Here is a 57,671-nt window from a genome sequence, read left to right as displayed (position 1 = left end):
ATAGGCGGTATAGCCTTCCCAATTGGCGGTAGTAATGCAATGGTTGTCCGGCAAAAATTCCATCAACCGATGAAACAGAACAGAATCCCTATTGATGGGCTTGGCCAACAATTCCCATTCTTCTCCCTGCAGATAGATGAAATCACCAGACAGTCCGGTAGCCTTTCCTTCCCAAGGAATAAGAAGGAAAATGATAGCTGTCATCAGACTTTTGAAAAATGTAGGTATCTTCATGTCACGTTCTAATGTTGAGGATTATACAATACGGATGCTATAGATAAGCTTTCTGCTTGCTAAAGTTATTTTTTCTCCCTTGCAATGCTCAGTATTTCAGATTACAGAATATCCATCATCTTTCCCATAAACAAAATTAAACCTGTTTTATTTTCATGGATAACTAATAAGAATGGACGATTGACATGGAATGGATAAGGTGTAATCTCTGGCACTATTGATGATTCAAAAACAACATTTGCAATAGTCGCTGCTGCTGCAACTGTGCCTGTTTCCGTTACTTCCAATCGGGTAAATTGTTCGATTTCAGAAATGTGGGCAGGTATATCTGTCATACGTGAAAAATCTGCACAATTTTCATTAAAAGCATCATGGATGCCCATTTTCTGGAAGGTAGGAATGATGTCGGATTTGTAATCCAACTTGATAGAAGGTAATTTGAGGTCCAGCATACAACTTATACTATCCGATGCAGACAGCCATGCTTTCCAATTGGCTTCACTAAATGTGTCTATACAGGAGTCAATGGATACACCTTTCTTGGGAAGAATTACTGTCATGGCATACGAATCGTTTCCGTAAGGGAGAGTAGCCATTTCAAACAATTCCGCTTTATGAAAAGCAAACCATTGATCAGACAGGTGCATCATGCTGACCGGATGCTTCTTTCCACCCACAGGATAAAAGTATTCCTGCCGGGTTTCAGCCGGATCAAAAGGGAAAATCCATCCACCTTTGAAGAACAACGTATTGATGAGAATACAGTTACCTTGTGCTTGATCCAAGATGTGAGGAATACGCCCTTGCGTTTGTTCCTTTGCCCATCGGTTGATAATGCCTGTTGATTTCGGTTCAGAAAAATCCAGATTCTGTATTTCTGCAAGAAAATACTGCTGGTTTATTTGTTGAAAGGAATCCTTCACAGGTGATTTGTCATGAATCCAGATGGAATTGGCTGACTGAAAGACAGTCGTAGAATCCAATCGAGGCAGATTGCTTATCAGTTTTAAAAAGTAGTTATTGGCCAATGAAGGCTTACTCTTAGAAACGGAAAGTACCGAAGCTATTTCTTCTAATGTTTTTCCTGCAGCACCATTGGCAAGCATCCCTAAATTGAATTGGGCACTCAGAGGAGAAATGAAAAAACTTTGTCCTTTCTCCTGTTCATTCATCTTCTGAAAAAAACTGCAAGCAAAGTCATTACTGATGGATACCATAGGCATCTCTTCCTCCGAAAGCTCCAAGGAAGATAACTCTACAAAAGGTTTGTGGGATAAAGTCTGTTGGCAGCTGATAAGGATGCACAAACTAATTCCGGTAGCAAATAGTAAGAAGCTTTTCATATCACGTTCTAATTTTAATGGTTGCACAATACTGTATTTATCCTGAAGATAATCTTTCAGCCTGTCAAAGCTATTCTTTCTTCCTTACAATGCTCAATGTTTCAGATTCGGGATGCATGACATACTTGCCATTGTAGCAAATCACTTCCCATGGATAGATGGATTTCAGGGTTTCTTTTAGGGCAAGTATGAGAGAGCGCTGTTTGTTCTCTGCCAATAAGGTGTCCGGCTTCGTGTAGATGTTATAGACAGATACATCCAACAGCTTCCCATCAGATGTCAGTTTGAAATCTCTTACACTGAACACGATATGTTTATCCTTGTAGTTGGGAAATTGGCTCCACGGAAACAGGCGGCTAAGTTCTTCATGTGCCTCTATCAGTCGCATGCCTTCCCGCTTATCGTTGTGATAGACTTGAGTGCAGAACACTTTCCCTTCCTGAATGGTCAGGATACATTCTGTTTCAAACATACGAAGGTATCCGTCGTGAATGTATTCGATTACTTTCCCTTTGGCCATCCTGAGTGTACCATTGAACCACCGGGCATGGATTTTGCCTTTCCGGTAATAGGAACGGAACACTTGTTTCAGCTGCTTGGCTTCGAGTCTGACATCGGCTTTTGTATCGGTCTCAAAATCGATGCAGTACAATAGCAGTTCACCTTTCTCAATGGCCCACGTAGCTGTATAGCCGCTGCTGTTGGCCATAGAACAGCAGATGTCATCTGGCAAAGACCAGTTTAGTGTCTGGGCTAAAACAACATCCTTTTCAATGGGTTTGTCCAGCAGTATCCATTTCTCCCCTTGGAAGAAAATCCATTCTCCCAGCTGTGCACTGCTCCAAGCCGATAAGGGTGTCAGTAGCAGGGTCGTAAAGAATACAAATCGTCGAAATGCAGATAGCGTTTTCATCAATGGATATCTTTTAGGGTTATTGACCGGACGTTTCTTCATCAGCTGAGGTTTCAAAGGTTGCTGAATTGTCCGAGTTTTGTGTGATGGTAAGATGGATGGGTATTTTTAATTTCTTGGTCTGTTTCCACTCTTTCTCATCATTACTCAGGCGGAATTCGGTCATCATTTGTATTCTTGTGTGGGTGTCCAATATGGTAAGGTGATAAAGGAGACGATAGCGTCCCGGCTTGTTCGGATGCACCTCTGGATAAAGGGAAGCTGTACGGATACGATATTCGCCTAGTTGAACAAGGTAACCCACACTAAAGAAAAAATTGTCGGTAGGCAATTCTCGCCATATGCCTTGTTCGTCCTCGTAAGTAATGCAATATTCTTCTCCACACATGATATTTCGATTGCTCTGGTTGATAAGCACAAAGGATGCTTTTGAGGTTTGTGTGGAATAAACCGGGTATTCCGGCCTTAGTGAAATGCCTAAAGTGTCAGAAACACCCGTTTCAGAATGAGGCATTGGTGATTCAGGTCCTTCAAAAGATACTGCCGGTGAATCGATGATGTGCTTTCTGAAAGCTTGTCTGGCAGCAGGAGTATTCAATTTGAAAGACACTAAAGCGGTATGATTGCCCATTCCCCAAAAGTCCATGTTGGATTTCAGAGGTCCATCGGGTAGCCTATGAAACCGGTTGCTGATAGTGTCCAGGATGCTCCTTAGTTCTTTTTGGGTAAAGGTATGCTCTGTGTCGGCTTCCAGCCGGAAGGCACCGCTCCCAGCGGACGCTTCTAGAATGCGTCTGGCTTTGGCAGTGTCTCCTCGTATCTGAAAGACGGGAAGAGAATCTTCGTAAAACATTCCTTCTACGAAGTCAGGGCATCGGGGACTATCCAAGAAAAGCCCTATGGTATCCACACCGTAGGCTCTGTTTAATGCTTCAATCACTTGCTCACCTGCCTCTTTTTGAGTGATAGCCGGTTGTTCTGCTTTATCAGATAGAACGGTTGAAGTCGATTGGCATCCCGTAAACAGGGCGCATAACAAAAACAGACACACGGAAAATCCATTGCTGTTAGGGTGTGATTGAAACGGAATATGTCGAAATGCTTTCATAACTTGTATGTTTTGAGATTCAACTTATGCCATAGGGCTACCTTCGGAATGCTTGTCAGCAAGGATAACTGACTCGCTGAAAGATGAATGTCGGATAGACCATTTTTCCATACGTCATTTTTCGCCTGCTATTCGATTCTGAATTCAGCCGCCATATACCACTTTTGCCGAGATCCGGAAAATCCGATATCCTTGATGACTCTGTAAGTTCCGGGACGGTTGTCATTGACCAATGGACGGAGCCTTGCGGTAAAGGTACGGGTATGCCCTTTCTCCAAGCTATATCCTATATCAGTCCACGCCCCACCATTGTGCAAATAAATCCATTGTTGCCCTTCTTTGCGGACAATCCAATAATCCTCTCCAAAGAACAGACCTTTGGGATTTTCGTTTGTAAGTTGAACCGTAATAGTTTCTGTTCCTACGGGATAGACCGCTTTTTCGGTCTGCATGGTTACTTGCAGGGTGTCAGAAAAAGAAGGCTTGTCAAATACTACGTTCTCTACAACCTTTCCATGACTGACCGCTGAATAGCTGACCACTTTTCGTCGAAACATTTCCTGATAACGAGGGGTGTTGTTCATCAAGCCCACAAATATGGTATCCCCGTCATCATGTACTATCCAAGTAGTACTGATATTATGGGCAACCGTGTCGCACGGATTAACAGAGTTCTTGTCCCAATAATCATCAATCAGTTTCCTCAATCTTTTCACTCCTTTTCGGTCCACCAGTTCAAATTCGGCATACGCTACTTCGCCGCCATTAAAGGTCTTATAAATCCGATAGTTACCGGGACGGTTGGGTATTTCAGAAGTGTACAGTTCAATAGTTTGCAAACGAGATGGGTGGTAATCGGGATGCAGCATCCAAAGCATATCCTCGATAATAGGATTGGTGGGTAAAGGTTCCCATTTCTGCAGGCCTTCATTATAGAAAGCGAGACTGTATTCATCTCCGCACGTATACATTCTATGGGAATGGTTATGGATAAAAACGTTCACCTGGGTAGCAGACAGCGGATAATAGGCAAATTCCGTAGTCATGGTCAGTGAATCCGGATTCATACGTTTTCCGGATGGAATATCCTTCGGTATCGGCTGCAAGCCCAAAATGGTTGGTTCAGATACTGTGCTGTCTTCCTTTTTCTTCGGCTCCGTCTCTTCAAGTTTAAAAAGAACCGGCACTATATATTTCACCTTTACGGGCTTTCCCTTCCATGTTCCCGGTTTCCATTGCGGCAACAAGCGGATAATACGTAAAGCCTCTTTATCCAAAGAAGGCTCCACGCTCTTCAACACATGTGGCTGCGTCACATTCCCCTTTTCATCTACGATAAACTGAACGATGACTCTTCCCTCAACTCCTTTCTTTCGTGCTTCTTCCGGATATTGAATGCTGTTTTCTATCTGCTTCATTAAATTCCCTATGCCTCCAGGATACTCTGAATACTGGTCTGGTAGGTGATAAATAGAATCCTTTGCGGAAATCGGAGCATTCCCCGCTGTCTGTTGTCTGGATTTGTTGGCGCATCCCACCAGCAAAACACAGAGCATAGTTATGAATAGTATTCTCATGACATTCATTTTAGTTCAAATTTGATTGGAAATGCATATCTCACTTTGAGGTTCACTCCATGCTGATTCCCCGGCTTCCACTTTGGCATAATCGAAACAATGCGAAGTGCTTCTTCACATAATGCAGCATCCGCACTTAAAACAGGGTTGACACTGCGAAGAATTCGAGGCTGGGTCACCGTTCCATCTTTATCAATCACCACCTGCATGACAATTGTGCCTTCCAGTTTGCTTCGCTTGGCAGTCTCAGGATATTGTATATTCTGTCTGATAAATTCCATCAATTTGGGCATACCACCCGGAAACTCAGGCATATGCTGCACAACATCAAACACATCTTCTTCGTTTGGGAGAAACTCATTACCGGAATCATTGGCAGGTCCTATAGGAATAGGTCTTTCTCTGGTTGAAACCTGCTGTAAAGTGTAAGCTTCAAACCATTGATATATGTTGTAAAAGCAAGTCTCATCTTCATCATAAACTCTAATTTTCAAGAGGTAATCACCCGGCTGAGCATTCTTCGGTAAATCAATCCCAATCTCGGCTTCCTTCCCTCTTTCCACCTGAAGGGCCACAGACTCTTTGTCTATGTTTTTACCGTATATCTCATGTAATTTTCCTTGCTTATCCTCGCGATAAAAAATGTATTCACCTTTATACGTAAGACAATGGCTTGTACTGAAAATGGTTACATAAACCTTATCGTTTGATAAGGAGTTTAAAATAACTTTAACGTCTTCACTTTTGCTCTTGATTTCCTGATGCGTCCGATTGTCCAAATGAACCTGGACCACTCCTTCTGTATCATCCACTAAGAAACCCCATTTTACTGAGGGTGATTTCTTGATAACTGAATCGAAATTTACGGGAGGAATATACTCAATTTCTACAGCTCCCGTATCATTCGGATTACGCTTGGGACCATCATCAACAAGCACAATGGAATCCTCAATACGGAAGGTTACAGGAAAAACGTATTTTACTTTCACAGTCTCTCCATTCAGTTTCCCCGGCCTCCAGTCTGGCATCATTTTTATAATGCGGAGGGCTTCTTGGTCTAACAGGGGATGGACGCTGTATGCTACTTTAGGCTGTACAACTTTTCCGTCGCGATCAATTACACTCTCTACCCAAACTTTTCCTTCTATTTTTTTGTATACGGCAGTTGGAGGATATTGAATGTGAGTCTGTATGTATTTTACAACTTCATCCATACCGCCCGGATATTTAGGCCGTTCTTCCAATATAGCATGGATTTCTTTATTGGAAGTCTTCAAATTGGAATATAACAATATAGTTGAATCCACCACTACAAGGGAAGTATCTATTGGGATGGCAGAACATTTTTTCGTCTCTGTTTTCTGTCGTTGCTGGACGCAACCGATTGAAAGAAGGCAAAAGACAATCAAAAATACAATACAGCTTCTCATAGGCAAAACAATTTATGAAAACAAAGATATTTCGAAAACATACAATATTCGTAAGATGTTTTACATCAACGTTTATCGGGGGTAATTTACATATTCCACGCTGATTACATCGGAAGAATCACGGACAGCTTCTTTGATATCTGCCAGCCGGAATTCAGTCATAAGCATGATTTTCTGTTTTTTATCGCTTAGTTCTACCTCATAGAAAAAACGGTATCTGCCCGGTGGGTTGGGCAGGACATTCGGGTTGAGGTCAGCTTTAAACAGAAACTGTTCGCCAGACTGAATAACATAGGCAATACAGTTGAATATCGTATGTATAGGAAGAGTCCGCCAGACTCCACGCTGGTCTTCATAGGTAATATGGTATGAATCTCCACACTCTATCTCGTGCTCGCTCTGATTGAATAGTACAAAAGTGGCGGTACGAGCCGTGTATGGGTATGCAGAGAATTCAGGATATAAATGGATGCCCAAAGTATCGGAAGTGTATCGTTGATTGTTGGGTGTCGGTTCTGTGCCCCCTTCAAAACGGATAGCAGGTGAATCCATAATCTTCTCACGAAAAACGGCTCTAGCTTCCGGCGAGTTTAAGCATAATTGCACGACAAGATGATTCCCTATTACGCTCCATGCCTGTATATTGCCGTCTAAACGAGTGCCCTTTATTTCTGAACGCGCATATCGTTCTCGCAGTTCATTCTGTATCTTTTGCAGTTCTTGCTCTGTAAACACAGAATCCTTTACACTCTGAGTGGCTACTGGAAGATGGCAGATTGTGTCTTGGGTATGAACGGAAACTGTTTGAACGCCTTGAGTAATCGAAGTTGAATCACCCCTTACCGCAGACTGATTGTTTCCGGACGGTTTACTGCTACATCCTACAAGTAACCATATCAAGAGAAAAATCAATGCCATTCCCAAGGCTAAATAAAGCATCGCCTTAAAATGGGCAGCCTTATCCAGCTCTTCTTTTTCCAAAGTTTTCCGGCGGATATCTTCCATTTTTTCCATCGTCATCAAAGAGAGGTCAGTCTCTTTTCCTGTATCTAATAACCGGTGGTAGGTGTCTGTTAACCTCTCCCGATTCCGTTTGCGCAGCTCCCGATTTTCTTTATCGCGTTGCAACATGTCATTGATGCATCCCAAGGTTCCCATAAGCCATATTTTACAATGATTCTCAAAGGTAACAAATAGAATTAGAAATCAGCTATCCGTTCTTATAAAAAAGCACTGCTTGGCTAATTTTACCCATCATTCCTGTCAAAAATCTGCTTTGAAACATCTTTTTGACGAAAAAATCAACAAATGATTGTATTTTTTCAAATGCAATGCATTATCTAATGATTTTATAGTACCTTTGTCCACAATTTTACCAATCATTTGTTTTATGAGGAAATTTTATACTTTACTATTGCTCATGGCTGTTTCTTGTTCCATCTTTGCACAAGACAGGCTATCCTTGTTCATCAGCAGAGCTAATAAATATGCCTCTGTGGAACTGTCCGACTACCGGAAGCGATTGTGCGTAGAATATAACACGCGCGGCAGTCTTCTGGATGACTATTACAGACAGTGTGGACGCGACTGGGGTAATGTTGGTTTAGCCCTTGAAATAGCAAGGACTTCCGGCAAACACATGCGTGACATCTGCCATTATTATAAACGCTATCGGAAATGGAATCGTGTCTTGATTGAAATTGGTATCAGACCGGGAAGCCATTACTACAATCCTTTTTATGACAGGATTGATTTCCATAGCAGATATTGGCACAAACATTATTGTTCCTATTGTGACCATCACGACAGATATCATCACAAAAAATACAAGAAATACAGGCGTCATAAATGGGACGACGATGATGATGATGATGACGACTGGGATGATGACGATGACTAATTTTACACAAAATACATACCAAAATGAAAAAGATTTTATTTTTAGCAGTTTGTTTTTTGATGCTTGTTGGCAACACTTATGCACAAAAGGGAAAACAAGCAATCGGGTTCGGTTTAAGTTATGGAACAGAAATTGAGAGTGTTGGTTTGGGACTGAAATATCAGTACAATATCACCAACCCTATACGTTTGGAACCTTCATTGAACTACTTCTTTGAAAATGACAACGTCAGCATGTTGGATGTAAACTTGAATTTCCACTATTTGTTTCCTGTAGCAAGCAAAGTGAAACTTTACCCGTTGCTTGGTCTGACATTTTCCAATTGGATGTTTGACTGGGATAATGATTTAGATGTGGATATAGACGGAAATCACGTCCATATAGATGGCGATGACGACAGCGACAATGAATGCCGGTTTGGCATGAATATTGGTGGTGGAGTTGATTTCGCAATAGCTAGAAACTGGATGATGAACTTTGAGTTCCGCTATCAATTAGTCAGTGATTTTGATCAGGCTGTATTCAATCTTGGATTTGCTTATCGTTTTTAAATTAGCCGTACTTGTATAATCAAGAAAGAGCCTTTTACTGGAATGCAGCAAAAGGCTCTCTTCTTTTATTGGAATTGAGTATAACATGAATCTTATTGTTTTAGTGTACCGTCTTCTTTAAATTCAACTTGAATGTCAGGTTTTCCATCCATTTCCAATTCCACAATATAATAGGTACCTGTAGGAGTCACCACCTTTTCTGCTTCCTCATCATCCAGTTCATAGCCAGCATGTTCTTTTACGGCATTTTGTGCGGCAGTCTTTACGACATCAGGTAAAGATACATACTGCACATCCTGTGAAGTGGAAACCCACGCATAGGATGCTGTAACGTCAAAGCAAACCTCCAACTTGGCAGACTGCAAAAGGACATCTACTTCCAGTAGTTTGGAAACAGGATCCACTTCAACCTCCAATAATTTATAACCGGCATACTTCTCATTCAGTAACTGAGCTACAGTAGCAGGAAGTTCAGAAGGTAAATAGTTGAACGAATCATCGTCTTTATCAGCTACTTCCTTCAACAGATTTCCATTGACATCAAAAAAGAGATTCAATTCCTCCTTGCCTTTTTCGATTTCAATCACATATACTTTCTCCATGCCCTTACGCTCAAGCATATCCACATCGTCACGCTTCCAACCCTCATATTGAGTAAGTGCTTCAAATGCTTGTTTAACCGGTGCAGGAAGAGCATCGTAAGCAATGTCCGTTTCTGTCATCAGCCAAACTCCATTTGCATCAAACCAGGCTTCTTTTTCTGTATTGTCTTGATTGAAAGATGCAACATGATTAGTACCTCGCGTAGACCAGTTATGGGCTACGTTGCCAAATTCATTGGTAAAAGCTTTCTCCAGTTGTTCTGAAACAGGAGCATCCTCATCGTCATCATCACAACTTTGTATTGCGAAGCTGAACAGGCCCAAGGCCAACATTATAAAATACATTTTCAATTTCATAATCGTTCAATTTTAAATGTGACTAATCGGTTCGTTCATTCTATTTTTAAATACCCAATCCTATCTACATTATCAATTTTGTTTGTCGGCAAACACTTTCCACACTCCGGCACTCAATGCAGCACCGATGAAAGGTCCGACGATGAATATCCACAACTGACTTAACGCTTCCCCACCTTGGAAAATGGCAGGAGCTATACTACGGGCCGGATTAACCGAAGTTCCCGTATAGCGAATGCAGGCGAGATGAACCAGCACCAAAGAAAGACCGATAGCAAGTCCTGCAAAGTTGCCTGCTCCTTTCTTTGCATCTGTTGTACCCAACACTACCAATACAAAAACAAAGGTAAAAACTATTTCCGCCAGCAAAGCTCCGGTTACGGAAACACCTTCCTGACAAGCATTGGCTCCCGTGCCGACTAGTCCGGAATTGGAAGTCAGCACCCACAAAATAGTTGAACCGATAAAGGCGCCGATTACTTGAAACAGCATATACATACCGGCATCCTTTCCACTGATACGTCCCGACAACAGACAACCCAGTGTAATAGCCGGATTGATATGACAGCCGGAAATACCGCCAATAGCGTAAGCCATAGCCACGACAGCCAGTCCGAAGGCAAGAGCCGTACCAACAACAGTAGAAGCTAAATCAGGGTTAGCTGACGTACACGACAAACTGACCGCCGTACCACATCCCATAAGAACGAGAACCATCGTTCCCAACATTTCAGCAATGTACTTTTTCATGTTTCTTAATCTTTAATTAAACTATACTATAAGGTTTGTTAGAAATAGGTCATTTTACCTATGTAGCTTGCAAATGTATAAATAAAAGCAAAGACACAAATCTTTTTCTTGGGAAATATGACCATAGCTTGTGAAAAAGTAAGCAGATGTTTTGAATTCCATCCGATTCCATGTTCTACAGCACATTCTTTGGGAATTAAGGATACGTGATAATCCGTCACAGCCATACCATGAAGAACTTCACTCCGATTATCTGAAGATGAATACCAACGACCTCCGTATGTCCAGCAATATCTTCATCGGATTTTCCCAGTGCCCCTATGAATAGATCCCATAGAGAGCCAAAAGATTGGTTTCGTATTGATTTATGTTTAATATTTGTTAATTAAAAAGCCTTTCAATAACAACGGATTGTAAATGCTGCTAATATTGCAGCCCTAAACTTTTAACAACTCATTCTTATGAAGAAATTTATTGCAGTAATTGTAGCTTGTCTTACTTGTAGTGGCATCTATGCTCAAAGAGCTTACGAAGGAGCCAACTTGGGAGATAACTGGTCTATTGGCATCCATGCCGGTGTTACCACTCCATTGACCCACAGTGCATTTTTCCCGAACATGCGAGCCACATGGGGACTGGGAATAGGTAAACAGCTCACACCCTTTTTCGGTATGGGTGTGGAAGCCATGACCAGCATCAATACGACTGCCAGCAAAACGGCATTTGACAACACCAATGTAAGTTTATTGACCTCCGTCAATCTGAGCAACCTATTTGCAGGATATTGGGGAACACCCCGATTATTCGAAATAGAAACCGTAGCCGGCCTCGGTTGGCTGCATTATGCCCAAAACGGTAACGGAGACCGTAACAGCATCTCCAGCAAACTGGGACTCAACTTCAATTTCAATTTAGGTGAAGCCAAAGCCTGGACCATTGGCATCAAACCTGCCTTGGTATATGATCTGAACGCATGTGGTGAACGAAACGTAGGATTTAACGCCAACCGGGCAGCCTGGGAAATTACAGCCGGTCTGAAATACCACTTCCGTTGCAGCAATGGCAAACACCATATCTCTTTTGCCAAACTGTATGACCAGGCAGAAGTGGATGCGCTGAACGAGCAGGTAAATAACCTGAGACAAACCAACGTAGATCAAGAAGCCGAACTGACTGCTGCCAACCAACGAAATGCTGAATTGGAACAACAGTTAGCCGACTGCAAGAATCAGGGTCCGGTTATCGTAACAGATACCATCACCAGCCACAAGAAAACATTGGAATCTGTGGTAACCTTCCGCCAAGGAGGTGTCAGTGTAGTAGCTTCTCAGACCCCTAATGTGGAACGTATTGCGACTTACTTGAAAAATCATGAAAAGGCTACTGTATCCATCAAAGGATATGCTTCTCCGGAAGGAAAGGCCGAAGTAAATGCCCGTATCGCTCAACAACGTGCGGATGCCGTCAAGAGTTTGTTAGTGAAACGGTATAAAATAGCCGAGAACCGGATTACAGCCGAAGGACAAGGTGTAGGAAACATGTTTGAAGAACCAGATTGGAATCGGGTAAGCATCTGCACCATCCATGAAAACTAATCCGCTTGGAAGCTACATTGTGTGTGAAAGTTCGGACATGCCAAGTGTCCGACTTCTTTTGATTGAAACTTAAAATGAACATAATCATGAAAAAAAGTATTTTAACTGTCTTGTTTGCGTTATGCTGCACTATCGGATTCGCCCAAGTCTCCTTTCAAGTAAAAGCCGGTCTGAACCTGAGCAGCTATATTGGTGAAAATTCCGACCATTCCAAATTCAAGCCCGGAGCACGCATCGGAGTAGGTATGGAATACCAGTTTACAGACCTTATTTCTCTGCAACCTTCTCTCTTCTTCTCACAAAAAGGGGCCAAATACTCCAGCGGCTATGAAGGAACCGTCGTTGATGCCGATGCAGACGTAAAGATCAACCAACTCTATCTGGAACTTCCTATCAATGTACAGTTCCGCTTTAACCTTGCAGACAACACCAATCTGGTCATCGCGACCGGTCCTTACCTTGCTTGCGGTGTAGGTGGTAAGACTAAATTTGACGGAGGAGCTTCTATTGGCGGCATTGCAGTCAATGGAGGAGACAAAGTCGACACTTTTGGCAGCGACGGCCTTGACTACAATCGTTTTGATGCCGGATGGAATATCGGATTAGGGGTAGAATTCGGCAAGATTCTGGTCGGTCTCGATACCCAGCTCGGTTTCTGCAAAGTGAAGGACGGAAATGCTCCACATAATGCCAATATCGGTATTACTTTGGGATACAAATTCTAAGCTACTTTTAAATAACTCTGTCCGTGAGAGTCTGCCGCTGAAAAACGGCAGGCTCTCTTTTTCGTTATATCCTTATACAAAAGGCTGTATGCTTTATTTCTTCCGATAACAATTTACTGGATTCAACACCCAGTCAAAACAATCCGGCAACCATACAAAATATAGCCAAAATCATAAAATTCAATCATAAACATTCGTGTTACAGAATATTTTTGTACTTTCGAATTTATCATGTGTAACCCTTTTCTACGAATGATGATGACCATGGAAATTTTCAACTGTTTTTTAATCGCTATGAGCTTTCTGGCCTTATTGGTTTTTGTAGCACTCTATTTTGTCAAAGCAGGCTACGGCGTTTTCCGTACGAAATCATGGGGTATATCCATTCCCAATAAAACAGCCTGGGTTCTCATGGAAGCCCCTGTTTTTTTCGTTCTGTTTTACTTGTGGATTACAAGTGAAAATCCATTTTCCATTCCTGTTCTCATTTTTTTCCTACTCTTTGAACTACATTATTTCCAACGTTCCTTCATCTTTCCGTTTCTAATGAAAGGCAAGAGTCGGATGCCATTGACCATTGTAGGAATGGGAGTTGTATTTAATGTACTGAACGGCATTATGCAAGCCTTAGGCCTGTTCTATTTACCCGTTACAGATACGGTTTATTCAGGTGGGTGGCATTATTTTGTCTCACCACATGCCATTCTTGGAATGCTACTCTTTTTCTTAGGAATGGGCATCAATCTTCATTCAGATTATGTGATACGACATTTACGGCAACCGGGGGACACTCGTCATTATTTGCCTACCAGAGGAATGTTCAAATATGTCACTTCAGCCAATTATTTGGGAGAACTCATAGAATGGATTGGTTTCGCGTTGCTGACAATTTCTCCAGCAGCAGGTGTATTTGTATGGTGGACTTTTGCCAATCTGGTACCCAGAGCTCATGCCATCCATCAACACTACCGCAAGGAATTTGGCACGGTAGCTGTAGGAAAGCGAAAGCGAATCATTCCGTTTATCTACTGAATATCCATCTGATAAAATTCTTCAAAACACATAAAAACTTGCCATCATGACTACATCCAAATTGTTTACACCAATCACTATCGGGCCGCTGACGCTGCGCAACCGCACCATTCGCTCCGCTGCGTATGAAAGCATGTGTCCGGGACATCGACCTTCAGAAATGTTGCTTCAATACCATCGTTCGGTAGCGGCGGGAGGAGTCGGTATGACTACCGTGGCCTATGCAGCAGTAACCCAAAGCGGCTTGTCGTTCGACCGCCAGCTTTGGATGCGTCCTGAAATCATTCCCGACTTGCGCCGGCTGACTGATGCCATTCATGCCGAAGGAGCAGCTGCCGGCATACAACTGGGACACTGCGGCAACATGTCGCACAAAAATATCTGTGGCTGCCTGCCCGTAGGAGCTTCCGGTGGTTTCAACCTATATTCCCCCACGTTTGTCCGCGCCCTGCGAACCTCAGAACTGCCCCAACTGGCACAAGCCTACGGACGTGCCGTAAATCTAGCCCGGGAAGCCGGCTTCGACTCAGTGGAAATTCATGCCGGACACGGCTACTTGATTAGCCAATTCCTGTCACCGGCTACCAATCATCGCAAAGACGAGTTCGGAGATTCCTTGGAAAACCGGATGCGCTTCATGGACATGGTAATGAATGAAGTCATGAAAGCCGCAGGAAACGATTTAGCCGTATTCGTAAAAATGAATATGCGTGATGGTTTCAAAGGGGGAATGGAACTGGAAGAAAGTCTGCAAGTAGCCAAACGTCTGGAAGGATCTGGAGTCCATGCCTTGGTCTTGAGCGGAGGATTTGTCAGTCGGGCACCCATGTATGTAATGCGTGGTGAAATGCCCATCCGAAGCATGAGTCATTACATGAAATGCTGGTGGCTCAAATATGGCGTTCGACTGGTTGGCAAATGGATGATTCCAGCTGTGCCTTTCCAAGAAGCCTACTTTCTGGAAGATGCACTGAAATTCCGGAAAGCCCTCCATATGCCTTTGGTTTACGTCGGCGGTTTAGTGTCGCGGCAAAAAATCGATGAAGTACTGAATGATGGCTTCGAGGCAGTGCAGATGGCTCGTGCTCTCTTGAACGAACCCGATTTTGTAAACCGTATGCGAAAAGAGGAAGATGCTCGCTCAGCATGCAAGCACAGCAACTACTGCATTGCCCGGATGTACTCCATTGATATGGCCTGTCACCAACACCTGTCTGAAAAACTTCCTCCTTGCCTGCAGAGGGAAATTGAAAGAATCGAAGCCCAATCAGAAAAAAGACAAATCGAATAACACAAGGAATAAAAGATGAAGAATTGTATTCAGCCGAAATGTCATCAGAAAGGCCACGGAAAATTGGCAGTGATTACGGGAGCTGACGGAGGAATGGGCATGGAAATCACTCGGTATGTAGCTCTGGCCGGTTTTCGGGTGATAATGATATGTCACCACCGGAACGAAGCGGAAAAAGCACGCCAAATCTTAATAGAAGAGACAGGTAACACTGCCATTGAAGTATTGGAAGCCGATTTTTCCTCGCTTAAATCGGTGGCTCAAGCTGCCGAACAACTGTTAACACGACAGGAATGTATCACTCTGCTGATGAACAATGCAGGTACACTGGAAACAGGACGTCATCTGACTGAAGACGGACTGGAACGAACTGTTAGTGTAAACTATGTCGCTCCTTATCTACTAACGCGGAAATTGCTTCCCTGCATGGAGAAAGGAAGCCGCATTGTCAACATGGTATCGTGTACCTACGCCATCGGACACCTGGACTTTCCCGATTTCTTCACCCAAGGGAAGAAAGGCCGATTTTGGCGCATTCCCGTATATAGCAACACAAAGTTAGCACTCACCTTGTTTACCTTCGATTTGGCTCACCGCTTACAAGAACGAGGAATCCGAGTAAATGCTGCAGATCCCGGTATCGTATCTACTAATATGATTACCATGCATCAATGGTTTGATCCGTTGACCGATATTTTCTTCCGTCCTTTTATCCGTTCTCCCCGCCAGGGAGCAGCTACTGCCATCCACTTGCTGCTGGATGTTGAAGCTGATTCTTGTACAGGTACCCTTCAAGCCAGTTGTCATCCTTGTACGCTATCTAATCGGTATGCGCAGCATAGCAAAACAAAGGAACTTTGGGATTATACAGAAGCAATCGTAAAAAAATGGTTATAAATCATCAGACGATATTAAAATTATTTTACAACAAATGAGAGAGTTGAAATACTTACTACAATAGTCATTACAGAGTATACAGGTTCAAAAATAGCATAGAAGAAAATATTATGGCAAAGAAAAAACATCATAATAATAATCAAGGGGTTGCCTATGTGGAAGTGGAAAAGGATTTTGGTATGTGGAAGAATTATATGCAATATGGCCTCCAATACGATACAGTTAACGACTGTCCTCTCATCCCTGGTGAGACCAGGATAGTGGAACAACTATCTTTTAAGAAACTGTCCGCAGACACTAAAGAACTACTTCGCACAGCGATGGTCGATTTGGTACTTAACTATTGGCAGAAAGAAAGACTGATTCCAGAAGGAAGCACTGTTAAGGAGTTTAGAAATGTAGCCATTAAAGAAGTTTACTACATTTCCGGGCAATATGCCAAGGACAGTGATGAGTTGAAACATATGCTGAACGAGTGCATTATTCCTACCATCAATAAGGAACTAAGGAAAGAGAAATCAACAGTACAAATAGAGAAATAGCGACTTTAGCAGTTGTATCAAGAGTAAATGCACCGGATAGAAAGCATAAAACCCATACTTCACCACTTGACCATGGATAAAGCCTCTTGTCCCATTATAACAGGCAATCACGAGGCAAGCCAGTAAAGCGCCGACTATCCCATAGTGCATCATCAGCGGAAAGGAACAGATTATCTGCGCCTTTCTACCCGAGGGAAAAGAAGGATTGCTGACGTTCCCGAACAGGTAGAACACTACCATCATCAGAATCCCTCGCCACTCGTAGTCCACTCCGGACCAAGTGGCGAAACAAGCAATAGAAAGGATGACAGCCCCACAAAGGATGTCATCCTTTTTCATTGCCTCGAAAGCTGCCAGTGCCATTACACCCAGTGCCAGGGTGAAGAGTACATTGTGCGTCCCATCCGCTCCATTCAGCAGGTACCAGGGCAATTCACTGATTACGGCAAATCCCAGCAGTTGCAGAAAGTACTTCATCCGGTTTCGGGTATGCTGGAAGCCCTCTGCTATGAGGAAGGCGAACACCGGAAAGGCAATGCGACCGAAGCAGCGCATGACCTCGTAAAAGAGTGTTCCGTGCTCCATCAAGTAGTAGGCACAGTGGTCTGCTACCATCGAAAGAACGGCAATGACCTTCAGTGCGCTACCACTTAATGGAGGCAAAAGGCTTGAATGTTTATATGCTGATTGTAAGGATGCCATTATACTAATCATTTATGCCATACCCAGCAGTTCCTTGACCATTTTCTCCACTTCATCGTTCACCCGTTTGAAATTTCGGTTCAGCATGATTTCCTTCTCGCGGTCGTTCTTGAACTCATAGATTTTCGGCAGCGGTACATAGTGGTCCTCTTCGTCCTTAATCTTCTTCATGTCGAAGTGCGTCTTGCAGAAGTACTTCGTGGTCTTGAACTCCTCCGATTGCTCGATATCGAAGTGGTTCAGCATGCTGTCGTCCGTAGCCGTGAAGTCACGGGCAGCCTGACCCGCCAGCCAACCGGTCGCCATGTCCGCAATCTTGGCAGCAGGCACCAGGTAGTCCATCTTCTCGGAGATGGTGGTCGATACCTTGTTGTCATTGATGGAAATGGACCGGGAAGTCTGCTTCGCCTTGCCGAACACATCATTCTGCGCCCATTCCAGGGTTTCCTTGTTACGGGCAGCACCCATGAAGATGTTACCGCAGGTCGTAATAATCTTCTGCATGCCCACTTTGCCGTAGTCCGCTTCCAGCTGCGGCAATTCCTGAAAGCCCAAGGTCACCGCCACCTTGTTGGAGCGAGCCGTACCAATCAAGCGGTCTATCTTATGGAAGTAGAGCGTAGGCAACTCATCCACAATGATGCTCACCGGGATATTTCCCTTGGAGTTTACACGGGTAATGAGTCGGTTCAACACCAGTGCATTCAATGAACCGATGACCTGTTCCTTCTCCGGGTCGTTGGCAATCACCAGATAGCTCGGATTTGCTTTATCAGAAATCTTCAAATCGAAGTCATCCCCCGTAAACACCCAGTAGGCCTCGGGAGATACCAATCGGGCGGCATTGACACGAAGGGTACCCACCATACCTTCCAACTGGTCGTTTGCCTTGTTCTCGTAGGCACTCTTGAAGGGAGCCATGAGGGAAGCTATCTTGTCATCCTGCATCAGAATATTGAATACTTGGTCGTAGGGTCTTCCCAAAAAAGAAAGTACATGCGGCATGTCCGAATACTCCCCAGTGATGGTGTCCGGTTCTACCTCCTTGCCGTCTTCATCCTCGTACCAGCAGCGTTCTATGTGAACTTGTTTACCCGTCCGGTCTAAATACGAGAAGCCGTTTAAATCCACAAACATCCGGTCTTCATCTGTTGACACGTCGTTTCCGTCTTTGTCCACAAAGTCCAGGATGATGTTTCCCTTTGCATCGAGGGCATGGTAATCGTCCCAGTTCCGTATCACCAGTTCCAGTTTATTTCCCTCGGGTATGACTACTTCGGAGTCTGGTGCCAGGGAAACGTAGCGTTTCAGCTTCTTGCCATTCTTGAAGCCCACCGGATGGAAGTTCACAAAGAAATAGATGATGGCTGCCAGAAAGTTCTCTGCCGAGTTGGTAAAGAACGCTTCCGAACCGCCTTTCTTTTCACCGCCTCCCTTGTTCAGGGAAGCCAGCAAAGTAGCTGCCGTTTCCGAAGCTGCCGACAGGTCAGGAATGTATTTGCGCTGAATCGGATTGATACGATTGGAGTATTCCACATCGGTGAAGTTCACGATTCTAAATCCGCAGTTTTCAGGCAGTTTCTTCAGTTTCATATTCTTGCAATACTGATAGAATAGCGTCTTGGCCAATGTCGGAAACTTGAAGTCATATACCATCATAGAGAACCCTTTGGCAGCGTGTTGACGAATGAAGGGATCGATAATGCCGAAGGACTTACCCGAACCCGGCGTACCCAGTACAATCGTCCCACGGAAGGGATTGATGATGTTGATCCAGCCCTTGTGCATCTTCTGCTTCCAGTAGTAAATCATCGGGATGTTTACCGAATAGTCATTGGCTACCAGAGCCTCCGACTGCTGGAACGATTCGTTCTCGAAGTTGAAGCGGTCTTCACCCACCTTGTAGTTGTAGTACTTGGCGATGCCGTCCAGTCCCTGATGCACCAGCATGGTACCTACGACCGAGCAGAGCGCGTAAAGAATGCGGTTGGCCGGGAAACCGAACCAGCTCATGCCGATATTCATGCCGTGAAAGATAAAGCACATGCCGACTAACGTCAGACCTGCCAATACCGGATAGATGACCATCGTCTTCACATTGAACTTCAGCGCCTTCTTTGCCTTGGTTCCGATACAGACTACACAGATGCAGATCAGTTCTGCCACCTTGCAGCCCGACACGGAGTTGAACACCTTGAATCGGGCCAGAAGGTCCAGAATAAACTGCGTGACACGGTTATCCGCCGTGATGGGAAGATTCATCACAATCTCGATGATGAGAAAGATGTAGATGCAACTGCGGAAGTAGTTGTACATCTGTTGCTGTTCCCGGGTTTCTTCGAATGCCATAACACCTATCTATTAGAAGTACACGTTAAATGATGATTAGATGGGTACCTTGATACCAATGAGCAAACCGTTGCGGAAGGTATCTCCATGTAGGAAGTTGACGTTGTTCTTCTGGATCAGCGAAAACTCCCAGCCGTTCTGAAAGACATAGCTGTATTCAAAGCCGGCTTCCACACCGAGGAAGAACTTCTTCTGGGTGGCACCGAACTGAGGACCCAATCGGAAGCGGAGCATGCCGTTCTTGTAACGAACCAGTCGCTGCTTATAGACCAATCCGCCATCCCAATAGTAGCCCTTCCAAAATCGGCAACAGGTGGGTTTCTGCCAATGATTCCCCACTTCACCATAGATTTCTACGGCATTGCCATAGCTCAACGGATACTCGTAACCAATCATCGCATTCAAGGTATTCGGAAACAGGAAACCGACATTCAACGTGAGTTTCTTGTCCTGTGCGGATGCCGAAAGCACCGCAAACGCACATACTAAAACAAATAAGATTTTCTTCATAACTTAGCGGTAAATATAGTAATACGGATAACAAGAGGAATTATTCAGAATGTCCGAATCAAAGCCATCGGCATTGAGGATGTCTTCGTATTCAATGGTGAGCGCAATGACACGGCCACTGATTTGGTTCTCTGAGATTTCCAGACGGAGCACCTTTTCATCCGGGAAGGTCAGCTTCTCAATCACCAGCACATTGCGGTAATTCTTCTTGAACTTCTTGACCGGATTCAACGAATAAACCGGTGTCAGTTCTATGGTCTGCGAGTTGGTAGCTTTGGTTTCTTTCTTGTCCGTCAGCTTCACGCGAAGTTCCTCAATGTCGTAGGCAATCTTCGTCTTGTTTTGTAACGAATAATCAATAAAGAAGTAGTCGCCGATGGTATAGATGTTATTGACTATGGCCTTCATGCCATGGGCGTTAGATACCACCTGGTTGTACTTGCGTTTGCTGCCATACACCGCCCACGCATAGCGTACCATTTCGGCCTTGGGCATCGACACCTCGGGGTTGATATAGGACTGGGTATCGCTGTAGGCCACTTCAAAGATGGAGGCTGCCATGCTGGGATAATGGGTATAAACCACATCATACTGAGCGATATGGCGCTCTCCAATCAGGGTGATGGTGCCCAGCAACTCATTCTCGTCAAAGGAAGTTTTGATGGAGTCTGGCTCCAGATAGGGCTTGATGCGCACCATATTGTCGGCGCACTGGTTGCCCATAATCTTGGTGGTAGAGATGTCCACCAACTTGATGTTTTCGGGCATGACGATGTGGGTAGTTACCTCACTGTTCACGTAGATCTTTTCCTTGGCTGCAGCCTGTACGACAATACCGAGAAGACCGAAGAAGAGTAAAAATAATTTCGCTTTCATATTAGGTAATTTTTATGATTTACTGATTTGATTATTTGCTGATTGCGTTACTTGTAAACTTGCTTACTCTATTACTTGTAACCTTACTTACTCTGTGATTAGTAAGATAGTTTACCTATTTTCATTCTAGACCTTTTACCTTGCTTCCTCCGAGTTAATCAGATACACAATCGTGTTGTACTTGATTTTTGCCTTGTTCTTGCGGATGTTGGACGAAATGGCCGAAGAAGCTGAGTTATAGACGTTTTGCAAGGCTTGCAGTGCCAGAGCTTCACCTGAGATGCCGGAACCGTAGCCATCTTCCGATTGGAAGTTTATGTTTTGCTGCACGGCACTGGAGCTGGCATCCTTCACGAACTCACGGAAAGAACTTTCCGGTACATAGAACCCTTCCATGCCGTCATTATCGAACACCGAAAGCTTCACGTTGATGAACTTGTCACCGACCAGAATGCTGGTAATGGTGGCCTTCACACGCTGCTGTCCAAAGCCAGTCACTGTTCCATAGAGGTAGGTGCCTTTCTTCAACTTGGTGTTGCTGACGGTAATGTCATCCAGCAATTTGAAACGAAGTCTGGTCCCTTCCTTGGCTTTAGTGGTCTGGTCAATCATCGCCCGAATGAGTTTGGCTTCAGCTACATCATCGGGGGAAGTTACCGTATGAAACTTCTCCGCATTGGTATCACCGGACTTAATGACAAGTTTGGGGCGGTTGCGTTCTTTTTCAGCCTGACGGACCTTGGCAATGGAGTCTGCTCTTTGTTTCTGAGCCAGTTCATCCCGGTCAAAGCGCCCGATACCCAATCCGCTTTCAATGGCCTTCTGCCGTTCGTAACTTCTGCGTTGGATTTCCTCCAGGTCACGAGCGAAGTCATCTTGTGAAGTATAGCCATCGGTAGGTGCTGATGAAGCGGTTCTGCTTCCATTGTTTGACCTATTTCCTGAAGGAGCATTATCCCCGTAGGCAAAGGAGTTGATGTGTCTTCTGGATTCGGCCAACGACCTTTCCAGTTCCTCCATTTCCCGTTGTTGACGAAGCCGTTCCGCTTCCGCTGCATCCAGCTTGTTGAGTTCGTCTTCGCTGTAGCCGTGCTCCAGTTCTTCGGCTTTCTTCTGTTCTTCACCGATGGCACCGATAGCGGTGAAGGCATCTTCGTCCCCAAATCGGCGCGACATCTCATACATTTTATCTCCGGCTTCCTCCGCATTGGCTTGCGGCAGTTCCGTATTGATGCGGTCGGTGGCAATCGTCTGCTGGGCATCTTCGCCGCCCCCGAACGTCTGCATCACAAAGTACACCAGGGCACACAGGGGAATGAACACCACCAACGGGAAGATGTACTTGGGCTGTTTGAAATTGATTTTTCTGATCATGGATGGTCATTGTTTTGAAGTGATTTGACAATGGATTCCAGCCGGTTGTAACTTTGTACGATATCGATGGAATCCTGATGGCTTTTACGCGGTATCGCAATGAGCGAGTCCAGTTCCTCCCGCAGCTGTTGTCCCTCTTGGGTCAACTCCGTCAGCGTGGAACGATGTATGCTCTTGTTTGCCTGAATGGTACGGAATCCGGCAAACACGGGTTCCAACTGGGCAATGCTGCTGACATCCGGCTCACGCTTGTCTGACAAGGTCATGCTGTCGATTGCCACAGTACTTGCCAGCAAGAAAAACAGCGAACCGGTGACATAGGCAAAGGTGCGTCTGGGATGTTTCCTTGCCCAGATGTTGGCCAGACGGATGCGTCCTGCCAGGCGGTATCTGGTGCCGACGGCTCCCAGCTTGGGTTGCAGCCAGGAGCGTATCAAGTGATGCGTCTTGAGCCTGCTTTCCTGAAGTGTCTTTCTGAATGATTTCATGTATGCAATGATTTTGAATTTATTATCCGGTTATTTTTCAGTAATCGAGGTCCTTGTTCTCCAGTGTCCTCCAGTTCGTAATCATCAATCCGTGCGGATTGTTCCGGGTACGGGGGACTGATTCGATGTAGCCTGTAGTGACCATGGAGCGTTTCAGGTCCCGAGTACGGCGCTTGATGAGCTGCGTTCCGTAGTAGGTGAATTTCCGTTCATGTTCGTCGAACTGAATGGAGTCACACATGATGGTACACACCGCTGAAGAGGAGATGATGTCGGAGTAGAATCCGTTCTCATCCAATGCCTGCTTCTGTTTGAGGGCCGTACCGTCTGCCATGTACATTGCCTTGCCGACCGTCCACTTGATGTAGTCGTTATCGGGAGGCAGGTTGAAGAAATACTGATGGAAGAGCTGGATATGTGCCTTGGCTTCCATCGTGAAGTTCGCTTCCAGCTGGGCACGCTGTGCCAGGAAGGGAATGTCACCGTCCAGTATGTAAATCTGCTCCCGTTCTTTCGTCACGAGCGAGATGCAGCACCAGACGGTGAACCCGCAGATGAGGGTGCAGCCACCTATCGTGGCCAGCACCGTCATCAGGGCGAGTTTCGTTTTCTGTGCTAAGGATTCTATAAGCATAGGGAATGGTTTGAGTGATTACTTCTTGTTGTTGCTGTTCTTGGATTTGCCCGGTCTGACCAGAGAAGCGGCACCGCTGGCTGCAGAGCCGACCACACTTCCTGCCATACCTCCTGCCATCGCTGTCATGCCCATCACGGTACTGCCGGCTGCTGAACCTGCACCGGAGCTGACACCGCCCGGAATCAGCCAGGAAGCCACTTCGGGCACAAAGCGGATGATATAGGCACCCACCAGCATCCCCATGGCATACATACAGTTGGAACCGATACCCTGCAGTCCCAGTGCACCAATCTGTTCCCAGGAGTTTACCGAACCGTGAAGCAGGTGGTTGTAAGCTATGAGGTCCTGCTGCAGGTTATAGAGCAGAATGAAGTCGATGTAGTAGATGCACATATAGGTGACGAAGCCCCACAACGAGAGGGAAAGGAACTTCGACATCCACTGGCTCCAGGCCGAATTCCAGGGCGGTGCCAGGGACAGGGCGAACATGATGGGACAGAAAATCATCAGGATGGCCATAAAGATGCGCTGCGCCACCAGAATGCCGTAGTAGGACATCTGGAATATCAGTTCCCCCACAAAACGGATGACATCGTTGATCCATTCGCTCATCTTGGTTTCAGCCGCCACCGCTGCCCGCTGCGCATAGTTGTTGATGGTGTTGCCCAGATTCTCCACGTTGTAGATGAGCTTGTCCCACCAGGCAGCATCCTGTCCGATGGCGGCTACCTGCTGGGCGGTGGAAATGGAGTCCTGTACCTCCCGCAAGTGGTCGAGGTATTCACTCTGTTTCTGTGCCACCTTCAGTTCGAAAGCGGCCACCTCCTTGTTCTTGGCTTTTGCCATGGCCTTGGTAGCGGTTTCCAGTCCTTTGCCGGGGAACCTGCAGGGCCTGACAGATCCACGAGGAAGAAGAGATACAGATGGAAATGCCGATGATGCGCAGGAGTTTCATCACGTCCATACCGCGCCGTCCGAGCATCATCATCCAGCATTCGTAGGAGCCTACACAGAGCGCCAGCAACAGGCCGAGGATGCGTGCCAGTCCGATGGCATCACCCAGCACCGCCACATTGGGAAAGGTTTCCATGGCGACCAGCAGCTTGTCCAGACTCTCGTCAATGGCAGGCAATCCGATGGTTAATGGTACTAACAGTAGATTCATAATCTGTTACATTTATCTTTGTTATTACTTCTTTAATACTATTCATTATGTAATCATTTATCAATAATGTGTGGAAGCCACCGCACAGAGGTTGGCGGTCCGTTTGACCAGTTCCTCCATCTTCTGCCGGGCTTCCTCGTAAGCCTTCTGCCGTTTGGCATTCTCCAGTCCGTAACCGACTCCCATCTTGTGGATGTAGGCGATGTCGGCACAGAGGATTTCATTCTGACGGCTCAATTCGTCCACCTGGTACTGGAGCTTGCCCTTGCTTTGCTGCATGCAGTAGAGCAGTCCGTCGGTGATACAGTCCTGCATCCGGTTGAACTCGTCCTTGTAGGAAGGAAACATCAGATCCACGTTGCGGTCTGCCTCGCGGAGCAGTTCCTCCTGATAGAGTTCCTCCATCTTCTTGCGCTCTTCCTCCACCTTCTTGATTTTCTGCCGCTGGGTCTCTTCCGCCGTTACCCGGGTGGGCATGATGCGTTTCACGTTGGACTTATGCTCCTTGAAGCGCACCCGGAATCCGGATTGGAATCCTGCCCACTTCCAGTACATTTCTGCACCCGAGTATTTCTTGTGCAGCAGGAAGTAGTACCAGTCCGGTGCGAAGTCCCAGGGACCGTTCTCCATGGACTGCCACTGCCGGGCCTTTTCCTTGTCCTTGGTCGGACGCTGGGCATGCAGACCGGAAGCCACCGTCATGCCCAGCAAGCAGAGTAATAAAATTCTATACCGCATATCCTTTGTTCCATTGATTGATGACACGATTTGCTATCTCGTCCTTCACGTTGGAGTTGAGTATTTCCCAGATGTAGTCGGGCTTCCAGCCGCAGTCGGTGATGAGAAAGCAGTAGAGGTTCGCATTGTCCACGATGTAGCGGGCCTTGTCGATGGTGGCTTTGAGCGTCATCACCAGGTTCAGCTTCTCGTCCATGGAAGCCTTCATCAGGTTGATGCCCGAAGCGGCCACGGAAGCGTAGAGCTTGTAGCAGTGCTTCACTTCCCGGGCTATCGCCACGTTGGCATCGGCATAATACCATCCCACAAAGGGCTTCTTCTTGACATGCTTGAAGGTGTTGGAGGTAAAGTCCTTGTACTCCTTGACCAGCATGTAGAGCGAATTGGCGGTGGAGGAAATGGCTCCGGCCAGCACCAGGTAGGAATGGGCATTGCTCATCTTGGTGTTCAGCGTGGTCCGCACCTCGTTGAACTTGTTGGCGCCTTTCGTCACCAGCGACTGTTCCCCGAAACTGGTGGCCACTCTGCCCAGTGCCTGGTCCTCGTCCTTCTTGATGCACTTGTGCAGGGCTATCAGCGCTTCAATGGTCGGCAGGTCCTTGGGTATGACCACAGCGGTGGCCGTACCCGGCACCAGAAGAAATAGCATCAAACAGACTGCGCCCAATTTCTTTTTCCAGTGTTCCATAGCTTTTTCATCTTTTAGTTAGCAGCCACCAGTCCGTTCCAGTCCGATACCAGTCCGTCCACATGGTTTTTCATGGTGACAATGTTGGCCCATCCCTCGGGGTCGATGGCAAAGCAGAGGTCATTCAGCGTGGCATACTGTGCCATGAGCATCATGCCGTCCACCTTGTAGCGGATCTCATTCAGGTGGGTGTAGATGGAGTTGGCCAGCGACATCCGTTCGTAGCGGTCGAGCATGTTGTAGCCGTCGCTCTTCTTCTCGGCAGTGCCTTCTCCCTTGAGCGGATTGGGAATCCTCGCATTGTTCACGATGTTTACGAAGTTGCCCACCAGCTGCTGTGTTTCCATCACCAGCCCTCCCAATTCCGTCAGACAGTAGAGCTGGTTGGTGAACTTCGCCTTGCTGACCGTCTTTATCAGTTCCGGTACATTCCGGATGATGTCGAAGGCACAACTGCCGATTTCCTTGTAGTACAGACTCTCCGTGCCGAAACCGGAGATGTTCTGCATTGACAGTTTGTAGAGTTCCTTCATCGTGGCCATGCTGACCGAATAGAGTTCCACCTTCTGCTGCTTGGCAGCGATAGTGTCCAGCCGGGCATTGTGCTGTTCCTCGATGAGTTTCTGGGCGGCAAGGTTGGACGACACGATTTTGATGCAGTTCTTGTCCACAACGATGCGCCATCCGGCATACATTTGCGTTGAAGCGGCAAGCATCAGTACCGCCATCAACAGGAATCTTAACTTGACCATAATGACATGACTTTTTGATGTTGATTGACTTTTCTGGCAAATTCCAGATACTTATGCCCGCCGTCCCGTTTGCGGTCTGCCTCTATGTGCGTGATGGCTTCCTGCATGGTTCCGTAGTGGGCCAGATAGAGTTTGAGGGCTTCCTTCTCCGTACGTTCGGTAGTGTAAGCCCAGTAGCATTCCGGTGCTTCCTCCACACCGTACACATCCGAGTATTGTCCCCGGCATATCCAGACTTCCTTGAAATAGCTGCGTCCTTCCCGGTTGTTCAGGGCATTGATGGTAAATATCTGCTGCCTCTGGATGGGGGTCAGTCCCAAGATGGCGGCAATGTCCTCGTAGCGGTCCTTGAACTTGGTCTGGTCGAGCAGTATTTTCACGTCGGAGTTGTTGATGATGGCTTCCTTCACGATGGGCGAATCTATCACATCGTTCAGCTCCTGGGTAACGACACCTGCTATGCCGTGGAACTTTCTGACCGTTTTGTGTAGGCTAAGCACCCAGCGCCTTATCATATTTCTATGGTAGGTTTCCAAATGCTCGCCCCCGAACCGGACTTACACCTCTCAGCGTATCCGGCTCTCCACTAATTTCAGTCTATCTTTCCGTCATGTATCTTCTTGTGACAACTCCTGCACACGGCAATCGTCTTGCGTTTACGGGCAATCATGTGTCGTTCCCAGCTTTCCTTTCCCTGCAAGTTCTTTAGTTTCCTTACATGGTGCATAACAAGGTCGTCTGTCGCTCCACATAATTCACACTCACGGGCTTTCAGCCTTTCAACAAGGCTTGTCCGCCCCGCAGTATAAATTGTTCGTGGCATAATGTCACATTCCGATTTATAGGTGGGCTTCTTTCGTTTGAAGCCACCGTCGTAAAAGTATCTTTCCTTTACACCAGTTTTAGTCATGTGCGTTACGATAAACCTACCGTTCTTACGATATTTCTTGTTTACCTTACGTGTTCGGCACTTATATTTGCCTGCAAACGTTTTGTACATGCTGTATTCCATGATGTACTTGAAATTATTCAAGGCATGGGCGCAGTTGTTGGCTATGGAGTAGTAATTATAGAACCCCACGATTTCCCGATTATAACTATCAAGGATTTCAAGGTCGTCATTGAATATCAGTCCCGATTTACATTTCGGTTTCCATATTTCCTTTCCGTTACGGTTTGTCAGTTCCAATACTCCCCAATCGAAAAGTTTTTTACGGACTGTTTCCGTACTGACATTCAAGCAGACCCTTTTACCATAGGTTCTTCTCAATCTACCCCGTTTATCCCGTCTTTGGTCATTGGACTTTCTTACAGTGATTTCATATCCGAGAAACTTGGCCGGTCTTTCCGTGTGAGTGACAAGTGTCTTTTCATCGGACAGCTCCAATGCCAGTCTGTCAGCAAGGAAGTTTTTAATATCTTCTTTTATCTGTTGCGCATCCTGCTTGCTTCCGATAATTCCCACAAGAAAATCATCTGCATATCTTGCATATTTCATTCTTCTGTAATCGGCATCCATTTCTTCGCCGTTGGGATATTTAGCCCGTCCTTGTTCTATTGCTTTCAGTTCAAGGATTAGCTTTGTCCTTTGCCTTTCGTCTTTTACGAACTTCAATCTTCGCACAATACGTTTTCTTGCATTGCCAAAGTCCATACTTTCTCTACTGAATTTTCGTTTCTTCCCTTTGTCGAATTTGGCTGTGTATTCCTTTATATACTTATCCAGCTTGTCAAGGTATATATTAGCCAATATCGGGCTGATGATACCCCCTTGCGGTGTGCCACTGTAAGTATTGTGGAATTGCCAGTCTTCGATATATCCCGCTTTCATAAACTTGCGTATCAATCGGATGAAGCGTTCATCCGCAATACGCTCCAAGAGAATGTTTATCAATACATCATGGTTTATATTATCAAAGAAGCCTTTTATGTCTCCCTCCACAAACCATTTTGCACCATTAAACTCCTTTTGGATATGAGTTAATGCAGTATGGCAGCTTCGATTGGGACGGAAACCATGCGAGGTGTATTCAAAATTTCCCTCGTATATGGCTTCCAGTACCATTCTTACTACTTCTTGTATCAACTTGTCATTGAAAGTCGGCACGCCAAGAGGTCTTTTCTTACCGTTTTTCTTCGGTATGTACACCCTCTTTGACGGTTGGGGCTGGTACGTTTCATCTTTTAACGTATCAATCAACTTTTCAATTCGTTTCAGGCTCATGTTGTCAATGGTCTGACCGTCTGAACCTTTAGTCATGTTACCCTCTTTAGCGTAGATACGCTGATAGGCAACGTAGAACATTTCCTCATTGAACAAAATTCTGTAAAGACGTTCAAACTTATAGCTTGCATCCTTACTGTGTTCTGATAGACTGTTTAATACTCTTTCTGGACTTCTCATAATGTCTCTCACATTTTCCGTTAATTGTATTAATAATTAGCTGCTTCCCTTCGCCATGTACAAGGCGTTACCTTGCTCAAACTACTATGGAAGCTCCGTTACCACTCCGAATTTTCATAGGTCGAACCTAATAGCCTTTCGGCACTTCGGGATAGGTAATCCCCGTTTATTACATCGTAACTGTTGGCATGATAGATTGTCGGATACGACTTCCGTCCTTTACTCGCTTACTGCGGTTGTGTCGTGATAAGTTCTTGCTACCTTCATTCCTATACACTGAAGTAGTATCACGATATGGCGATTGATAGTTACCTTACGCCATAGCCTCAAGGGGGACCATTCGGACTATCGTTCAATCAATTCGGACTTTATCCTCATATCTATCTTTTCATCTCGCCATTCAGTCGCAGTTTGGTAACTAACTGACTTATGACTTTTCCGACATGCTACACTCCCTGCTCGGTTAAGTTTTCCCGAAACAGATAAGTCGGCTGATGATAGGTCATTTTCAAAGAACACTTTCCTAATCTCTTGCCAAAGAGATATTTACGATGCAACCTTTACGGGCGCACACATGAACTTGATGTACTCGGCCATGAGCGGGCTGGCAATGGCCTTCCACGCTTCCTCGATGACCAGTACCTTCCGGTTCTTCTTGATACGCATCTTCTGCAGGAACACGTCCATGATAATCAGCGTGACAAGAGGGAAAAGAAGAGGGTCGTCCTTGATACTGTCGATTTCGAAGACGATGAACGTCTCGTCGAACAGCGAACTGTCCATGTTCTCGTTCAGTGTCTTGTCATGGTTGCCGCCCCGGTAGAAGTCCTTCATCATGTAGCGGTACGTCGAGATGTCGATGCCCGTTATGCGGTTCTCGTCACAGATGTCGGGAATGCGCTGCACGGAAAACTCATAGAACGAGTTGAACGACAGCCCGTCCACTTTCAGCTCCTTACGGCGGTGTTCCATTTCGTCGATCATGCGTTCGATACGACCGGCACGCTGCGCCTCGTTTTCCTCCTGCCTCCCGCTGCGGTTGCGGTCGTCGATAACGAGGCTCTTGCGCAAGTCCTCGCGCTGCATGGGCGTGAAGCCGTCGAAACCGTTGAAGTAGGTGTCGTAATACTCCGTGATGACCTGCTCTATCAGCCGGTCCTCTGTCTTCGTGACCGTACCCTGCGAGCCTTTCCATATCAGCAGCACGAGGTTCTTGAGGAAACCGGTTTTCTCCACGTTCAGCTCCGCGCGATTGATGCGGAAAGGGTTCATCGTGATAGGCTTCTCTTCGGTATAGCTGATATATTTGCCGCCCAGGTACTCGCAAAGCCCCTCGTAACTGTTACCCGTATCGACCATCACCACGTCCGTGCCCTGCTCGTACAACTGGCGCACGACCGAGTTCATATGAAAACTCTTGCCGCTGCCCGAAGGCCCTAAACAGAAAAAATTACTGTTGTCAGTCAGCTTGTTCTTTCCCTCTTTTCCCGTGATGTCGATAGCCACAGGCACGCCCTGGCGGTCGGTATAGTAGATTTTCAGCGGGGTCTCCTCGCTGTGTTGTATGCGCTCCTTGTATGTCAGGCACATGGCCGCGTCGGCAAGTGTCAGGAAGCGGTCGTACTCCTCGTTCATGCTGTAGCAGTTGCCCGGGAACGAACTCACGAACAGTTCCAGTTGGTTATAGGCGTGCTTGCTGATATGGATGCCCATGCGCCCGAAAGAGTTTTCCAGATGGTTCGTGCATTTTTGCAGGTCGGTACCGGCGGGCACGGCGACGACCAGGTTGAAGTGGGTGTACACGAGCTGGCGGCTTTCGCGGGCAATGACTTCCTGCACCCGTTTGATGTCCTCGACGGCCATCTGGTTGCCCGGGTTGGGGATGCTCGCGTGCCGGTTTTTCTTTTTGTCCAGCAGGGCCAACTCCCGCTTCTGGTTGGGCAGGAAGATGATCTGGTTATAGACCACCGTCTCCGCGTTCGGAATGTTGTCGATGACCGACACGATATCGACCGGCATTTCCGTGTTGTTGACCTCGATGTTGGTATATGGGCGTATCAGCGAGGGCAGCGCGGCGTAGTCCACGTCCACGATACTGTATATCTTGCAGCGTTTGTCACCCATCGAGACGGTTTCATCGTCCGCCTTGAAGTTGGTCATCGACACGATGCGGTCTTTGAAATTCATGGCGAAATAGCGGTCCACGTACTCGCTCGCCTCCGCCTTGTTCAGGAACTTCACCTGCACGCCGCCGTCCCGTAACTGGTCGTGTACCTTGCGTACCTTCACGAGGAAGTCGCGCCATTGCTTGCCGTCATAGGAGAACAGCCGGCTTTTCCTCGCCTCTTGGGTGATGGTCAGGTAACACACGCTGTCCGTGTAATTACGCCCCTTGAAATAGCGGAAATAAGCGGACGAGAGAAATTCGTGCTTGTCGCCCGTCCCGCTCTCGAACTGTTTGCGCGTGAAGATGTCCTGCTTGTGGATGGCGTAGCCTTCGCCCAGAGTCTGCGCGAGGGCGGTAAAAAGGTGCGTGTACTCGTAGTAGCTGTCGATGTCCGCGCAGTATTTCTGCACGGGATTCTCGATTTTCAGGATGGCGGAATATTCCCCGTTCTTGGTGTACAGCACGCCCATGCCCTTCGTCTCTTCCATGGAGAAATAGATGTCCTGGAAGATACGTTTGCGCTTGCCGCCCGTGCCGAAGGCATAGACCGATACCGCCATGCCGACGCACAGGGCTATAAAGATTAGTATGATGTACAGGGTCATTTCAAAATACATGAAAAAGGCAGATCCACCTGAACTTCAGGCGGACCTGCCCGCGTTCAACATTCAATAGGACCACACGTTGCACGTGGTGGTTTTCTTTCGCTTGTCATAGCTTCTTCGAGCGGGCATAGACATACACGCCGCGCCGGTCTTTCTTGGTATGCAGCCCTTTCCGTTGCTTGAGCATGATGAGCGCGATACCCGTCGATAAGACCGCGACCAGAACGACCAGGCCGGCAACGAAACCGGCCAGACAGTACGCGATGATGAAACCGGCAATGGCTCCACCGGCTGCACCGGCTGCCCAGTAGATGTAGCGGCCTTGAAGCCCCATCAGCTCAAGGGGACGTTGCAGCCCCTTGAACAGCGGGTAGTCCGGGTAACGCTCGTCGTTGGCTTTCATCGGCAGGAAGGTTTACGCGTTGACACCGAAGAACATCGGCAGGGCCTGGGCTGCGGCGATCAGGAAGATACACGCGCCCACTACCATCATGATTTTCTTCTTCACGTCCTGCTCCTCGTTGTTCATCGCGATGTAAACCGAGATGGCGCCCACGATAGCTACCACACCGGCGATGGCGTAACAAAGTTTCACCACAAAGGGAACATACTTGGCGATTTCTTCCGTTACCGTCGCCAGGGCGGTTGTACCGGCGGAGTAATCGCCTGCGGAGTTCTGTGCCATGGCGGCGGTCGTGCCGCACAGCAGCACCAGCATGAACATCTGCATCTTCTTCGCAGACGTCATTTTCTTCATCAGTCTTTTTGCTTTTTGAAACATGCTTTATAACATTTTTGAGTGAATATTTTTATTGTTCTTCCGGTTCCCGGACTACGGCGGCACGGCTTCATATCCCGGTCTTATACGCGGTAGCCGAAAAAGGCGGGGAATACGATTGACGCGCCGATAATGAAGAGGCACGCGCCGAAAAGGGCCACGATGGACTTGGTGATGCCGTCTTCTCCCGTATTCATCTTGATGTAGATCTGGAGCGCGGACACGATGGCCAGAATCGTGGCGACGGCGTAACAGAAGTAAAGCACGTACAGCATCATCGTTACCACGAAATCGTGCATCGAGGCCAGCGCGTCCGCACCCCAACTGTAATTCACGCTGCCGCTTTTGGCGAATGCCGGGCAAGAGAGGATGGAACATAGCGCACACAGTATATATTTCGTTCTCGGCATCTTACAACTTGTCTTTAACAGGCTTCCATTCCAATTCAGGACGGTTTTCCAGGCGGCCTTTGGAAATCATCGCCTTGTACAGGTCCTCTGCGGCAAAAGCGTCGGACAGGTAAGGGGGGCCGGCTTCCATCCGAGCCTCCGCCTTGGCTTTCAGCCGCTCGAACCGCGTCTGGGCGGCTTCTTCCTCTTCCTTGTCGCCGTCACTCGTCTCCGGTGCGGCTGCAGTCTCGGTATCCGTGTCGTATTTCTCACCCCCGACACTGAACCCGGTCTCGTTCTCCGAGACGTCGATGCTCTCTTCCGTGGTGTCCACGGGACCGAGGTCGAAAGTCTCTTCCTCCGTTTTCCCGTCTCCTTTCTTTCCATAGAGGTCACGGACGATGTTGACGGCATAGTAGATGATATATGCTACCGTCAGGGTAATGGCGAATGTAAAGTATGAACTCATCTTTTTAAGTATGATATAAACTATGATTAAATATGACCGCAAAGAAATGTATTATATCTGAAATGTGGATAATAATAGCATTCAAATCGCTGTTTTAAGTACAATATTTATCAAAAACGTCAATATCATACTTTAATATCATACTTTGATGGGTTTTCCTGGCTCGTTACGGAGGGGTGGAAACAAAAAAGGAGGTGTGTCAAAATGCACATCTCCTTTTTTATGCACAAAGCCCCGACTTTCACAAGCTAGGGCTTTGTTATTACCTAAAGAATTTGTATCTTTAAGCATACAATTTATACTATGGCAAAGATACATTTTCGTCCTTACAATCCCAACCAAACAGTGCTTTTTCCTCAAAGAATTGACGAGGATATTGCAGAGAACGATCCGGTGCGCATGGTTAACGCTCTGGTTGAGAGCCTGAATCTTGAAAGTTTCAGAAAGTTGTATAAGGAATGCGGCCGCAGCGCTTACCATCCCAGAATGATGCTCAAGGTCATTCTGTATGCCTATATGAACAACATCTACTCCTGCCGGAAAATCGAAAAGCTCCTTCACCGTGACATCCATTATATCTGGCTTGCCGGATATGAGCAACCGGATTTCATCACCATCAACCGTTTCCGCAACCGGGTGAAGAAGGAAATCAACGAGGTGTTTACCCAAACCGTACTCCTTCTCTCTTCCAAAGGCTTCATCAATCTAAATGTGGAATACATTGACGGGACAAAGATTGAATCCAAAGCCAACAAGTATACTTTCGTCTGGCGAAAAACGGTTGAGCGGAACCGTGAACGTCTGATGAAGAAGATACATGTCCTGTTGGAACAGATAGACGATGTCATCGCCCAGGAGAACTCATCGGAAAGCAATGAGAAAATAGAATTCACTCCGGCCATGCTGACTGAAATGGCGGGAGAATTGCGTCAAGCACTTGAACAGGTTCCTGAACCCTCCACGAAAGAGGAAAAGACTGCGTTGAAAAAGAAACGCAAACAGCTGAAGGAGCTGGAAGAGCACAGGGACAAGCTACAGGAATACGACAACCGTCTGGACACGCTGCAGGACAGGAACTCCTATTCCAAAACGGACAACGACGCTACTTTTATGAGAATGAAGGAGGATGCCATGCGTAACGGCCAGACAAAGCCCGGTTACAACCTCCAGATCGGCACCGAGAACCAGTTCATTACCGATTTTGCACTCTTCCCGAACCCTACGGATACACTGACCCTGATACCTTTCCTGCAATCCTTCTCAAGCAGATATGACAGGTTGGCCCATACGGTGGTGGCCGATTCCGGCTACGGTTCTGAGGAGAATTACCGCTTCATGTCAGAAAACGGTATGGAAGCCTACGTCAAGTACAACTACTTTCACATGGAGCAGCGGCCGAGGTTCAAACCGGCCCCGTTCAAGGCGGAAAACTTCTACTACAATGAAGAACATGACTTTTGCATTTGCCCCATAGGACAAAAGATGCAAAGAATAGGGACCGGACACGTGAAAACCGCATCCGGATATATCAGCGAAAATGCCAGATACAGAGCCGTCAGATGTGAAGGTTGTCCGCTAAGATGCCGATGTTTTAAAGCAAAAGGAAATAGGACGATAGAACTGAATCACAGGCTCAGAAAATATAGGCAGAATGCCAAAGAGCTGCTCTGCTCCGAGGAAGGGCTGAAACACAGAGGACAGAGATGTATAGAGCCGGAAGCCGTGTTCGGACAGATGAAATACAATATGAACTACAAACGTTTCCGCCATTTTGGAAAGGATAAGGTCTTCATGGACTTTGCCTTCTTTGCCGTTGCCTTCAATATAAAAAAGATGTGTGCAAAAATGGCTAAAGAAGGTATGGATTGGCTGATTAGACGGTTTTATGAGCTTACAGTTGCTATATTTAGATGTTGCGAACACATAAATCAAAGAAATCCTCAAAATATCGCAGCTTAAAGAAAATGAACCGAGTGGTATAGTAATGAATAAAAAAGAAGGTGCATCGTGCATTACGACACACCTCCTTTGGGGGAGGACGGTAAACAATATGGGCTTACCGTTTCTTTCCGCGCAGGTAATCGTTCAGGTCCTTGTATTCCGTGTAGCGGTGTGCTTCATCATGTACCCGCAAGCCATACATGCCGGCAATGGTCTCGGTGGTTTTTTGCCCGGCGAGGTCATTGTCGAGATAACAATGGATAATCGGGTATGCCTGCAGGCGGACCAGCGCCTTCTTCAGGTTGTTCACGGAGTTCATTACGAGGTAGTCGCAGGGCGCATTGATGCAGACTTCCTCATTTCCCGTCTGTTTCAGTGTCAGATAAGAAAGGAAGTCCATGAAGCCCTCGAAAACGCAGATCCGGTCCTGTGTCCCATCACGCGAATGCTTTACGAGGGATATGTCCTTGCCCTGGATGCAGCCTTTATAATAAGGGTTCCGTACCTCATACCCGCCGGCCACGTTGCCGAAAGCGAGGGCGAAATAGCGCCGTTTCCGCAGTTCGTAATGTACCTCTTTGCAGAACATCCGGCCTATTTCCCCGTCGATACGGCGGGAATGGAGGTACGAAAGCAGCGCGTGGTGCCGCAACGGCACGACGGTGATGTGCTGCATTTTGGTTTCGACGGCTCGGGGAGCCACGACCGTACCCCGTATGCCCGGAATGGCCGTGGTGTTCACGTACCGTTCTATATGCGCCAGTACCTCGCTCACGTTCTCTGTCCGGTAGAGGTGTTTCCCGAGTTCCACCATGTCACCGCCCGTTGCCGCCCCGAAGTCGTACCATTCGTTGAGCCGGTCATTGACCTTGAACGACGGGGTACGCTCTTCGCGCAGGGGGGAAAGGTACCAGTACTGGTTCGATTTCACGTACTGGGGGTGGTGGCCGAGACTGGCAAGGTAATCCACGATACACAGTTGTTTTGCTTCTGCTATGGTCATGTCAATTTCTTTTCACTTGTTTTCAAAAAACGGTTTACTTTGGTTTTTCTCCTATATATACCCGGACCAAAGTAAACTAAATTGTTTTCTCTCTGTCCGCGCCTTCATTCCTCGTCAAAAAGCATGGCTTCGGTCGGGGTTACGTCATAGTAAAAGAGCTTGTCCCGCTTGATGACTAGTTTGAGGTTGTCGGTCAGGTGTTGCAGCAGCTTTATCATGACGCTGCGTCCCCGTTTGAACCCGATGGCTTCGTATGATGCCATCATGGCCTGCAGCACGTTCTCGAACCCCTTGATGGGCTTGTCCCCGAAAGCGGCGGAAAGGGCTTCCCGGTGTTGCTCGACGGTCAGGTCCATGAAACCCGTCCGGGGCTTCGACCGCACGCCGCTGTCAAACAGGTGGTTCTCCGCGATGACGGGCAGGCCGTCGTCGTTGACGGTAAAGGCGAAAGGCTGGAACTCCTTCTCGCGGATATGCAAGGCGTGGACCTCGCTGATGGCGGGGTTCTCGTTGCTTTTGCTGATGACCAGCACCGTTTCCGCCTTGTTGCTCATCTCCGTACCGATATGCCCGCGCACGTTGTTGTCGCCCTTGTTCAGGTGAAGCACGCAATGGATATGCAGGTCGAATTTCGACGACCACTCCATCATCTTGTTGATGACCTCCACCGACTCTCCCGTGCTGTTGATGTCGAACATCAGGTCACGGATGCCGTCGATGATGACCAGCCCGTACCCCTTGTTCTGGCGCAGGGCATAGTCGATCACCTCTATGCGGACGGACGGCGAGTATTCCCTGAGACAGATGAAATCGAGGTTCTCGCTGTCGGTCGTGGTAGGCAGCCCGGCAAGCCGCAGGATGCGTTCCAGCACGTTGTGGCAGTGGAAACGGCTCTGCTCCGTGTCCACGTACAGGATGCGGCGCTTGCCCTCGGGCAGGTGGGCGTGGTAATTCAGTATTTGCCGGTCGGCCAGCGACGCGGCGACGATAGCCGAGACATTGAATGTCTTTTTCGACTTCGCCTTGCCGGTCGAGGCGCTGAAATTGCCGAGCGTGGCTATGGTGGAGTTGTCTATCCAGATGATCTGGGGCGGAGTCTCGTAAGTGTCCGTGGCCCTTATCTGTGATACCGAGAGAATATCCGACAACCGGCTTTCGTCCAGTTCCGTTCCCGTGATGCGTTCAGTTCTTTTTTCGTTTTCCATAGCGCTTCTGGTTAAAGAACGGTTGAGTTGCTGACACTTCTTTCGCGATACGCATGGCTTCGTCCACGGTCGGTTCGCAGTTTTGCAGGAGCCATTCGTCCAGCTCCTCCTTGGCGAAGTAAAGCATCTTGCCGCGTGGCTTGTAATGCGGGATCTCCTTGTTCGATGTAAGTTTGTACAGCAGGCTTTCGGAAACGCCGATATACATGCACGCTTCCTGAAAGGTAAAGACTTTCTTGGTCGTGTAGATGGTGTTTTCCAGCAAAGCCACACGCTCCAAAAGATTTTCCACCGGCTCCAGTTTCTTCAGGACCGATTCTATGACGGCAAGCCGTTCGCTTAACCGCTCCATGAATGTAGTTCTATTTTGCATAAGACTGATGTTAAAATTAGACAATGGAGATGCACCTCCGTATATGTAGCGCGTTACGGAGGGCAAAATTAGATGATATGGACGGGACAGCGGAAAATCCCACAGTGATACCATGCGGGTATCACTGCAACTATCACGCTTTTACCTTTCACATACTTGGCTTTTCGGCACTTCCTGTCATTTCGGCAACGGCCTTCCTGATGCCATGGGCGACCGAGGTCATTCTGATCCTCGCGGCGGACAAGGCAGTGGACAGGTTGGATGCGGACACGTGCTTGCTGCCGTCCTTGGCCAACAAGAACCGTCCCTTGTCGAGAACGGATTGCCAGTACGGTTGGATAAGCCGGTGTTCGAGCAGGGCGTCAAACAGGATCGCGACGTGGCGGACGTTGTTTACCCGGATGCAGAAACCCTCCCGGCAGGCGAACAATGCCTCCATGTCCTCGATGCGGAGGGTAGAAACGCGAAACAGATGATAGGCGGTGGCGCAAGCCACGATGCTTTTCATCTGTTCTCCGGAAAAATTGCAGCCAAAAGAAAGAGAAGGGGTGTGCACGGAGCTTTCCGCGCCGGGACTGCCGGGCGAGAATTTGCGGAAGTCGTATTCCCGCTTCAGCCTCATGCAGTCCTCTAAAGAGAATGCGTCAGCGGTAAAGAAGCTCTTGATAAGGGCCGGGCAGTTGCGCAGCAGCCCTCTCACGATGTGGATGTTCATCTCGTGGCAATTCCTGCAAACCGCCTTGTTGCAGTCGATGTAACGATGGCTGTTTACGAAGTCAGCCACGTAGCGATCATACCGCTTGCCGTTTGTTATGACATCCCGAAGATAGAGTTCTCTCGCCTCAGAAAGCAAGGCGAACAGTTCGTCCGCCACGTCTTGTTCCGTAGCGAAGTGGTGCGTGTGCAGGTTCCCTCCAAAAAGAGAGAAGACCATTGTCAGGTCTTTTCATGTCGAATTACTTTTTTAGTTAAACTTTATAATAAGGGTTTGCGCTCCAATGTAGAACACTGGAGCGAAATATAAAATATTTACCTGTAAATTCAAATTTGACATGCGGAGTTTTATGTCAATCGAATAATCCGTTGGTCAGATTAACCGCGTCGTCTTTTTTCTTGTTGACGATTTTGGCGTACACCTGTGTCATTTTTACGGATGTATGGCCGAGCAGCTTCGATACAGTGTAGAGGTCCGCTCCAAGCGTCAGCATCATGGTAGCGAACGTGTGGCGGGCAGTGTAAGTAATATTTAGAAATGCAGTAAAAAACGGAATGGCGAGTATAAAACGTAAAACGTTTATAATTAAGCACTTTACGAGAATTGCAGAATAGGCTGGCCTGCAAAAGAAAACAAAATATTGCAGCGTTTCAGTTACCAGGCTGTTAGCCGCCTGTTTCTGAAACGACGACAGGTAACCGATTTTTATCGATAAGAACAAAGCGGATTTGTATTCACTGTTCATCAATATTTTGCATGCCAAAGGGCGCTTTTCAAAGGAGTATTTTTACAACCTAAAAAAGAGCGTTATGAAAGTGGAAAAATTTAAGGTACTGCTCTACCTGAAAAAGAGCGAGCCGGACAAGAACGGCAAAGCCCCGATCATGGGACGGATCACCCTCAACCGCACGATGGCGCAGTTCAGCTGCAAGCTATCCTGTACCCCTGAGCTATGGAACGCACGTGAGAGTCGGCTGAACGGCAAAAGCCGGAAAGCGGTGGAAACCAATGAAAAAATAGAGAGGCTACTGCTTGCCGTACACTCGGCCTTCAATTCCCTCATGGAAAGGAAAAAGGACTTCGATGCCGCCGCGGTCAGGGACATGTTTCAGGGTAATGCGGGCATACAGATGACCCTGCTCAAGCTTCTCGACCGACACAATGGGGAAATGAAGGCCCGTGTTGGCGTAGACCGTGCGCCCACCACACTCTCGACCTACCTCTTCACCTACCGCACGCTTTCCGAATTCATCAAGGCGAAGTTCAAGGTCTCGGACCTGGCATTCGGGCAACTCAACGAGCAGTTCATCCGCGACTATCAGGATTTCATCCTCATGGAAAAAGGACATGCCGTGGACACGCTTCGCGGCTACCTGGCCATCCTGAAAAAGATCTGCCGTATCGCCTACAAGGAGGGACATTCGGAGAAATACCATTTCTGCCACTTCAAACTACCCAAACAGAAGGAAAGTACACCGAAAGCACTCAGCCGGGAGAATTTCGAGAAACTGCGTGATCTGGAGATTCCGGAGAAACGCAGGTCGCATGTCATCACCCGGGACCTCTTCCTCTTCGCCTGCTACACCGGCACAGCCTATGCTGATGTGGTAAGTATCACTCGGGAGAACCTCTTCACGGATGAAGAAAACAATCTCTGGCTGAAGTACCGGAGGAAGAAGACCAACTACCTCGGGCGCGTCAAGCTGCTGCCGGAAGCCCTCGTGCTGATCGAAAAGTACCGTGATGATGCCCGCATGACCCTCTTTCCACCGCAGGACTACCATACGCTCAGGGCCAATATGAAATCCCTGCGCCTGATGGCAGGACTCAGCCAGGACCTTGTCTACCATACAGCAAGGCATTCCTTCGCTTCTCTGATCACACTCGAGGAGGGAGTGCCGATCGAGACCATCAGCAAGATGCTGGGACACTCCAACATAAAGACCACCCAAATCTACGCCCGTGTAACCCCGAAGAGACTGTTCGAAGACATGGACAGGTTCATTGAGGCGACACGTGATCTCAAACTAATTCTTTAATCCTAAAAACGTCATTACCATGCGCAGTACATTCAGACTCATGTTCTACATCAACCGTAACAAGGTGAAATCGGACGGAACGACAGCCATCCTCTGCCGGATCAGCATCGACGGCAGGAAGTCAGCTGTCACGACAGGCATCTATTGCAAGCCCAGTGACTGGGACAGTAACAAAGGAGAAATCAGGATGAACAAAGAAAACAACCGCCTTACCGCTTTCCGCAGCCGACTGGAAGAGGCATACGGGAACCTGCTGAAGAACCAGGGAGTGGTCACGGCGGAATTACTCAAAGCTACCGTATCAAATACCGTTTCCATTCCGGAATTCCTGCTGCAGACCGGAGAGGCAGAACGGGAACGGCTTAGAATCCGTTCAGTCGAGATTAACTCCACCTCAACTTATCGCCAGTCAAAGACAACCCAGCTCAATCTGAGGCAGTTCATCGAATCCAGGGGGATGAGGGACATCGCCTTTTCAGACATCACCGAGGAGTTCGCCGAATCCTTCAAAATCTTTCTCAAGAAAGAGCTGGGACATGGGAACGGACATGTGAACCACTGCCTGTGCTGGCTTAACAGGCTCATCTATATCGCTGTGGACCGGGAAGTATTGAGAGCCAATCCGATAGAGGACGTGGCATACGAGAAGAAGGACAGTCCGAAATTGAAGCACATCGGGCGCAATGAGTTGAAACTGATAATGGAGACCCCGATGCCCGACCCGATGATGGAGCTGGCACGCAGGACATTCATATTCTCCTCTTTCACAGGGCTTGCCTATGTGGATACGCGCAGACTCCATCCACGCCACATTGAAAAGAGTTCCCTAGGAAGAAGATACATCCGCATCCGCCGGGCTAAGACGGGCGCAGAAGCATTTATCCCGTTACACCCGGTAGCCGAACAAATACTAGAACTTTACAACACCACGGATAACGAGAAGCCGGTCTTTCCGTTACCGGTCCGGGATATCCTCTGGTACGAGGTCCACGGGCTGGGTGTAGCACTGGGGATGAAGGAAAATTTATCCTATCATATGGCTAGGCATTCGTTCGGAACTCTAATGATGACCTCCGGTATTCCGATAGAAAGCATCGCCAAGATGATGGGACACACAAACATCAATAGCACGCAGGTATATGCGCAAGTCACTGACCAGAAAATATCCTCGGACATGGATTGGCTCATGAAAAGAAGAAAGCGGAAGGATACGGACTGGGTTAAGAGCTAAAAATGTCCAGATAAAAAATGGGATGAGTGTCGGAATCCTTGACAGTCCCAACACTCATCCCATTAAAGCCTAAAAAGGGCAATATTATATCAGCGCCCTGTGATAGTTACCTTCCAATAATTTTTCAATGTCCGACGTTTTATACAGCACCTTTCCACCCAGTTGGACATAGGGGAGCCGACCCTGGTCACGATAATCCTGCAGACATCTGCGACTGATTTTCAACAGCCCGGACAACTCCCTGTCAGTCAGGAACCGTTCACCGTTAAAAGGCGGGCGGTTACCCTCCATTAGCTGATCCATTTTTACCTGAATATTCTCCAGCAGAATAAAGAAACGCAGGATACTCTCACTCTCCTTACCGATAATTCCTTCCATTTCTTGCTTTTTTAAAAGTTATTGCTTTTTCTTCTGTCTCTCACCGCCTTCTCCTTGCGCCTCATACCGACATAAGTCATCAGCCTCTCCACATCTTCCGGTTTGTAATAAAATTTACGCTGAACCTGGGTGAACGCCAACCGTCCGGTATCACGAAGGGTCTGCAGGGTACGGGAAGAAATGTCAAGGCGCAGGCAGACATCCTGACCGTCCAGTCACTCACCAACCCCTTTATTCGCATTTTTCTCATACAGCCTGTCCACGCGTGTCGATAGACTTTCGACACATCCCAGCATCCTGTCAAAGATACCGGCTTCAATGTAATATATTTCCATATGATCGATTTTAAATATTCGTTGATGCGAATGTAAGAGAAAAAACGATACCTGCCAAACTGGACCGGACTGATGGCAGGAATAGTCATGGATAGTCAGCAATTGTCAGGAGATGAAAAGATATTTATAAAGGGGTATCTGAATCCGCTATACCCATCCGAAGAATGTGTCACTCATGAGCCCGTTGTGTTCTATATAAGGGAAAAAAATCCTGCCAAACGGGCATTTCCCAACCCATAGGCGGACTACCTGAGTACGTAAAGGATATGAGCAATACCTAGAGCATTCGGTTCTCCCGTTTTTATTTGGCGATGAATGAGGGAGAATCACGTTTCTTCGGCAATCAGGGATATTTTCCATTGTACTATCGGATGCTTCACAACTCGTGAGAGAATAGAAGTCTCAATTCATAGATTTTCTTTGCGAAACTTGTTTTCTGTTAAAAGCAAAATATATTCCAGAATATACAACTTTCATTCAGGAATATATTTTGAGGTATATTTATCCATAAGATAATGTACGCCTTTACCCATTTTTCCTCGTATATCAAAGAAGCCTTCACCCAGTAGGCCTATCCACTTCTTAAAAAATGGCAGTACAAAATCTATACCTTTTGATACATGCCTGACTTACTATATAATGGCAGGTGATGCAGAAGTATACTTTCATTCGTTTAGTCCATCAGTTCAAAATAATTAAGTAGTTCCTTCATATTGCCGACAAAATACAGCCAGTCGATACAATAAACTTTATTGCACTCAAAAACGATCGGATATTCGTATTTGCCGACAACTGTACTACCCCTTCTTGGTACTGAGACATATATGTATTTAACGGAAGCAAAATTCAATCGTTTGAGATAGTATACCTGTATATTACTATTTATTTTAGAAACTAATATTGGATATTTAAGTCGACATCAAAACGTCTTAAAATATAAATGTTAGTCTTACGTTAGATAATATTAAGCATCTCAATAATAAATATCTGATTATAAGATGTGTATAAATGTTTTTGTTAGATTTTATATTTTCTTCCATAACTATAAAACATCGATTTAGTCTTATCTTTGTAGTATGATATTATTAATTTTATCATGAAAAAGTTTTTGCATTATAAAGAAATTCAACGTCTTTTCCCAGAATTATACTGTATGTTTTATAACCATGCCAATAAGACAGAAAAGATAACGGTCAAAATAAGCCCTCAAAACAAAAAGTTTGTTGTTTAATTGTCTTATAATGCTGGAAATAAGTTTGTAAACTCTACAAAAGACCTTGAAGATTGTATCAGATGTTGAGGTTTCAACAATATTAAATATTACTTTTATTTATAGTAACTAATTTGCATTAATATGAGAAAGGTATTTATTCTTTTGTTTATTTCTTTAGCATTGTTATCCTGTCAAAAAGAGGAAAACAATAGAAAAACAGAGTATCAAGTATTAACAAGTAAGGACGCATCCAAACCGTTTAGCTGTCTTGGAGAGAAACGTATTATTACGATTACGATTATAAAAAAAACATTAATAGATGATGTTTTAAGTTCAGAGGTTCCGATTATTCCCAGGGATGTTTCGGTAGAATTTGATAAAACTCTTTTTTCTGATATAGAAATAAAAGTGGAGGGCGATCAGGTAGTATTAAATATAACCTCAAATATTAATAAAGAAGATAAAATTTTGAATGCTGATTTACAGATTTCTTACTCTACTATTAATGGCATAAAAGTAGAAAAAATTCCACTAATTATAGATAAAGGAAAGTTGACATTTGTGTATAAAATCCATTCGGAACAGAATCCTTTTATTCTACCAGCTGAAGGTGGTAGATTTGAGTTACCTTTTACTTGTAAAAAACAGACATATTTGAATGGCCAGTTTATAGAGGAAACTTATTCATCATTAAACGGATTGAGATTTAAAACGATAAGTAGTGGTAATGTCTGGTTCCTTACAGTCAGAAAAGACGGAGAAAAAATTGGTTTTTACAAATTTTCTTTTGTGGGAGAAGGACCATATAACCAAAAAACAGATCCAGAGTGCTATTTTAACATATATACCCATGATGCAGATTTAATTACAGATAATCCTACAGAAATATTCAGACAAGATTTTATACAACCCCAGACCCCGGGTGAGGATTATTATAAACCTTCCCGGTCCTCTTATAAACATGGCACTTTTGACTTTTAACGTATTCAGTATTAACCTTAATTATATAAATTATGAAACAACATGCACATTTATTGATTTTGACAATTATGTTTTTAACTTCATGTTCCGATGACACAGAAGTGATGAAACAAGAATCTTCGCCACCATCTTTAACAGAAAAAGCCCCGACTTATCGTACTAAAGAGAATGCTATTATTGAAGTGGAACTTTTTATTAAAAATAATAGAAACAATACACGAAATAGCTCTTTTCTTAATTATTCAATAAACAATGAAATCTATTTCTATAGAGATACAATTACTAATCAGACATATCCCTCATTTTATATAGCCAATGCAGAGGGTGGCAATGGCTATGCAATAGTATCGGCCAACCTATATACAACTCCTATTATTGCTTATTCAGAGTCTGGCAATCTTTCTTTAAGTGACACGCTTCAATATCAGGAATTATCTTTCTTTTTTGATTTAGTTCAAAATTACATTTCTAATAATAAAAAGTATGAGATAGAGTTCAAAGAAGAAAATGATGACGATAACTCTTTAGACACATCTCAAACAAGGGGTAGAAGACGTCCTATTTATATAAAGAAACCTGGAGAATGGGAAGAAACGGAAAGAGTACAACCTTTGATTTCTGTTAAATGGGGACAAAGGAGTCCATATAACAATGCGGCACCTCTTATAGAAGGACAAAGAGCCCTCACAGGCTGTGTAGCTACTGCAATAGCTCAAGTAATGGCATATCATGAAAAACCTTCAGGGTATAATGGGGTGTCATATAATTGGTCTGAAATGAAACAATTCCCCACCACTCCAGCAGTTGCCCATTTATTCCGCTCTATAGGTGATTTGGTTAAAATGGATTGGGGAACAGATACAAGCGGAGCTAAAAGAAAAAATATACCACAATGCTTCGAGAAAATGGGATATAGGAAACCCAATAATCCTCAAATTTATAGTCAATGGGATGTTATAACATCTATTAAAGCTAAATGTCCGGTTATAATATGTGGCAATTCGGTAAGAAAGAAAATACTGGGTATTAAATATTACCAAAATGGTCATGCTTGGGTTTCTGATGGCTATTTTCATAGAGAGAGAAATGTTGATGTCTATAGAAAAGGAAGCGATAAAGTTCATCATTCGTATACGGAGAAAGAAGATTACCTGCATCTAAACTGGGGCTGGAATGGTAATAGTAATGGTTATTATTTGGCGGGTATTTTTAATGGAGGTGAAGGACCTACTTTTCCTTCTACTAGAGCAGCCGGCAAGGGTAATTATCCATATAATGTAGAAATAATTCCATATATTAACATAATAAAATAAGAAATATGAGACAAACTTATTATTTTCTGTCTTTCGTGTTACTTTTATTTGTATTCATTTCATGTAGCGATGACGTCGTTGGCAAGGGAACAGATACGATAGGACTAGAGACTAAAGAGGTATTTTTTAAATCCAGTAAAGATTCTATAGAGTTACGAACCAGGAAAGGTGACGACTGGTGGCTGACTGAAATCTCTACTAAAGACACGATATATAGAACACACTCCCTTAATGTTCAAGTAATAGAAGGTGGTGGACTTTATGTGGAGAAAACAGGTCGCAAATCAATCTTTATCAGGATTGATTCAAATTTAACAGGCTTGGAAAGGAGATTTACAACAGTTATACAAGCAGGGAATTACTATAATACAATTACTATAATACAAAAGGCCAAAGAATAAATAAAAAGGTGGAGACTGCTATTCTCCGCCTTTTTGTTTACTTACTTTTTAGTTCTAGAACTAAGTTTTATATTTCAAGTGATACTATAAAGAATCAACCTCCATTAAAATCAGCTATTGATTTTATAAATGGATTACGGGATCTTCCAATGAAACGTATAGTGGCTGACGAAGGTATCCTTGCTGGAAAATTAATAATAAATTGGACGGTATGATTATAAAAAAATAAGTTTCTATGTTTAAAATCTGAAGTGACGGATAACAGTAGATAGCACTAAAAAAGCTATACCATTTTAGTAAACTTCATATTATATTGAAGTCATAACTCATTAACTAAAACGATATAGCTTATGAGACGTGTACAAAGTAACACATTAGATGTAGGAATTGATGTCCACTTAAAGAATTGGTCGACAGCAATCTTATCAAAGCATTCAGTACTGAGGAGATTCCTGCAAGTTGATTGCGAGGGACCTACCCTCATCTCCTACATAGTTGCGAAGCATTTAGCACATGCTTCTCGTGGCACAATCTCACCCTACCGTACAAGCGGTTCCGCATACGGCGGTTTCGCAATCTATATGTATTTGCTTATAAAGATGAGATAACATTGGATACCCCGCTTTCCGAAGAGCCTCGTCCTCAATAGCATTCTGAAGAAAGGCACGCGTACAACGCCAATACCCTTTCCGAGTATTTGCCCACTCCCAAGCCTTACCTTTCGGTATTCCACATTTCTGCAAATTTGAAAAGCGAGTCTTCACTCTCTTCCAACATTTCCATATACACATACGCAAGTGTCTGCGATACCATTGGTCTAATGGAATCAGCAGACTCCTCATGTCTGCATATTTGAAATACCCTATCCAACCTCTAAAGGTTTGCCAGAGTATCTCTTTACGTTGGGCATAACCCATGCTGTTACTACGTCTGGTAAGAGATTTAACCTTACGTTTGAATTTCTCTTTTGTTGTCTTGTGAACATACAGCCTGCATTTGCCTTTCGTGAAATAGAAGGAAAAGTCCGTTATGCTTGAGCATACGCGTTCGGCGGACCTCTTACTTTTGCACAGTATCATGCTATCATCTGCATAGCGTACAAAGCAGTGTCCACGTCTCTCCAATTCCTTGTCTAGTTCGTTCAGCAGGATATTGCTGAGCAAGGGGCTCAAAGGGGCGCCTTGTGGTGTACCCTCTATACTTGGTTCATAATGCTTACCTATCATTACTCCGCTTGTAAGATACTTGTGTATAAGAGAAATGACACGCCCGTCATTTATTGTCCTTGACAGTATTCTCAGTAAGAAACTATGGTTTACCGTATCAAAGAATCTAACAAGGTCTATGCCTACAGCATATTTGTAGCCTTCGCTTGTATAACAGCACACTTGGAGCAATGCTACATGCGCACTACGTCGGGGCGAAACCCAAAACTGCTTGGGCTGAACTGGCGTTCGTAGATAGGCGATAGCACTTGGACGATGGCTTGTTGTATCAAGCGGTCAACAACGGTTGGGATGCCTATAAGCCGTTTCTTCCCGTTATCCTTGGCTATATCTACCCTACGCACTGAATTCGGTTTGTACCTTCCAATGCGTATCGACTCGATAAGTTCTGATTTGTGTTCATGAAGATAGGGAAGCAGTTGCTTAAAATCCATTCTATCAACACCTCCAACCCCTTTGTTTCGTACCACTTGTAGATAGGCACGATTGAGATTGTCGGGAGAAAGAATTTGACTCATTAAGTCATCTTTATTTGGTTGCACTGCTATCAAACTGCCGTCTTTCATGTCCATATAGGTCTGCACTCCCTCATAGCTTTCGGATTCCATCCTATTCTTTTGAGGGTAGCCAAGTGTACTTTCTATGACTCTTATTTTATGCATTCTTTCCTATTTAGAGTTAGTTACGTGTTTATAGCTATTGCGATTCAGCCCTTCCTTAAAAAGAACTTAAGTACTATGGCTTCTGCTGACTTCTCACAATAAGCTTTACTCCGTGTTTGGCAATCTAAACACATGCTCCACACGTCCGTGAGACCTCCCCGATTAAGAATATAATCTTTCACACTTATACCTGCTTGATTTACACCGAGTGTTCCATATAGCTATAGGGCTTTATCTTGTTTGGCAGACTTACCCACACTCATATGCCTTAGTATCAAGTTTCTGTACGTCAGGTCAGTGCTTTGCCTAAGACTTCCTTTAGATGCCGAATCACTACGGACACCATTGCCGTCGGCTGTACGCTTGCCGATATAAGGCTGCGATGGGGACTTACACCCATTAGATTATGCCCATGTCGGGCAAACTCCAAAAGGCAACTAACTCGCAATGAATTAGTTGCCTTAAATTTTCCTATTTTAGGAATATCCCTAGCTAATGGTACATCGGGCAAACATTCTCGATATTTCCACACCATAAAAACGAGCAAAGACTTGATACGGTTCTTGGTATGTATGCTGTCTTTTGCAATCAGGTTTCTTAGTCTTATAAAGAGCGTATTTTTGTGGTTTCCTCCCCAGAATATAATTCCTTTTCAAATGAACCGAAAGGTAACTCGTGGGCCAATTTGCTACAATTCACAGCATTGGTCTTGCGTAACTTCTCCTTGCTCATGGTAGGCACATCGACTGGATTACCCCGTAAATGTTGGTTATTCCTAAATTCATCAGCCTCTCATACATGCAGAATCTGCAGAAACCAGCTTCATTGATTAAGAAGTAATTGTCACCCGAATAATTACTTGCCAAGTACTAATGCAAAGCTTTTTATTTTTTTATGATAAATTCATCCAGCATTTTTCCGTCTCGATCCATTACCTCTATCTTCATCTGTGTGGTCGTGGCATAAATACGTAGCAAAGATGTATTGGAATTAACTACTACGGGGAAAGACGTTTTGTCAGTGGCATCATGACGCACAAAACGATGTAAGTGTCCACAAAGCATTAAATCCGGATAAGCCTGGCGTAATAAAGGCATAAACTTCTGCTCTACTTCTACATTTCCATGCCAATCCTCATCGGGACCAGCTTCAGTAACTGCGGGAGGAATGTGAGCTACAATTATTTTAAAAGGCGCTTCTTTATATTCGGTACTTTCCAAAATACTGGCCAACCATTCGGACTGTTCGGTACGGTAGAGGTCATATTGGGTAATACCGGCATATTCAATATCAGAATCAGGCTTATCTTCTCCCGTATCCAGAACAATACAATAGACAGGACCTTGTCGAAAGGCATAATAAAGATGTTCCTGACAGGGAGAAAAATAACGTTGGATTTCGGTTGCAAATACTCCCCGTGTTTCGTGGTTGCCACGGGCGTAGTACATCGGGATCTCAGAAGCGAAAAGTCGTACAGCCGTATCCATAAACCCCTTGAAAAGCTGATCTTCACTATTTATGAAAGAGAGCATATCACCATTAAAAAGAACAAAGTCGGTTTGCGTAAGGTTACAACGGGACATTAAGTCCTCCAGCAGTTTGTTGTCCCCATGTATATCGTTGACCATTACAAAAGAGGTGGCAGGCGCTTGCGGATTGCAGGTATGAAAAGTAAGCGGTTTACGATAATAGACATCAGTGGAAGCATAACTTCCATAAATGATTTTATACCCAGTATGTTTCAACACTTCCTGAGCAAAAACACGGTAACGATATTGTTTTCCCGGTGTCAGTCCCTTGACTTTAACGGCATGGATGGTTGATGTATTCTTGATGCCATTAGACGTGTCAAAATAACGCGGATGCTCTTTGGCGTAAAAACTGCCGTTGCCATCTGAGGCCAGTTCCACCCATCCTATAGAGGGCTTATCCGTTATCCATACAATGGTAGCTTCGTTAGATCCCACGTTTTGCAAGTAAGGTCCATGAGTTATTGTTATTTTGGAAATTTCATCTTGCGAATACAGGAATGTAGCTATTCCCAATAATAACATTTCTAAGAATATGATTTTTCTTATCATAATGCCTAATCTAATAAATTGTTAAACTTTCGTATGTGGAAATCTGGCAGACAGAGATGTATCCTTACTTTACCTTCGGTATCTGGTTTAGCCTGCCTCCTTCATTATATCGTTGATTATTCGGTAATCCCTTTTTATTCACTCCCTTTTGCATGAGTGATTTTAATTCCTCCAAATAATAATGGTATATGTCACGGGGAGTGGCTTGATATTTTTTGCATAGTGAGGCTGCCATGCCTACAACTTCCCCCATCATACCTGTAGTGCGCATAACTCGTACGGTTCCCAAGGCAACATGTGTGACACTGATATTGCGTCCTGCCATGAACAGATTGTCTATATTACGGGAATAAAGACATCGGTAGGGAACAGGATAGGGATAAATTACTACATGGTCTGTCGTCGCTTTGAATTCCCGTCCCGGGAAATACCGGGTATTCTCGGGGTCGGGCCGGTGCAGATCAATACTCCAGGTAGTAGTGAAAGATGCGTCCTCATGGGCTACGTGCTTTGTTAAATCATCCTCTTTCAGTACATAGTCGCCCAATAGCCTCCGGGATTCCCGCTTTCCGGCAATGTAGGCTACCCATTCCAATGAACGTTTTTTATAATATTTTCTTCGTTCCGATTGATTTTTCAAGTAGCTCCAATTAGAATATATAACTAACATTCCATAGTCACGTATTTGTTCAGAATCATTAATCTGATTTTTATTCATTCCGGTTTCCCAAGTCCATTCACCATAAGTGACAGGTTCACAGGTCTCCTCATTGAATTCGATGCCGTACCGGAATTCCGGAAAATAGGATGTTTTTGTGTCTTCCACAGAATACCATTGAACAGAAGTGCCCATTACTAAGCTATCAGCTATTTCGGGAGCTATAGTCTCACCGTATTCAGAACGGCTTTCACGGCCCATACGATAGTCTGCCCCGGCCAGATAACCGATAGTGCCATCACCAGTACAGTCAGCAAATAAACGACCATAAAATTCGATTTCTTCACCGGATTCAATATGACAAGCGGTTATCGAGATGATCCGGTCCTCTTCCTTCTTCACCGAAAATGCCCGATAATTAAGAAACAGGGAAACATTAGTTTCAGCTTGCAGCCATTCCATTTTTTTATGATCTTCATAATTGCCTGCCGGTTGTGCATTACCCTCCTTGACGGGACCGAACTCTTTTTGCAGCCCCCCCAGTTCAGGATATTTTCCGATCTCGATAGCTCCTCCCAAATGAACACGAATCTCGGAACTATTGTTTCCACCGACTACAGGGCGATCATTGATAAGTGCGACTTTACAGCCCAGGCGGGCGGCAGATACTGCTGTACTCATACCTGCAATACCTGCACCTATAACTACTAAATCATATGATTCTGTTTTTGGGGGGGCTAATAATCCAAGTTTAGCACGACGAAAGTTATTTAAAGCCGCCATATCCGATGGCGGAATATCATCTTTCCGTGTCGTAAAATAAATAGCATCACACCGCCCGTCAAAACCTTTCAAGTCATGCAAAACAATGTGAATATTCTTTTCTGTTGCCTGATATTGCCCGGCATACTGCCATATCCACTGATTGCCTATAATACCCAACCGGTAAGAGATTTTCTTTCCGTTTACTGACAAACCGAACAATCCGGGCCCTTCACCCTCCTGCCATGGAGACGTCCAGTTGTAGGTGCGTACAAAAATATAATATGTGCCATTTTCTGGAAGTTGTACATTGGTACTCGCATTTTCAACAGGACTACCTAGACCGTGTGCCAGTAAATAAGGTGATCCCATCAAGTCCATAAATTGTTGGTCCACTACCCAGCCTCCTTTTTCCGTGAAACTTTCTGCTTCTACCAATAAACTGGCAGCATGAAGACTCGCTCCGTGAAATACCATCCAGATGAGAGAAATATATATAATTTTTTTTATCATAACAATTTTCATTATTCTTATACTTGTTTATTCATAGTAGCGAAGGATAATCTCCTTGATAGTCAGCCGGGCCATCAGTGGAGTTGTCAATTCCATTTTGAGGGCTTTAATCATGGCTAGTGTACTGAAAGATGCTGACAATTCTCCATTTTTGTTATCTGCAGCTACTTTCTTAAATATTGTACCGTCCTCGCTGACAGATAATTGTACATGTTCCGGATGTTCCTTTGAAACATCAAACACAATTCTGATTTCCTGTACTGCTTGTCTTTTTTCCAAAGTAAGAGTAAAATAATCTCCTTTTTTTAAGGAATAGGGGGTTGCAAAGAAAGTCTGTATATCACCGTCAAACGCATATTCAGGCATATAATACTTGATTCCCTTCATATTGGTATCGATACGGGCAGGACATACAAGACGGGGCCTTTGTTCGCTTTGCGGAACAAAACCTGTGTTATCCCAATCCTCGTCTTTGAAGTAACAGATATTCAGTTTTTCCATAATAGCACCGAACTTGCTGATACGTTGTCGGAACCCTTCCCATTCTTTCTTTTCTTTCGTGTTCCAGAGGGTTTCGGCCAAGGCACAAGTTCTGGGATATAACATCCTTTCCACCTCATCCGAGGTTGTAATGAATTCAGTCCACAAATTAGCCTGTCCTCCCTTGACGAGATGTGCTTGAGTATTCGTACATTCTTTGCCAACTGGTTCCCATTCATACAATCTGCGTGTGGAATTCCGTGAATACCCGAAATCAAAGTAACAGGGATCCTTAGGAGACATAATGACTGACAACCCTCTTTTCAAAGCTTTCTGTTGCTGTTCTCTTCCATCACGTTGCCAGATCATGATCACGTCACTGATGTCAGCGGCATTACGGTCATTTATTTCATCCCAACCTATCATCCTTTTTCCCTTGGAACGTACAATTTCACTAACTCGTTTCGTAAAATAGTCCTGTAACTCGTGCCATGAAGTCATATTCTCTTGTTTGTAAATCTTTTGGCATTTCGGACATTGTTCCCATAGATGTGTCGACACTTCATCTCCTCCCAGATGTATGAATGATGAAGGGAAGAGATCAGTGAGTTCTGCTACCAGTTTTTCCACAAACCTATAGGTTTCAGGATTTCCTATACACAGCATATTCTCATCTGCTCTCTTCCGTTTTTGTCCGTCCAGTTCCTCTGGATAGGCTTCAAATTTTCCGCCTTTACATGACAGTTGGGGAAGGGCTGCAAGCAAGGCCAGACAGTGTCCCGGAAGGTCAATCTCCGGAATGATCTCTATGCCGTACATGGCGGCATAGTTGATCAATTCCTGCAACTCGCTTTTACGATAATAATGTCCCGATAGATCCTCGAATGTCCGGTAGTACGTACCTTTGAACGCTAAATCCGGATATTGGTCCAGATACAGACGCCAGCCTTGATTGTCTGTCAAGTGCAGATGTAAAGTGTTAAGTTTAAAAAAGGCCAATTGTTTGGTATACTTTTTAAGTTGTTCGATAGTCCAGAAATGGCGGCTACAATCTATCATGACTCCCCTGTAACTAAAACGGGGTTTGTCGTGGATTATGAGCCGGGGTAACTCTTTTCCCTCACTTCCCAGAATCAATTGTAAAAGAGTGGAAAAAGCATGAATCATACCTGTCTGGTCACCTGCTTCTATGATGATCCCCTGCTTTGTAATTTCCAGCATGTACATTTCCGGCTCCTGCATTTTCACCTTTTTTACATGAATGGAAGGATTTGAGGCATTCACCATGACAGACAAATTTGCCAGTTCTTTCAGATCGCTGACAAGGAGGTTTCCTGTATTTTTCCATTCGTCCGGGAAATGGATGCTTTCCAGACGTTCGATGGATAGCGTACCTTTTTTCCGGACCATGCTTTCAACTTGCGGGATCAGACAAATATTATCTTGAGAATAAATACTGTCTGGTAATATGAGAAGAAATAGAAAAAGGTGAAAAATATAGCTCTTTCCAATCATAAAGTTAGAAAAATAAAAGGGTGAATAATTAAGGAGTTACCTTTTCCCGGACTATCAACAACTTTCCTGCATTTAATAGCCGGGATTTTGTTTTAAGTTCTCGTTGATCTGAAGTTCCGTAGTAGGGATAGGCCACAAATATTGGCGATCGTTCCAACTACGTACAGCAAGTGCCTGACATTTACCCGCTTCTTCCAATTTGGAGAAATCTGCACAACCATCCTCGTCCATTTCCGGTGTGAAAGCCCAAAACCAATCTCCCTGACTGGTTACCCGTTCGATACATAGTGAGGCCGGATAAAGGATACCATATGTCTTGCGATTCATAACCTTTTCGGCCAGTTTCCAACGGATGATATCCGTATATCGCATGTGTTCCTTTGCCATTTCCATACGACGTTCTACACGTAGCTGGTGGCGAAGTGTGGACTGGTCGTTAGAAGTGAAAGCCGGATAACTTGCCTTATCGGACTTGTCCACACCATAAGCACGCGCCCGAACCTCATTCAGTGCATCCAATACGGAGTTATCTATCTCATTTAATTCGATTTTCGCCTCGGCATATGTCAACAATATTTCGGCATAACGACAATAGATAATATCCTGGTCTACCTTGAAACCATTCTGAAGCCATGTTTCGTCTATCCCTTTTTTCCACACCAGACCATCGAAAGAAGCATATTGGGCATTGGCACGTGTATCATAATTTGTCACGATTTCACCCGTATTATAGTTCATACACGTCAGTGCCTCCGGGTGTGGGTTGTATTCATAACCGAGGTGGTTGGAACCAAATGGTACAATGGTTTCTGCTAAACGTGGGTCACGATTTGCAAATGGTTCATGCGGATCGAAGAGTGGTGATTCGTTAATAAGCAGACCGTCGGTACAGGTGAATGCAGCTAGTAACTCCCATGACGGACAGGTCTGCGTCCATCCTCCTACGTTACGGGGTAGATCATTGTATACCTGGTTAACTCCTCCGTTTCCTGTTCCCAGATAAATGTCATATGTAGCATCACGTGGAATTTTGAAAATAAATTCATTCGAGTTTTTTGTAGTAGACAAAAAAAGATTGCCAAAATCGGGATGCAATTCATAAATATTCAAGTCCATAACCGCCTTGGCTGCATCGGCCGCTGTTTCCCAATCTTCCATAATCAAGGCAACCCGGGCTTTTAGTGCCAGTGCAGCACCTTGGGTGGCTCGCTGTTGGTCAGTATAGGAAGTTGGAAGCACACTAATTGCATCATCAAAATCTTTATAGATTTGTGCCAATACGATGGATTTATCCGTACGTCCCATTGTCAACCCTTCTTCTGTACTTACATCGGTTAATACCAATGGTAAGTCACCGAACTTTACAATCAGTTTGGCATAAGCGGCAGCTCTATGGAATTTGGCTTCGGCAATCAGGCGGTTAATAGTAGTGGCAGATGCGCCATTTTCGATAGCACGATGCGATTTCTCAATAACTGCATTGGCACGTGAAATAGCTTTGTACTGATTGCCCCATAAACTGGTAACCCAAGCATTTTGTCCATTTAGAGTTCCGTCATCAAAAGAGGTCAGGAGATCGCGTGAAGTATAGTCGTCCGACCAGTCGGTCTGTTGTTGTCCGTCTTCCGGCCAGAAGTCATATCGATATAACTCATCAACGGCCATCTGCACTTCAGTTTCCGTGGAATACCAGTTTTCAGTAGAACCGCTTGACAATGGATTTAAATTGAGATCATGGCAGGCAGAGAGTAAGAGTATTCCTGCCCCGATATATAAGAGTAACTTTTTCATGTTTTTTATGGCTAGAAATTAATAGAAACACCAAATATTAGAGAGGTGGTAATAGGATACCCTTCTGTACTTACTTCCGGATCCCATCCTTTGGGGGCATTACTGATGGTAAACAGGTCACTTCCGCTTACATAAAGACGGACTGTATTCATACACGCCTTCGTAGTCCATGCTTTGGGGAGCGTATAACCGACAGAGAGATTTTTTAAACGAATGTACCGACCGTTGTAAAGCCAATAATCAGACATACAGAAATTAGCATCCCGATTGGTGCGAGTCAGGCGCGGATATTTGGCTGTCGCATTCTGCTCATCCGTATTTTTCGGACTCCAATAATTGCCGTCAAGAATAGTAGGGAAATTGAGCCAGTTGTCTCGAAGCCCTTCAATCATTGCAGCACTGATTTGAGATTTCTGACTTCCAACACCTTGTAGTGTCAATCCAAAGTCCCAGCCTTTATAGGCAGCATTGAAAGTGAGTCCAAACATATAGTGAGGCAGGGAACCGCCCAAAAGTACACGGTCATACTCAGGTGAGATAACTCCGTCGGGGACACCGTCCGGTCCGGAAATATCCTTGTACTTAATATCACCCACTTTGACGCTGTTGTTCAGTTTGGGCGACTTGTCCACGTCTTCCTGAGTCAGGAACAAGCCATCGCTTACGTAACCATACCATTCGTTATATTCACTTCCTTCCATTTTTACCTGATTGCCTAGGAACTGTGTACCATTCAGGTTTCCCATTTTGGAGGTAAAATCTGACAGATTAGCGGAAATGGAGTAAGTGAAATCACCGACTTTGTCCCTCCAGCCAACTTCAATATCATAGCCGGTAGTGTGCATGTTTCCGGCATTGACTTCCGGGTTGTCGTAGCCGATGAAGTGTGGAATTTCCAGTGCTAGCAACATGTCCTT

General features: G+C 45.3%; 51 protein-coding genes and 4 pseudogenes (1 of these 55 cut by a window edge). 15 read left to right on the top strand and 40 right to left on the bottom strand.

Annotation, left to right across the window (positions count from 1 at the left end; all coding sequences use genetic code 11):
* From BACFIN_RS16810 to BACFIN_RS23825, 7 genes are all read right to left on the bottom strand, one after another.
* Positions 1 to 234 carry the start of an FEKKY domain-containing protein gene (locus tag BACFIN_RS16810; RefSeq protein ID WP_007748983.1) on the bottom strand. The gene continues 1,587 nt to the left of window position 1, outside the view, so the window shows 234 of its 1,821 coding nt (coding positions 1-234); its start codon is at positions 232 to 234; its stop codon lies off the left edge, out of view.
* Between the two features lie 101 nt (positions 235 to 335).
* Complete coding sequence (locus BACFIN_RS16815; protein WP_007748978.1) at positions 336 to 1,577, bottom strand: serpin family protein; 1,242 nt, start codon at positions 1,575 to 1,577, stop codon at positions 336 to 338.
* Between the two features lie 70 nt (positions 1,578 to 1,647).
* Positions 1,648 to 2,490 carry a hypothetical protein gene (locus BACFIN_RS16820; RefSeq protein ID WP_149923474.1) on the bottom strand — a complete coding sequence of 281 codons (843 nt, stop codon included), beginning with the start codon at positions 2,488 to 2,490 and terminating at the stop codon, positions 1,648 to 1,650.
* A 19-nt stretch (positions 2,491 to 2,509) separates the two neighbouring features.
* Positions 2,510 to 3,598 (bottom strand): immunoglobulin-like domain-containing protein, encoded by a 1,089-nt coding sequence (locus BACFIN_RS16825; protein WP_007748975.1) that lies wholly within the window; start codon positions 3,596 to 3,598, stop codon positions 2,510 to 2,512.
* Positions 3,599 to 3,726: 128 nt separating this feature from the next.
* Positions 3,727 to 5,175, bottom strand: coding sequence for an energy transducer TonB (locus BACFIN_RS0219415; RefSeq protein WP_192909827.1), 1,449 nt, complete (start codon positions 5,173 to 5,175; stop codon positions 3,727 to 3,729).
* A 5-nt stretch (positions 5,176 to 5,180) separates the two neighbouring features.
* On the bottom strand, positions 5,181 to 6,389 hold the full coding sequence (locus BACFIN_RS16830; protein ID WP_230325641.1) for an energy transducer TonB: 1,209 nt from the start codon (positions 6,387 to 6,389) through the stop codon (positions 5,181 to 5,183).
* Positions 6,390 to 6,677: 288 nt separating this feature from the next.
* Entirely contained in the window at positions 6,678 to 7,763 is a 1,086-nt protein-coding gene (locus BACFIN_RS23825) for an immunoglobulin-like domain-containing protein (protein WP_007748962.1), read from the bottom strand.
* Between the two features lie 232 nt (positions 7,764 to 7,995).
* On the opposite strand from BACFIN_RS23825, the gene BACFIN_RS16840 reads away from it, so the two are divergent.
* Both BACFIN_RS16840 and BACFIN_RS16845 read left to right on the top strand, forming a co-directional pair.
* The gene (locus BACFIN_RS16840) at positions 7,996 to 8,505 is read left to right on the top strand and encodes a hypothetical protein (protein ID WP_007748958.1); all 510 of its coding nucleotides are present in this window, start codon (positions 7,996 to 7,998) and stop codon (positions 8,503 to 8,505) included.
* A 23-nt stretch (positions 8,506 to 8,528) separates the two neighbouring features.
* Complete coding sequence (locus BACFIN_RS16845; RefSeq protein WP_007748956.1) at positions 8,529 to 9,056, top strand: outer membrane protein; 528 nt, start codon at positions 8,529 to 8,531, stop codon at positions 9,054 to 9,056.
* 92 nt (positions 9,057 to 9,148) lie between these two features.
* Here the strand turns inward: BACFIN_RS16845 and BACFIN_RS16850 are convergent, their stop codons facing one another.
* Positions 9,149 to 10,015 (bottom strand): PepSY-like domain-containing protein, encoded by an 867-nt coding sequence (locus BACFIN_RS16850; RefSeq protein ID WP_007748954.1) that lies wholly within the window; start codon positions 10,013 to 10,015, stop codon positions 9,149 to 9,151.
* Positions 10,016 to 10,087: 72 nt separating this feature from the next.
* The gene (locus tag BACFIN_RS16855) at positions 10,088 to 10,765 is read right to left on the bottom strand and encodes an MIP family channel protein (RefSeq protein ID WP_007748952.1); all 678 of its coding nucleotides are present in this window, start codon (positions 10,763 to 10,765) and stop codon (positions 10,088 to 10,090) included.
* Positions 10,766 to 11,226: 461 nt separating this feature from the next.
* On the opposite strand from BACFIN_RS16855, the gene BACFIN_RS16865 reads away from it, so the two are divergent.
* From BACFIN_RS16865 to BACFIN_RS16890, 6 genes are all read left to right on the top strand, one after another.
* Positions 11,227 to 12,360: an OmpA family protein gene (locus tag BACFIN_RS16865; RefSeq protein ID WP_007748946.1), complete on the top strand. Its 1,134-nt coding sequence runs from the start codon at positions 11,227 to 11,229 to the stop codon at positions 12,358 to 12,360.
* 86 nt (positions 12,361 to 12,446) lie between these two features.
* Positions 12,447 to 13,085 (top strand): porin family protein, encoded by a 639-nt coding sequence (locus BACFIN_RS16870; protein ID WP_032839225.1) that lies wholly within the window; start codon positions 12,447 to 12,449, stop codon positions 13,083 to 13,085.
* 258 nt (positions 13,086 to 13,343) lie between these two features.
* Positions 13,344 to 14,117, top strand: a complete 774-nt coding sequence (locus tag BACFIN_RS16875) for a DUF1295 domain-containing protein (protein ID WP_032839222.1) — start codon at positions 13,344 to 13,346, stop codon at positions 14,115 to 14,117.
* A 46-nt stretch (positions 14,118 to 14,163) separates the two neighbouring features.
* Positions 14,164 to 15,408, top strand: coding sequence for an NADH:flavin oxidoreductase (locus BACFIN_RS16880; protein ID WP_032839166.1), 1,245 nt, complete (start codon positions 14,164 to 14,166; stop codon positions 15,406 to 15,408).
* A gap of 15 nt (positions 15,409 to 15,423) precedes the next feature.
* Positions 15,424 to 16,305 (top strand): SDR family oxidoreductase, encoded by an 882-nt coding sequence (locus tag BACFIN_RS16885; RefSeq protein ID WP_007748934.1) that lies wholly within the window; start codon positions 15,424 to 15,426, stop codon positions 16,303 to 16,305.
* A gap of 110 nt (positions 16,306 to 16,415) precedes the next feature.
* Positions 16,416 to 16,847: a hypothetical protein gene (locus tag BACFIN_RS16890; RefSeq protein WP_007748931.1), complete on the top strand. Its 432-nt coding sequence runs from the start codon at positions 16,416 to 16,418 to the stop codon at positions 16,845 to 16,847.
* Here the strand turns inward: BACFIN_RS16890 and BACFIN_RS16895 are convergent.
* The 18 genes and pseudogenes from BACFIN_RS16895 to BACFIN_RS16970 form a co-directional block, all read right to left on the bottom strand.
* Complete coding sequence (locus tag BACFIN_RS16895) at positions 16,824 to 17,549, bottom strand: TraX family protein (RefSeq protein WP_032839219.1); 726 nt, start codon at positions 17,547 to 17,549, stop codon at positions 16,824 to 16,826. The genes BACFIN_RS16890 and BACFIN_RS16895 overlap by 24 nt on opposite strands.
* A 12-nt stretch (positions 17,550 to 17,561) precedes the next feature.
* Positions 17,562 to 19,898, bottom strand: a complete 2,337-nt coding sequence (locus BACFIN_RS16900) for a type IV secretory system conjugative DNA transfer family protein (protein ID WP_007748924.1) — start codon at positions 19,896 to 19,898, stop codon at positions 17,562 to 17,564.
* A 36-nt stretch (positions 19,899 to 19,934) separates the two neighbouring features.
* The gene (locus BACFIN_RS16905) at positions 19,935 to 20,408 is read right to left on the bottom strand and encodes a hypothetical protein (RefSeq protein WP_007748922.1); all 474 of its coding nucleotides are present in this window, start codon (positions 20,406 to 20,408) and stop codon (positions 19,935 to 19,937) included.
* A gap of 3 nt (positions 20,409 to 20,411) precedes the next feature.
* Positions 20,412 to 21,284 (bottom strand): conjugative transposon protein TraN, encoded by an 873-nt coding sequence (traN, locus tag BACFIN_RS16910; RefSeq protein ID WP_007748916.1) that lies wholly within the window; start codon positions 21,282 to 21,284, stop codon positions 20,412 to 20,414.
* 135 nt (positions 21,285 to 21,419) lie between these two features.
* Positions 21,420 to 22,655: a conjugative transposon protein TraM gene (locus BACFIN_RS16915; RefSeq protein ID WP_032839216.1), complete on the bottom strand. Its 1,236-nt coding sequence runs from the start codon at positions 22,653 to 22,655 to the stop codon at positions 21,420 to 21,422.
* Positions 22,655 to 23,146, bottom strand: coding sequence for a hypothetical protein (locus BACFIN_RS16920; RefSeq protein ID WP_007748898.1), 492 nt, complete (start codon positions 23,144 to 23,146; stop codon positions 22,655 to 22,657). Before BACFIN_RS16920 ends, BACFIN_RS16915 begins: the two co-directional genes overlap by 1 nt.
* A gap of 37 nt (positions 23,147 to 23,183) precedes the next feature.
* On the bottom strand, positions 23,184 to 23,780 hold the full coding sequence (gene traK / locus BACFIN_RS16925) for a conjugative transposon protein TraK (RefSeq protein ID WP_005938437.1): 597 nt from the start codon (positions 23,778 to 23,780) through the stop codon (positions 23,184 to 23,186).
* Between the two features lie 18 nt (positions 23,781 to 23,798).
* Positions 23,799 to 24,948 (bottom strand): annotated as a pseudogene (locus BACFIN_RS20470) (hypothetical protein).
* Between the two features lie 60 nt (positions 24,949 to 25,008).
* Positions 25,009 to 25,650, bottom strand: a complete 642-nt coding sequence (locus tag BACFIN_RS16930; RefSeq protein ID WP_007748888.1) for a DUF5045 domain-containing protein — start codon at positions 25,648 to 25,650, stop codon at positions 25,009 to 25,011.
* 25 nt (positions 25,651 to 25,675) lie between these two features.
* A complete protein-coding gene (locus tag BACFIN_RS16935; protein ID WP_007748876.1) occupies positions 25,676 to 26,374 on the bottom strand; it encodes a hypothetical protein in 699 nt (232 codons plus the stop codon).
* A gap of 14 nt (positions 26,375 to 26,388) precedes the next feature.
* Positions 26,389 to 27,126, bottom strand: a complete 738-nt coding sequence (locus BACFIN_RS16940; protein ID WP_007748866.1) for a hypothetical protein — start codon at positions 27,124 to 27,126, stop codon at positions 26,389 to 26,391.
* The gene (locus tag BACFIN_RS16945) at positions 27,114 to 27,626 is read right to left on the bottom strand and encodes a TraG/VirB4 family ATPase (RefSeq protein ID WP_262479220.1); all 513 of its coding nucleotides are present in this window, start codon (positions 27,624 to 27,626) and stop codon (positions 27,114 to 27,116) included. The genes BACFIN_RS16940 and BACFIN_RS16945 overlap by 13 nt, the downstream gene beginning before the upstream one ends.
* A gap of 92 nt (positions 27,627 to 27,718) precedes the next feature.
* Positions 27,719 to 29,530 (bottom strand): reverse transcriptase/maturase family protein, encoded by a 1,812-nt coding sequence (locus BACFIN_RS16950; RefSeq protein ID WP_004318718.1) that lies wholly within the window; start codon positions 29,528 to 29,530, stop codon positions 27,719 to 27,721.
* A gap of 573 nt (positions 29,531 to 30,103) precedes the next feature.
* A pseudogene (locus BACFIN_RS0219400) lies at positions 30,104 to 32,302 on the bottom strand (TraG/VirB4 family ATPase); the annotation flags it as partial.
* Positions 32,303 to 32,408: 106 nt separating this feature from the next.
* Positions 32,409 to 32,705, bottom strand: a complete 297-nt coding sequence (locus BACFIN_RS16955; protein WP_007748855.1) for a DUF4133 domain-containing protein — start codon at positions 32,703 to 32,705, stop codon at positions 32,409 to 32,411.
* A 12-nt stretch (positions 32,706 to 32,717) separates the two neighbouring features.
* On the bottom strand, positions 32,718 to 33,083 hold the full coding sequence (locus tag BACFIN_RS16960; RefSeq protein ID WP_007748853.1) for a DUF4134 domain-containing protein: 366 nt from the start codon (positions 33,081 to 33,083) through the stop codon (positions 32,718 to 32,720).
* Positions 33,084 to 33,163: 80 nt separating this feature from the next.
* A complete protein-coding gene (locus tag BACFIN_RS16965; RefSeq protein WP_007748852.1) occupies positions 33,164 to 33,490 on the bottom strand; it encodes a DUF4134 domain-containing protein in 327 nt (108 codons plus the stop codon).
* Between the two features lies 1 nt (position 33,491).
* Entirely contained in the window at positions 33,492 to 33,938 is a 447-nt protein-coding gene (locus tag BACFIN_RS16970) for a hypothetical protein (protein WP_007748849.1), read from the bottom strand.
* 303 nt (positions 33,939 to 34,241) lie between these two features.
* Between BACFIN_RS16970 and BACFIN_RS0219390 the strand changes: the two genes are divergently transcribed.
* Positions 34,242 to 35,897, top strand: coding sequence for an IS1182 family transposase (locus tag BACFIN_RS0219390; protein WP_032839162.1), 1,656 nt, complete (start codon positions 34,242 to 34,244; stop codon positions 35,895 to 35,897).
* A 97-nt stretch (positions 35,898 to 35,994) separates the two neighbouring features.
* Here BACFIN_RS0219390 and BACFIN_RS0219385 read toward each other — a convergent pair whose 3' ends face one another.
* From BACFIN_RS0219385 to BACFIN_RS16985, 5 genes are all read right to left on the bottom strand, one after another.
* Positions 35,995 to 36,882 (bottom strand): toprim domain-containing protein, encoded by an 888-nt coding sequence (locus BACFIN_RS0219385; RefSeq protein ID WP_032839161.1) that lies wholly within the window; start codon positions 36,880 to 36,882, stop codon positions 35,995 to 35,997.
* A gap of 104 nt (positions 36,883 to 36,986) precedes the next feature.
* Positions 36,987 to 38,087, bottom strand: a complete 1,101-nt coding sequence (locus tag BACFIN_RS0219380) for an AAA family ATPase (RefSeq protein ID WP_032839160.1) — start codon at positions 38,085 to 38,087, stop codon at positions 36,987 to 36,989.
* Positions 38,065 to 38,439, bottom strand: coding sequence for a helix-turn-helix domain-containing protein (locus tag BACFIN_RS16975; RefSeq protein ID WP_171028032.1), 375 nt, complete (start codon positions 38,437 to 38,439; stop codon positions 38,065 to 38,067). The genes BACFIN_RS0219380 and BACFIN_RS16975 overlap by 23 nt, the downstream gene beginning before the upstream one ends.
* A 169-nt stretch (positions 38,440 to 38,608) precedes the next feature.
* Positions 38,609 to 39,394 carry a hypothetical protein gene (locus BACFIN_RS16980; RefSeq protein WP_007748812.1) on the bottom strand — a complete coding sequence of 262 codons (786 nt, stop codon included), beginning with the start codon at positions 39,392 to 39,394 and terminating at the stop codon, positions 38,609 to 38,611.
* Positions 39,395 to 39,527: 133 nt separating this feature from the next.
* Positions 39,528 to 39,920, bottom strand: coding sequence for a tyrosine-type recombinase/integrase (locus BACFIN_RS16985; RefSeq protein WP_007748810.1), 393 nt, complete (start codon positions 39,918 to 39,920; stop codon positions 39,528 to 39,530).
* Positions 39,921 to 39,984: 64 nt separating this feature from the next.
* Between BACFIN_RS16985 and BACFIN_RS16990 the strand changes: the two genes are divergently transcribed.
* Together BACFIN_RS16990 and BACFIN_RS16995 are read left to right on the top strand one after the other, a co-directional pair.
* Positions 39,985 to 41,214 carry a site-specific integrase gene (locus tag BACFIN_RS16990; RefSeq protein WP_005681479.1) on the top strand — a complete coding sequence of 410 codons (1,230 nt, stop codon included), beginning with the start codon at positions 39,985 to 39,987 and terminating at the stop codon, positions 41,212 to 41,214.
* Between the two features lie 19 nt (positions 41,215 to 41,233).
* Positions 41,234 to 42,445, top strand: a complete 1,212-nt coding sequence (locus BACFIN_RS16995; RefSeq protein ID WP_005681480.1) for a site-specific integrase — start codon at positions 41,234 to 41,236, stop codon at positions 42,443 to 42,445.
* 84 nt (positions 42,446 to 42,529) lie between these two features.
* Here the strand turns inward: BACFIN_RS16995 and BACFIN_RS17000 are convergent, their stop codons facing one another.
* Both BACFIN_RS17000 and BACFIN_RS22500 read right to left on the bottom strand, forming a co-directional pair.
* Positions 42,530 to 42,823: a helix-turn-helix domain-containing protein gene (locus BACFIN_RS17000; protein ID WP_005681481.1), complete on the bottom strand. Its 294-nt coding sequence runs from the start codon at positions 42,821 to 42,823 to the stop codon at positions 42,530 to 42,532.
* Between the two features lie 11 nt (positions 42,824 to 42,834).
* A complete protein-coding gene (locus BACFIN_RS22500) occupies positions 42,835 to 43,038 on the bottom strand; it encodes a helix-turn-helix domain-containing protein (RefSeq protein WP_032839158.1) in 204 nt (67 codons plus the stop codon).
* A gap of 192 nt (positions 43,039 to 43,230) precedes the next feature.
* Here BACFIN_RS22500 and BACFIN_RS22495 point away from each other — a divergent pair, with 192 nt between their 5' ends.
* From BACFIN_RS22495 to BACFIN_RS17015, 4 genes are all read left to right on the top strand, one after another.
* On the top strand, positions 43,231 to 43,398 hold the full coding sequence (locus tag BACFIN_RS22495; RefSeq protein ID WP_007748797.1) for a hypothetical protein: 168 nt from the start codon (positions 43,231 to 43,233) through the stop codon (positions 43,396 to 43,398).
* Between the two features lie 1,114 nt (positions 43,399 to 44,512).
* Positions 44,513 to 45,352, top strand: a complete 840-nt coding sequence (locus tag BACFIN_RS17005; RefSeq protein WP_005681483.1) for a hypothetical protein — start codon at positions 44,513 to 44,515, stop codon at positions 45,350 to 45,352.
* Positions 45,353 to 45,384: 32 nt separating this feature from the next.
* On the top strand, positions 45,385 to 46,665 hold the full coding sequence (locus tag BACFIN_RS17010; protein ID WP_005681485.1) for a C10 family peptidase: 1,281 nt from the start codon (positions 45,385 to 45,387) through the stop codon (positions 46,663 to 46,665).
* A 5-nt stretch (positions 46,666 to 46,670) separates the two neighbouring features.
* Positions 46,671 to 47,066 (top strand): hypothetical protein, encoded by a 396-nt coding sequence (locus tag BACFIN_RS17015; RefSeq protein WP_007748783.1) that lies wholly within the window; start codon positions 46,671 to 46,673, stop codon positions 47,064 to 47,066.
* A 533-nt stretch (positions 47,067 to 47,599) separates the two neighbouring features.
* On the opposite strand, the pseudogene BACFIN_RS23820 reads toward BACFIN_RS17015, so the two are convergent.
* The 6 genes and pseudogenes from BACFIN_RS23820 to BACFIN_RS17055 form a co-directional block, all read right to left on the bottom strand.
* Positions 47,600 to 48,954, bottom strand: a pseudogene (locus BACFIN_RS23820) (reverse transcriptase domain-containing protein).
* An 884-nt stretch (positions 48,955 to 49,838) separates the two neighbouring features.
* Positions 49,839 to 51,008 (bottom strand): metallophosphoesterase, encoded by a 1,170-nt coding sequence (locus BACFIN_RS17035; RefSeq protein WP_005681491.1) that lies wholly within the window; start codon positions 51,006 to 51,008, stop codon positions 49,839 to 49,841.
* Between the two features lie 91 nt (positions 51,009 to 51,099).
* The gene (locus BACFIN_RS17040) at positions 51,100 to 52,968 is read right to left on the bottom strand and encodes an FAD-dependent oxidoreductase (protein ID WP_005681492.1); all 1,869 of its coding nucleotides are present in this window, start codon (positions 52,966 to 52,968) and stop codon (positions 51,100 to 51,102) included.
* Between the two features lie 27 nt (positions 52,969 to 52,995).
* On the bottom strand, positions 52,996 to 54,963 hold the full coding sequence (locus tag BACFIN_RS17045; protein ID WP_005681493.1) for a beta-N-acetylhexosaminidase: 1,968 nt from the start codon (positions 54,961 to 54,963) through the stop codon (positions 52,996 to 52,998).
* Between the two features lie 72 nt (positions 54,964 to 55,035).
* Positions 55,036 to 56,754: a RagB/SusD family nutrient uptake outer membrane protein gene (locus tag BACFIN_RS17050; RefSeq protein WP_005681494.1), complete on the bottom strand. Its 1,719-nt coding sequence runs from the start codon at positions 56,752 to 56,754 to the stop codon at positions 55,036 to 55,038.
* An 11-nt stretch (positions 56,755 to 56,765) separates the two neighbouring features.
* A pseudogene (locus BACFIN_RS17055) lies at positions 56,766 to 57,671 on the bottom strand (SusC/RagA family TonB-linked outer membrane protein); the annotation flags it as partial.

The sequence above is a fragment of the Bacteroides finegoldii DSM 17565 genome (assembly GCF_000156195.1).
GTDB classification, from domain to species: Bacteria; Bacteroidota; Bacteroidia; order Bacteroidales; family Bacteroidaceae; genus Bacteroides; species Bacteroides finegoldii.
Note: the sequence above shows the minus strand (reverse complement) of the source record. Positions and strands in the feature narration are given on the sequence as shown.

What these genes read in the sequence shown, in the direction of transcription:
- BACFIN_RS16815 (WP_007748978.1), bottom strand. Translation starts at nt 1,577, where the DNA reads ATGAAAAGCTTCTTACTATTTGCTACCGGAATTAGTTTGTGCATCCTT.
- BACFIN_RS16820 (WP_149923474.1), bottom strand. Translation starts at nt 2,490, where the DNA reads ATGAAAACGCTATCTGCATTTCGACGATTTGTATTCTTTACGACCCTG.
- BACFIN_RS16825 (WP_007748975.1), bottom strand. Translation starts at nt 3,598, where the DNA reads ATGAAAGCATTTCGACATATTCCGTTTCAATCACACCCTAACAGCAAT.
- BACFIN_RS0219415 (WP_192909827.1), bottom strand. Translation starts at nt 5,175, where the DNA reads ATGAGAATACTATTCATAACTATGCTCTGTGTTTTGCTGGTGGGATGC.
- BACFIN_RS16830 (WP_230325641.1), bottom strand. Translation starts at nt 6,389, where the DNA reads ATGGATGAAGTTGTAAAATACATACAGACTCACATTCAATATCCTCCA.
- BACFIN_RS23825 (WP_007748962.1), bottom strand. Translation starts at nt 7,763, where the DNA reads ATGGGAACCTTGGGATGCATCAATGACATGTTGCAACGCGATAAAGAA.
- BACFIN_RS16840 (WP_007748958.1), top strand. Translation starts at nt 7,996, where the DNA reads ATGAGGAAATTTTATACTTTACTATTGCTCATGGCTGTTTCTTGTTCC.
- BACFIN_RS16845 (WP_007748956.1), top strand. Translation starts at nt 8,529, where the DNA reads ATGAAAAAGATTTTATTTTTAGCAGTTTGTTTTTTGATGCTTGTTGGC.
- BACFIN_RS16850 (WP_007748954.1), bottom strand. Translation starts at nt 10,015, where the DNA reads ATGAAATTGAAAATGTATTTTATAATGTTGGCCTTGGGCCTGTTCAGC.
- BACFIN_RS16855 (WP_007748952.1), bottom strand. Translation starts at nt 10,765, where the DNA reads ATGAAAAAGTACATTGCTGAAATGTTGGGAACGATGGTTCTCGTTCTT.
- BACFIN_RS16865 (WP_007748946.1), top strand. Translation starts at nt 11,227, where the DNA reads ATGAAGAAATTTATTGCAGTAATTGTAGCTTGTCTTACTTGTAGTGGC.
- BACFIN_RS16870 (WP_032839225.1), top strand. Translation starts at nt 12,447, where the DNA reads ATGAAAAAAAGTATTTTAACTGTCTTGTTTGCGTTATGCTGCACTATC.
- BACFIN_RS16875 (WP_032839222.1), top strand. Translation starts at nt 13,344, where the DNA reads ATGACCATGGAAATTTTCAACTGTTTTTTAATCGCTATGAGCTTTCTG.
- BACFIN_RS16880 (WP_032839166.1), top strand. Translation starts at nt 14,164, where the DNA reads ATGACTACATCCAAATTGTTTACACCAATCACTATCGGGCCGCTGACG.
- BACFIN_RS16885 (WP_007748934.1), top strand. Translation starts at nt 15,424, where the DNA reads ATGAAGAATTGTATTCAGCCGAAATGTCATCAGAAAGGCCACGGAAAA.
- BACFIN_RS16890 (WP_007748931.1), top strand. Translation starts at nt 16,416, where the DNA reads ATGGCAAAGAAAAAACATCATAATAATAATCAAGGGGTTGCCTATGTG.
- BACFIN_RS16895 (WP_032839219.1), bottom strand. Translation starts at nt 17,549, where the DNA reads ATGGCATCCTTACAATCAGCATATAAACATTCAAGCCTTTTGCCTCCA.
- BACFIN_RS16900 (WP_007748924.1), bottom strand. Translation starts at nt 19,898, where the DNA reads ATGGCATTCGAAGAAACCCGGGAACAGCAACAGATGTACAACTACTTC.
- BACFIN_RS16905 (WP_007748922.1), bottom strand. Translation starts at nt 20,408, where the DNA reads ATGAAGAAAATCTTATTTGTTTTAGTATGTGCGTTTGCGGTGCTTTCG.
- traN (WP_007748916.1), bottom strand. Translation starts at nt 21,284, where the DNA reads ATGAAAGCGAAATTATTTTTACTCTTCTTCGGTCTTCTCGGTATTGTC.
- BACFIN_RS16920 (WP_007748898.1), bottom strand. Translation starts at nt 23,146, where the DNA reads ATGAAATCATTCAGAAAGACACTTCAGGAAAGCAGGCTCAAGACGCAT.
- traK (WP_005938437.1), bottom strand. Translation starts at nt 23,780, where the DNA reads ATGCTTATAGAATCCTTAGCACAGAAAACGAAACTCGCCCTGATGACG.
- BACFIN_RS16930 (WP_007748888.1), bottom strand. Translation starts at nt 25,650, where the DNA reads ATGACGGTGGCTTCCGGTCTGCATGCCCAGCGTCCGACCAAGGACAAG.
- BACFIN_RS16935 (WP_007748876.1), bottom strand. Translation starts at nt 26,374, where the DNA reads ATGGAACACTGGAAAAAGAAATTGGGCGCAGTCTGTTTGATGCTATTT.
- BACFIN_RS16940 (WP_007748866.1), bottom strand. Translation starts at nt 27,126, where the DNA reads ATGGTCAAGTTAAGATTCCTGTTGATGGCGGTACTGATGCTTGCCGCT.
- BACFIN_RS16950 (WP_004318718.1), bottom strand. Translation starts at nt 29,530, where the DNA reads ATGAGAAGTCCAGAAAGAGTATTAAACAGTCTATCAGAACACAGTAAG.
- BACFIN_RS16955 (WP_007748855.1), bottom strand. Translation starts at nt 32,705, where the DNA reads ATGAAAGCCAACGACGAGCGTTACCCGGACTACCCGCTGTTCAAGGGG.
- BACFIN_RS16960 (WP_007748853.1), bottom strand. Translation starts at nt 33,083, where the DNA reads ATGTTTCAAAAAGCAAAAAGACTGATGAAGAAAATGACGTCTGCGAAG.
- BACFIN_RS16965 (WP_007748852.1), bottom strand. Translation starts at nt 33,490, where the DNA reads ATGCCGAGAACGAAATATATACTGTGTGCGCTATGTTCCATCCTCTCT.
- BACFIN_RS16970 (WP_007748849.1), bottom strand. Translation starts at nt 33,938, where the DNA reads ATGAGTTCATACTTTACATTCGCCATTACCCTGACGGTAGCATATATC.
- BACFIN_RS0219390 (WP_032839162.1), top strand. Translation starts at nt 34,242, where the DNA reads ATGGCAAAGATACATTTTCGTCCTTACAATCCCAACCAAACAGTGCTT.
- BACFIN_RS0219385 (WP_032839161.1), bottom strand. Translation starts at nt 36,882, where the DNA reads ATGACCATAGCAGAAGCAAAACAACTGTGTATCGTGGATTACCTTGCC.
- BACFIN_RS0219380 (WP_032839160.1), bottom strand. Translation starts at nt 38,087, where the DNA reads ATGGAAAACGAAAAAAGAACTGAACGCATCACGGGAACGGAACTGGAC.
- BACFIN_RS16975 (WP_171028032.1), bottom strand. Translation starts at nt 38,439, where the DNA reads ATGGAGCGGTTAAGCGAACGGCTTGCCGTCATAGAATCGGTCCTGAAG.
- BACFIN_RS16980 (WP_007748812.1), bottom strand. Translation starts at nt 39,394, where the DNA reads ATGGTCTTCTCTCTTTTTGGAGGGAACCTGCACACGCACCACTTCGCT.
- BACFIN_RS16985 (WP_007748810.1), bottom strand. Translation starts at nt 39,920, where the DNA reads ATGAACAGTGAATACAAATCCGCTTTGTTCTTATCGATAAAAATCGGT.
- BACFIN_RS16990 (WP_005681479.1), top strand. Translation starts at nt 39,985, where the DNA reads ATGAAAGTGGAAAAATTTAAGGTACTGCTCTACCTGAAAAAGAGCGAG.
- BACFIN_RS16995 (WP_005681480.1), top strand. Translation starts at nt 41,234, where the DNA reads ATGCGCAGTACATTCAGACTCATGTTCTACATCAACCGTAACAAGGTG.
- BACFIN_RS17000 (WP_005681481.1), bottom strand. Translation starts at nt 42,823, where the DNA reads ATGGAAGGAATTATCGGTAAGGAGAGTGAGAGTATCCTGCGTTTCTTT.
- BACFIN_RS22495 (WP_007748797.1), top strand. Translation starts at nt 43,231, where the DNA reads ATGGCAGGAATAGTCATGGATAGTCAGCAATTGTCAGGAGATGAAAAG.
- BACFIN_RS17005 (WP_005681483.1), top strand. Translation starts at nt 44,513, where the DNA reads ATGAGAAAGGTATTTATTCTTTTGTTTATTTCTTTAGCATTGTTATCC.
- BACFIN_RS17010 (WP_005681485.1), top strand. Translation starts at nt 45,385, where the DNA reads ATGAAACAACATGCACATTTATTGATTTTGACAATTATGTTTTTAACT.
- BACFIN_RS17015 (WP_007748783.1), top strand. Translation starts at nt 46,671, where the DNA reads ATGAGACAAACTTATTATTTTCTGTCTTTCGTGTTACTTTTATTTGTA.
- BACFIN_RS17035 (WP_005681491.1), bottom strand. Translation starts at nt 51,008, where the DNA reads ATGTTATTATTGGGAATAGCTACATTCCTGTATTCGCAAGATGAAATT.
- BACFIN_RS17040 (WP_005681492.1), bottom strand. Translation starts at nt 52,968, where the DNA reads ATGATAAAAAAAATTATATATATTTCTCTCATCTGGATGGTATTTCAC.
- BACFIN_RS17045 (WP_005681493.1), bottom strand. Translation starts at nt 54,963, where the DNA reads ATGATTGGAAAGAGCTATATTTTTCACCTTTTTCTATTTCTTCTCATA.
- BACFIN_RS17050 (WP_005681494.1), bottom strand. Translation starts at nt 56,754, where the DNA reads ATGAAAAAGTTACTCTTATATATCGGGGCAGGAATACTCTTACTCTCT.